At 43.1% G+C, this 51,304-nt stretch carries 41 protein-coding genes and 1 tRNA gene; 29 read left to right on the plus strand and 13 right to left on the minus strand.

The window, feature by feature from the left end; all coding sequences use genetic code 11:
* Positions 1-217 precede the first annotated feature (217 nt).
* Complete coding sequence (locus tag NA59_RS14125) at positions 218-1,417, plus strand: sensor histidine kinase (RefSeq protein ID WP_052501377.1); 1,200 nt, start codon at positions 218-220, stop codon at positions 1,415-1,417.
* A 5-nt stretch (positions 1,418-1,422) separates the two neighbouring features.
* Here the strand turns inward: NA59_RS14125 and NA59_RS01470 are convergent, their stop codons facing one another.
* The 3 genes from NA59_RS01470 to NA59_RS01480 are packed head-to-tail and all read right to left on the minus strand — an operon-like array spanning position 1,423 to position 6,027.
* A complete protein-coding gene (locus NA59_RS01470; RefSeq protein WP_044406864.1) occupies positions 1,423-3,384 on the minus strand; it encodes a 7TM diverse intracellular signaling domain-containing protein in 1,962 nt (653 codons plus the stop codon).
* On the minus strand, positions 3,381-5,270 hold the full coding sequence (locus NA59_RS01475; protein WP_083944834.1) for a 7TMR-DISM family protein: 1,890 nt from the start codon (positions 5,268-5,270) through the stop codon (positions 3,381-3,383). Before NA59_RS01475 ends, NA59_RS01470 begins: the two co-directional genes overlap by 4 nt.
* Positions 5,271-5,289: 19 nt before the next feature.
* Positions 5,290-6,027 (minus strand): response regulator transcription factor, encoded by a 738-nt coding sequence (locus NA59_RS01480; RefSeq protein WP_232504008.1) that lies wholly within the window; start codon positions 6,025-6,027, stop codon positions 5,290-5,292.
* Positions 6,028-6,775: 748 nt separating this feature from the next.
* Here NA59_RS01480 and NA59_RS01490 point away from each other — a divergent pair.
* The 11 genes from NA59_RS01490 to NA59_RS14995 all read left to right on the plus strand — a co-directional run bounded on the left by NA59_RS01490 (position 6,776) and on the right by NA59_RS14995 (position 22,546).
* Entirely contained in the window at positions 6,776-8,974 is a 2,199-nt protein-coding gene (locus tag NA59_RS01490; RefSeq protein WP_044406876.1) for a methyl-accepting chemotaxis protein, read from the plus strand.
* Positions 8,971-11,679, plus strand: a complete 2,709-nt coding sequence (locus NA59_RS14130) for a bifunctional diguanylate cyclase/phosphodiesterase (protein ID WP_052501378.1) — start codon at positions 8,971-8,973, stop codon at positions 11,677-11,679. The genes NA59_RS01490 and NA59_RS14130 overlap by 4 nt, the downstream gene beginning before the upstream one ends.
* A 634-nt stretch (positions 11,680-12,313) precedes the next feature.
* On the plus strand, positions 12,314-14,059 hold the full coding sequence (locus NA59_RS01500) for a PP2C family protein-serine/threonine phosphatase (RefSeq protein WP_044406879.1): 1,746 nt from the start codon (positions 12,314-12,316) through the stop codon (positions 14,057-14,059).
* A 9-nt stretch (positions 14,060-14,068) separates the two neighbouring features.
* A complete protein-coding gene (locus NA59_RS01505) occupies positions 14,069-14,632 on the plus strand; it encodes a SiaB family protein kinase (protein ID WP_198401027.1) in 564 nt (187 codons plus the stop codon).
* Between the two features lies 1 nt (position 14,633).
* Entirely contained in the window at positions 14,634-15,011 is a 378-nt protein-coding gene (locus NA59_RS01510; protein WP_044406882.1) for a DUF1987 domain-containing protein, read from the plus strand.
* Between the two features lie 23 nt (positions 15,012-15,034).
* The gene (locus NA59_RS01515; RefSeq protein WP_083944836.1) at positions 15,035-15,823 is read left to right on the plus strand and encodes an HD-GYP domain-containing protein; all 789 of its coding nucleotides are present in this window, start codon (positions 15,035-15,037) and stop codon (positions 15,821-15,823) included.
* Between the two features lie 58 nt (positions 15,824-15,881).
* On the plus strand, positions 15,882-17,153 hold the full coding sequence (locus tag NA59_RS01520; protein WP_044406885.1) for a hypothetical protein: 1,272 nt from the start codon (positions 15,882-15,884) through the stop codon (positions 17,151-17,153).
* A 12-nt stretch (positions 17,154-17,165) separates the two neighbouring features.
* Complete coding sequence (locus NA59_RS01525; RefSeq protein WP_044406888.1) at positions 17,166-17,585, plus strand: type 2 periplasmic-binding domain-containing protein; 420 nt, start codon at positions 17,166-17,168, stop codon at positions 17,583-17,585.
* A 172-nt stretch (positions 17,586-17,757) separates the two neighbouring features.
* Positions 17,758-20,850: an EAL domain-containing protein gene (locus NA59_RS01530; protein WP_083944838.1), complete on the plus strand. Its 3,093-nt coding sequence runs from the start codon at positions 17,758-17,760 to the stop codon at positions 20,848-20,850.
* 85 nt (positions 20,851-20,935) lie between these two features.
* Complete coding sequence (gene hemN, locus NA59_RS01535; RefSeq protein ID WP_044406891.1) at positions 20,936-22,318, plus strand: oxygen-independent coproporphyrinogen III oxidase; 1,383 nt, start codon at positions 20,936-20,938, stop codon at positions 22,316-22,318.
* 63 nt (positions 22,319-22,381) lie between these two features.
* Positions 22,382-22,546 (plus strand): hypothetical protein, encoded by a 165-nt coding sequence (locus NA59_RS14995; RefSeq protein ID WP_157792527.1) that lies wholly within the window; start codon positions 22,382-22,384, stop codon positions 22,544-22,546.
* Between the two features lie 11 nt (positions 22,547-22,557).
* Here the strand turns inward: NA59_RS14995 and NA59_RS01540 are convergent, their stop codons facing one another.
* From NA59_RS01540 to hemA, 7 genes are all read right to left on the minus strand, one after another.
* Entirely contained in the window at positions 22,558-23,235 is a 678-nt protein-coding gene (locus NA59_RS01540; RefSeq protein WP_232504009.1) for a hypothetical protein, read from the minus strand.
* Positions 23,236-23,296: 61 nt separating this feature from the next.
* Positions 23,297-23,440, minus strand: coding sequence for a hypothetical protein (locus NA59_RS15000; RefSeq protein WP_157792528.1), 144 nt, complete (start codon positions 23,438-23,440; stop codon positions 23,297-23,299).
* 145 nt (positions 23,441-23,585) lie between these two features.
* Positions 23,586-24,038 (minus strand): hypothetical protein, encoded by a 453-nt coding sequence (locus NA59_RS01545; protein ID WP_198401028.1) that lies wholly within the window; start codon positions 24,036-24,038, stop codon positions 23,586-23,588.
* Between the two features lie 32 nt (positions 24,039-24,070).
* Positions 24,071-24,862 carry a HesA/MoeB/ThiF family protein gene (locus NA59_RS01550; protein ID WP_232504010.1) on the minus strand — a complete coding sequence of 264 codons (792 nt, stop codon included), beginning with the start codon at positions 24,860-24,862 and terminating at the stop codon, positions 24,071-24,073.
* Positions 24,843-25,712: a peptide chain release factor N(5)-glutamine methyltransferase gene (prmC, locus tag NA59_RS01555; protein ID WP_044406898.1), complete on the minus strand. Its 870-nt coding sequence runs from the start codon at positions 25,710-25,712 to the stop codon at positions 24,843-24,845. Before prmC ends, NA59_RS01550 begins: the two co-directional genes overlap by 20 nt.
* A complete protein-coding gene (gene prfA / locus NA59_RS01560; RefSeq protein WP_044406900.1) occupies positions 25,705-26,793 on the minus strand; it encodes a peptide chain release factor 1 in 1,089 nt (362 codons plus the stop codon). Before prfA ends, prmC begins: the two co-directional genes overlap by 8 nt.
* A 24-nt stretch (positions 26,794-26,817) precedes the next feature.
* On the minus strand, positions 26,818-28,080 hold the full coding sequence (gene hemA, locus NA59_RS01565; RefSeq protein WP_044406902.1) for a glutamyl-tRNA reductase: 1,263 nt from the start codon (positions 28,078-28,080) through the stop codon (positions 26,818-26,820).
* A 232-nt stretch (positions 28,081-28,312) separates the two neighbouring features.
* Here hemA and ectA point away from each other — a divergent pair, with 232 nt between their 5' ends.
* The 4 genes from ectA to NA59_RS01585 all read left to right on the plus strand — a co-directional run bounded on the left by ectA (position 28,313) and on the right by NA59_RS01585 (position 30,740).
* On the plus strand, positions 28,313-28,792 hold the full coding sequence (gene ectA, locus NA59_RS01570) for a diaminobutyrate acetyltransferase (protein WP_232504011.1): 480 nt from the start codon (positions 28,313-28,315) through the stop codon (positions 28,790-28,792).
* A gap of 77 nt (positions 28,793-28,869) precedes the next feature.
* Positions 28,870-30,141, plus strand: a complete 1,272-nt coding sequence (gene ectB, locus NA59_RS01575; protein ID WP_083944840.1) for a diaminobutyrate--2-oxoglutarate transaminase — start codon at positions 28,870-28,872, stop codon at positions 30,139-30,141.
* The gene (locus NA59_RS01580) at positions 30,142-30,534 is read left to right on the plus strand and encodes an ectoine synthase (RefSeq protein WP_044406905.1); all 393 of its coding nucleotides are present in this window, start codon (positions 30,142-30,144) and stop codon (positions 30,532-30,534) included.
* 129 nt (positions 30,535-30,663) lie between these two features.
* A tRNA-Arg gene (locus tag NA59_RS01585) sits at positions 30,664-30,740 on the plus strand.
* Positions 30,741-30,969: 229 nt separating this feature from the next.
* Here NA59_RS01585 and NA59_RS01590 read toward each other — a convergent pair.
* Positions 30,970-31,446, minus strand: a complete 477-nt coding sequence (locus NA59_RS01590) for a metal-dependent hydrolase (RefSeq protein WP_083944842.1) — start codon at positions 31,444-31,446, stop codon at positions 30,970-30,972.
* A 257-nt stretch (positions 31,447-31,703) separates the two neighbouring features.
* Between NA59_RS01590 and gloA the strand changes: the two genes are divergently transcribed.
* The 3 genes from gloA to NA59_RS01605 all read left to right on the plus strand — a co-directional run bounded on the left by gloA (position 31,704) and on the right by NA59_RS01605 (position 33,636).
* Positions 31,704-32,099 carry a lactoylglutathione lyase gene (gene gloA / locus NA59_RS01595; protein ID WP_044406908.1) on the plus strand — a complete coding sequence of 132 codons (396 nt, stop codon included), beginning with the start codon at positions 31,704-31,706 and terminating at the stop codon, positions 32,097-32,099.
* Positions 32,100-32,217: 118 nt separating this feature from the next.
* Entirely contained in the window at positions 32,218-32,529 is a 312-nt protein-coding gene (gene ppnP / locus NA59_RS01600) for a pyrimidine/purine nucleoside phosphorylase (RefSeq protein WP_044406911.1), read from the plus strand.
* A 51-nt stretch (positions 32,530-32,580) separates the two neighbouring features.
* Positions 32,581-33,636: a peptidase M42 gene (locus NA59_RS01605; protein ID WP_044406913.1), complete on the plus strand. Its 1,056-nt coding sequence runs from the start codon at positions 32,581-32,583 to the stop codon at positions 33,634-33,636.
* Between the two features lie 217 nt (positions 33,637-33,853).
* On the opposite strand, the gene trpS is transcribed toward NA59_RS01605, so the two are convergent.
* Positions 33,854-34,858, minus strand: a complete 1,005-nt coding sequence (gene trpS / locus NA59_RS01610) for a tryptophan--tRNA ligase (RefSeq protein WP_044406916.1) — start codon at positions 34,856-34,858, stop codon at positions 33,854-33,856.
* A gap of 37 nt (positions 34,859-34,895) precedes the next feature.
* A complete protein-coding gene (locus NA59_RS01615) occupies positions 34,896-35,957 on the minus strand; it encodes an MraY family glycosyltransferase (protein ID WP_044406918.1) in 1,062 nt (353 codons plus the stop codon).
* A 509-nt stretch (positions 35,958-36,466) separates the two neighbouring features.
* On the opposite strand from NA59_RS01615, the gene NA59_RS01620 reads away from it, so the two are divergent.
* The 10 genes from NA59_RS01620 to NA59_RS01665 all read left to right on the plus strand — a co-directional run bounded on the left by NA59_RS01620 (position 36,467) and on the right by NA59_RS01665 (position 51,233).
* Positions 36,467-36,793, plus strand: coding sequence for a DVU3141 family protein (locus NA59_RS01620; protein WP_044406921.1), 327 nt, complete (start codon positions 36,467-36,469; stop codon positions 36,791-36,793).
* Between the two features lie 84 nt (positions 36,794-36,877).
* Positions 36,878-38,608 carry a polysaccharide biosynthesis/export family protein gene (locus NA59_RS01625; protein ID WP_096777568.1) on the plus strand — a complete coding sequence of 577 codons (1,731 nt, stop codon included), beginning with the start codon at positions 36,878-36,880 and terminating at the stop codon, positions 38,606-38,608.
* A gap of 3 nt (positions 38,609-38,611) precedes the next feature.
* Positions 38,612-39,403 carry an ABC transporter permease gene (locus tag NA59_RS01630; RefSeq protein WP_044406924.1) on the plus strand — a complete coding sequence of 264 codons (792 nt, stop codon included), beginning with the start codon at positions 38,612-38,614 and terminating at the stop codon, positions 39,401-39,403.
* Between the two features lie 13 nt (positions 39,404-39,416).
* The gene (locus NA59_RS01635) at positions 39,417-40,208 is read left to right on the plus strand and encodes an ABC transporter ATP-binding protein (RefSeq protein ID WP_044406927.1); all 792 of its coding nucleotides are present in this window, start codon (positions 39,417-39,419) and stop codon (positions 40,206-40,208) included.
* On the plus strand, positions 40,205-41,290 hold the full coding sequence (locus NA59_RS01640; RefSeq protein WP_044406930.1) for a chain-length determining protein: 1,086 nt from the start codon (positions 40,205-40,207) through the stop codon (positions 41,288-41,290). Before NA59_RS01635 ends, NA59_RS01640 begins: the two co-directional genes overlap by 4 nt.
* Positions 41,291-41,312: 22 nt before the next feature.
* Positions 41,313-41,738: a glycerol-3-phosphate cytidylyltransferase gene (gene tagD / locus NA59_RS01645; protein ID WP_044406933.1), complete on the plus strand. Its 426-nt coding sequence runs from the start codon at positions 41,313-41,315 to the stop codon at positions 41,736-41,738.
* Positions 41,729-43,012: a tetratricopeptide repeat protein gene (locus NA59_RS01650; protein ID WP_044406936.1), complete on the plus strand. Its 1,284-nt coding sequence runs from the start codon at positions 41,729-41,731 to the stop codon at positions 43,010-43,012. Before tagD ends, NA59_RS01650 begins: the two co-directional genes overlap by 10 nt.
* Positions 43,009-45,741 carry a CDP-glycerol glycerophosphotransferase family protein gene (locus NA59_RS01655; protein ID WP_044406939.1) on the plus strand — a complete coding sequence of 911 codons (2,733 nt, stop codon included), beginning with the start codon at positions 43,009-43,011 and terminating at the stop codon, positions 45,739-45,741. Before NA59_RS01650 ends, NA59_RS01655 begins: the two co-directional genes overlap by 4 nt.
* A gap of 225 nt (positions 45,742-45,966) precedes the next feature.
* Positions 45,967-50,667, plus strand: a complete 4,701-nt coding sequence (locus NA59_RS01660; protein WP_232504015.1) for a CDP-glycerol glycerophosphotransferase family protein — start codon at positions 45,967-45,969, stop codon at positions 50,665-50,667.
* Positions 50,664-51,233 carry a hypothetical protein gene (locus NA59_RS01665; RefSeq protein WP_044406945.1) on the plus strand — a complete coding sequence of 190 codons (570 nt, stop codon included), beginning with the start codon at positions 50,664-50,666 and terminating at the stop codon, positions 51,231-51,233. Before NA59_RS01660 ends, NA59_RS01665 begins: the two co-directional genes overlap by 4 nt.
* The last annotated feature ends 71 nt before the right edge of the window (positions 51,234-51,304 follow it).

The raw sequence follows: 51,304 nt of genomic DNA on the forward strand, positions 1-51,304 counted from the left end.
CCAGCCAGCCAGCCAGCCAGCCAGCCAGCCAGCCAGCCAGCCAGCCAGCCAGCCAGCCAGCCAGCCAGCCAGCCAGCCAGCCAGCCAGCCAGCCATAAGGCTATCTTTTTAATAGATAGCACGAGCCCGCATAAGTTATCTTTTGCGGGCTTTTTTTATTTACATTTCTGTTATAATTCGCACAATTTATTTTTATTGAGGTATTGGGGTAATTTACATGATTAAGCATTATCTTGAAAAAGAGTTACAAGACGAGTTGGCTCAGTCAGGATTTTTGCTTCAATTTTTAGATCAGAATGTATTAGATGGCCTATGGTATTGGGATTTGCAAGCACCTAAAAAAGAATGGATGAGTCCAAAGTTTTGGCAGGTGTTGGGTTATGATCCGGCGAAAAAGACACATAATCCAGATGAGTGGCAAGATATTATTCATCCTGATGATTTAAAAATTGCAAACGAAAATTTTGAAAAACACTTGGCTGATGAAACCCATCCTTATGATCAAGTGGTGCGCTATAAGCATTTTGATGGGCATTGGGTTTGGGTACGCTGCCGTGGTCAGGTTATTCGCGACGAAGCGGGGAAGCCTAAGCGCTTGCTAGGCGTACATACCGAGCTTACTGATTATATTCAAACTAAGCATCAGCTCGATGAAACGCTCAAAGAAATAAATCACTTGAGTAAGGCCAAGGTGCAAATGTTTTCGAATATGAGCCATGAGTTTTTTACGCCGCTAAATGCGATTTCGGGATATACCGATTTAGTGTTGGTAAGCACTAAAGAACCAGACACAATCCGGCGTTTAGAGATCGCAAAGTCGCAAATTGTGCATTTAACCCGTTTGCTACAAGAGATTTTATTATTCAGTCGTCTTGAGGCGCACCAGGTCAAGCCTTTAGAGGCCTCGTTTACCATGCAAATGCTATTTAAAGAGTTATTTAGTGTTGATTATTTTGATCGTATTCCACCAAAAATTAAGTTTTTGCCAATGCTTTTTATCCCTTTCAACCTTGCTTTCAAAGCTGATTTTGTTCGAATTGTTAAGGTTTTAGAACACCTCATTGAGAATGCGATTAAGTTTACTAAAGAAGGCTGTGTTGAGCTGAAAATCGAAGCTAGCCCTGATCACCCGTTTGATAATTGGAAGAGTGAAACGGCTTGGGTTCGATTTAGTGTGATCGATCAAGGTATTGGTATAGCAGAAGCGGATAGAGCGGCTATTTTTGAGCCATTTAACCAGGTTGATAACTCAGATGGTCGTGCATTTGGTGGGGTGGGTATTGGTTTGTCGATAGTCAAAGCGTTTCTTACCATGATGGGGGTTGAGTTGGAGATCGAAAGTGAGCTAGGCAAGGGTAGCCAGTTTAGCTTTGTATTGCCACTTCAACGTGACCCGATGAATGATGCACCGCCTTAATCCGGTTAAAACGCTGTTGACGCGTTTATGTTTAATTCAGCGGTTGCATAAGGTGTTAAGCGGAGTGTAAATCGAGCGCCAAGAGGGGTGTTTATGGCCTCTATGTGGCCGAATAGTCGCTCTTCTGTAAGCAGTTTTGCAATACTTAAGCCTATGCCAATGCCGCCTTGTTGCTTGTCGCTGACAAAATTTTCAAAGATACGTGCAATGGGTTTAATTTGAATGCCTCCAGCCTCGTCTTCTATCCAAATAATGACATGGGGCTGGAGATAATCATAGCCCATGGTGAGTGTTGAGCCTTCAATTTTGCGCTCAAGAAGAAAATCTAACGCATTGTCTAATAAAATCATTAATACGTGTGATAGAGCACCGGTATCAGTCTTAATGCTGATTTCACCTGAGGGCTTTATCCATTGAATTTTTGTGCGAGTCATGCTGATTTTTCCGCTTAACAGGTCGAGAACTTTTTGCGTTGTTTTGCTTATTTCGTTTGAATTAACGTGCGGCTTTACATTATAGAAGTTTTTGAAGTCATCAACTGTATTCTGAAGTATGTCAACCTGTTGGCGCATACTTGGTAAGATTGCATTTAAGCGAGCGTGATTTTTGTCATTGGATATTTGATTTAAAGTTTGTATTAAGCACAGTTGACTACCTAGCCTCACTAGGGGGAGCTTAGCTTGGTGGGTGATATTGCTAAATGTTTGACCAATGTTGGCGCTTCGATTTTGAGATAGTAACACGAGTTGTTGTTTTTTATGTTGAGCCTGCATGACACTAATGCGCTGTCCTATTGCTAATGCTATAAAAATGGTGTGGCTCACATAGGCCAGTGCAGGTAACAGTGCGCTGAAATGTGTGAGTGTGATAACACCAGTAAGTGTCGCAATTTGTATCGAGTTGGCAAGAACCAAAACAAATTGATCAATAAGATAAAGGTGTGCCCCGGAGAGCTTGAGTTGTATAGCAACAAATGCAACAAAAAATGGAATCAGCATTGCAATCACAGCAATGACTTGAAGCGTTTTGTTTATCACCAGTAAATTGGGATTGAGAAAAATAGCGTATAAATAAAACATGATCACAAATACTTCAATTAAAATCAAACCGACCAATACACGGTGTAAAAATGGCATGTTCTTGCGGGTTTCAAAGAAAGTAATCGCAAATAGCGCTAGAAAAACTAATGAAAGCGCATAAAAAATCCAGAGGCTAAGGTTAATCATTTCTAGCCAATTTTCAAATAGTGCGATGTTTCTGAGAAAGCCATTAATCGCAATTTGAAAAACTGCACCAAAAACAACCATGCCAATAAATACAAAAAGCGCAGGCATTTTCAAACTAGCAAATAAATTTAAATGATAAATGGTTAACATTAAAACCAGCCCAAATAGTAATCCCCATATGAAGTTGATTTGAATGTTGGTATAGGCAAATTCTGCGGTGCTATTAATGATCCAGTTAGCTTCTACTGGTCCTGTGCTTTTTAACTCGGATAGAATGCTCATTTTTTGATTTGGTTCAAGCAATATAGGAATGGCACTATAGCGATGGATGATCGGGTGATTTTCCGCTGGATATAGGTCACCTAATAACCATGTGTTAGCTGCTTGGTCATTTTTTATTAACTTTACCTGGATGTGATCCATGCCCGCTCGGGGGTTGTATAGAATGAGGTTTTGAGTTTGCTCGGAGGTGTTTTGGATGGTCAACAGCGTCCAAATAGGGCTTTTGATATAACCAAGGTTACTTTTTTCAAGTGGTTTCCAGGCATCCAATTGGATTATATCTTGCGCCGTGTAGGTGTGTGTCGAATCAATTACATACTGAATATATTCTGTCGCACTTATTTTGCTTTGCGTGCCATCTAAAAATAATGTATTGGTCCAGCCGGTTGTGCTGTATAGCAAAATAGTTAAACCGGTACATATTGGAGATCTTAAGATCCGTCGTATAGCATTGTTCATTGGTTTCGACCTGATTGAACGGATAAAGGAAGCAGTAAGTCAATTTGAAGCATTTGATTGGTAATGTAATAGCTCATATGGCCATCAAGTTTATCTTCAACAAGTACCTGAGCTGTATTTAGTGTTATCGCGTTTAAAGATGTCTGCGCTGGATCTGTCATTTCCCAAGCAATATTTTTAATGCTTAACATCATCTGTTGATTGATTAATTCAAGCTGGATTTGCACGCTCTGTGGTGTTTGTTGAATATTTGTTGCGATATCCAGAAGTAACATTAATACCTGAGAAAAGGTATTGGGGTAGCTGAGAATCTGAATAGGCTGGGGCGCATAAATGTCAAAAGTGGTCATGCTCCAAGCTTGTTTGCCTTTAATGAGGCTGAACACTTCGTCTAAGCGTTTTCTCACATCAAATGAACTGGCTTTTTTATCAGTGGTATAAAGGTTAAGAAATTTATATACGGTGTCATTGAGTCCTTGAAGACTGACTTGCATTTTATCAATAAGCCTGTTTATTGTAGCTTGGTTGTTTTTGCCAGGATGTTGAACTAATCGGGTTTCAAGCTCGGTGAGTTGTGATCCTAATTGTACTAGCGGTACTCGCCATTCATAGGAAATGCTGCCAAAAGCGTGGCTAATAGAGCTAAAGCGTGATTGTGCAATCATTAATTGACGTTGGCGTTCATGCTCTTGTTTTAGTTTAGCAATACGATGGGCAAAGGCTAGAGATAAAAAGAATAAATCAAGTAGCACCCCGATAGGAATTGCAAACGAGGTGAATTGGTTGTTAGGCAGCAGTCCTTCTAAAACCATAATTTGTATTAAATGTCCTGCCATTAAAGCGGTTTGCCCACTCAAATAGAGACCAGCACCTATTAATTTGTAACGCAGGGCTATAATGCCGACGACAACGGGAAGAGTGAATCCAATATAAGCAATTGTTAACCCCGGTATCATGTGCCCCATTAGCTGGACTAGGCCACTTAAATGGGCAAAAAATGCGATGAGGTAGATCAAAATAGCCAGCTGAAGTAGTTTGTGTAAACGAGGTAGATGATGCTTTGTGTTGAAAAAGAGAATTGAAAAATAGGTTAAGCTAGCGAGTATTAAAAATGGGGTCACCCAAGTCATTAAACTGACTAAATAAATGCTAAGCCCAGTTGGATCAAATCGGAGTATGCCCTTGGTAGCATATTGATAGTAAAGTGAGAGGAGTGCAAAAGTGATGTAGGGCCACAGAGCTTGTTGATGAATCTGACGCATAACTAAAAAGTTATAAATGACAAAAAACAAAATTAATCCGCCAAAAATACCCCAAAGTAAAGTTTTGGATTGAGATTGTTTGGAAAAGGTTTTCGGGTCAGTTATGCGCCAATCGACTTGGTAAGCGCCTAGTGTTTCTAAGCGGGTATATAAGGTTACTTGTTGGTCTGGCTCAAGAATAAGCAAGAGCGTGCTAAATTGATGAGGAATAGGTTGGTCTTTTACGGAACGATGTAGGCCGAGTTCATAGTACGCCGTCTTGTTGATAGCGCCTTGCGTTTGAAAAATAAGGAGAACATCAATTTTATCCATACCCGCATAAGGATTATAGAGAATAAAACGCTGGGGTTCTGAAGATAGGTTGACGATCGCTAATCGTGTAAAAATAGGCGTAAATTGAAAGCCAAGACGCGTGTTTTTTAACGGCTTCCATGCGGTGGATTCCTGTATTGTTTGCCAATCCGTATCCGCATGAGATGTAAACTGCCATTGCATATAATCAAGAGTAGGGTGGTCACCTTGGAGTGAATTAACAACAAGGATTGGGGTTGAATGGGCCTGTAAAGGCCAGCATAAAATTATAAATTTTAGAATCCAACCCCAGGCTACTCGATCTGTGAGCATGCGCTTATTCAGTTGGTATTTAGGGCGTTAAGTAACCGAGATCTTTGACGCTAACAATCGCATCCTTTCCCAGCTTTTTTCGTAGACGATAGACAAGGTTGCGCAATCCTGCGGCTGAATAGTCTTCATCACCAAGCTGTGACTCAACTTCATCAATGCGGATCAATTGCCCACGGCGTTTGAGTAGTATGTTTAAAAATAGTCGTTCATTTTTTGTAAGTGTAAACCGGCCTTCTTCACTAATTACCGTATTGCTTAGGATGTGATACTCCGTCCCATTTTTAAATGTTTGTAATAAACGACCAGACTTAGTAACCTGTTGTGCGCAAGCAATGAGGGTATCTTTTAAAGTTTGAAAATTTACGGGTTTGACCAAGTAATCAACAAGGTTGAGCTTAATCGCCGTCATGAGTTGAGATTCTTCTTTATAGCTAGTCATAATGAGTATAGGTACTTGTTCATCTTGCTCACGAATTTTTTGTGCAACACTCAATCCATTTAGCAATGGCATGCTAATGTCTAAAATGACCACATGCACGCTTTGTTTTTGAAATTGCTCATAAGCCTCAACACCGTTGCTAGCCAAAATTACTTGGTTAAAAAACATGCCTAAGGTTTCTCCAATTGTATCACGTAAAATCGTATCATCATCGGCAAATAATACGTTTAGCTGGTTTAATACATTGATTGCTTGTGATTGTGTTGCATTCATTTGTGTTTTCTCTAGTCTCGTTCTATCCAAAAATAAGCTTAACAAACAAAAGTCTTACAAAAATCTTACAAACAAAAAAAGTCAGGGCAAACCCATCTAAATAATATAAAAAATCACACGTCATTGCGAGGCCGAAGGCTGTGGCAATCTGTTGCAGACTGCGCACGCCCTTGAGAGATTGCCGCGTCGCTGCGCTCCTCGCAATGACGGGCATTTTCTAAGCTTAATGGCAATGACGTTCAACGTGGGAGCGCGTATTTGTTATAACTTGTTGATTTATTATTTATTTAAGATGCGTTTGCCCTGCTAAAAATGTTAATGGGAGTTATATTTTAGCTGTTTTTTTTACGTGAATATTTTTTCAAGATTTTGTTGAGATTTTTTCCTATTAGAATTTGATCCATGCAAATTTAAAGGTATTAATCGCCAATAACGTGTAGCGGGTTTTGCAAAGGTCTCGTTGTGAGACTTTTATAGCTTTGGTTTAGCGCCAATGTGTCAGAGGGTGTCAGGCGTTCACATAAGTCTTTTATATAATCATTAAGGTATAGGAGCCTGTCGGACTAAAGCCAATCGGCGGCATAAAAACTGATTCAATCGAAGAAAGTGAAGGTAAACCAGACTTTTTTTCGTTTCGACTAGTTTAGTCCGGCTGGCTCCTAGCGAGATTATTAAAGTTCAATTGGTTTTATTCGATTGTACTAAATAGTTGAATAAGTTAAGTTATTAATTTAATTGTATATTTGCGAATGTTGGTTTTTTACTAGAGTATTAAATAGGTTTAGGGTGGTGTGTGAATCAGGTTACGCAAAAAGAGTTTAAATTGTCCGATGAAATGGTGATAGTGTCTACAACTGATCTGAATGGAACAATTTTGCATTGTAATGACAGTTTTTTAAAAGCGGCTGGATTAACTCGAAACGAGGTAATTGGTAAGGCTCATAATATTTTACGCCATCCAGATGTGCCCGCTGCGGTTTTTAGAGATATGTGGCAAACCTTACAGTGTGGGAAGCCCTGGTCACAGGTTGTAAAAAATAAACGAAAAAATGGCGATCATTATTGGGTTAAAGCGTTTGCGACTCCTCTAAAACAAGGCCAGAAGATAACTGGCTATATGTCCGTACGTTTTCCCGCAAAGCGAGATGAAATTAATCAGGCTGTTGAAGCTTACAGGTTAATAGAACAAGGTCGTTTGATGCTTTTGCGTGGTAAGCCGCATAGTGTTTTAAATTCATTAAGTCGATGGTTTTCATCTAAAAATGTTTTTCAATGGAGTGGGTTGGCGGCTGTTTTAAGTGCCGGATTTGGATTGTTTAGCTCACCGGATTTAGTCTATCCGTTTGTGCTTGGTTTTCTTGTTTTATCGGTATTTAGTGGGTATCGGTGGCGGTTTGTTTATAAAAGTGAAGTGCAACAGATTCAACATAAATTAGTCGATCTGGCGAATGGTTATGTGCGCCAAGACTTTACCTTAGGCACGGGTTCTTTATTGGACACATTATCCGAATGCTTGCAGCCAGCCGTGGTAAGGCTCGGCTGGATGGCGCAGGAGGCTAAGGAGGCGAAAGCACAATCCGATGCGGTGTTACAAGCATTGGATTCGGCGACGAGTTGCATTATGTTAGCGGATGCGGCTTATCAAATTAGCTATGTTAATCGTTCATTGTTAGAGATGCTTGGCGAAAATGAAGCCTGTTTTAAAACGGTATTGCCACATTTTCAGGTTAATAGCGTCAAGGGTTCAAATATTGATATTTTTCATACCCACCCTGAAGAAATAAGAGCGCGGCTTGATCAGATTAAAACCAGAATGGTTACGGAGCTACATATAGGCGGCTTGTCTTTTCTTTTAATCATTACACCTATTAGGCTGAATAACAAACGTTGTAGCACAATGGTTGAATGGCGAGATATTACACAAGAAGTGCACATCGAAAACCAATTAAAATCGGTGATTGAGGATATATCGCATGGACAGTTCAAACCGATGGCGGTTAATTCGCAGGCAAAAGGGTTTTATCAACACCTTCAATCGGGTGTCAATCGTGTTATTGAAACGCTGCACAGCGCAATAACCGATATTACTTGTGTAGTGAGAGCACAAAGTCAGGGTGATTTAACACAAACAATTACTCGGCACTACCGGGGAGATTTGTCAGACTTAACTCAGGCAATAAATCTTTCTACCGACAAGTTGAGTCAAGTTGTATCGGAGGTAAGAGAGGTTGCCTATCAGGTTAACCTTGAGGCTGAGGAAGTGTCTAATGATGCGCAAGAGCTCAGTTCTCGGGTTCAACAACAAGCAAGTGCTTTGGAGCAAACAGCGGCAACTATGACCCAAATGAATCATGTGGTCAGGCATAACTCACAAAATGCACTTGAAACGGAAACAGTGGCTTTACAGGTTGAACAAGATATTTATCAAAGCCAATTAGTGATGCAGGATGCGATTGCTGCAATGGGAGAGATTCAGGATTTTAGTCATAAGATCGCTGACATTGTTGGCCTGATTGACAGTATAGCATTTCAGACAAATCTACTGGCGCTGAATGCGGCCGTAGAAGCGGCGCGCGCGGGTGATCATGGGCGAGGGTTTGCTGTGGTGGCTTCTGAGGTGCGAGGATTAGCTCAAAAGTCAGCCGACGCAGCTAAGGACATACGTGAGCTTATTAAGCAAAGCGTGAAAAAAATTGAGCGTGGCAGTCGAGTGGCGGGTCAAGCGGGTGAGGCATTAAGTCAAGTGACGCTATCTGTACATCAGGTTACTGAAATGGTTCAGCAAATTGCATTGGCCTCTAATCAACAAGCTGAAGGTATCGCGCAGGTTTATCAGGCTATCAACAGCATTGATCGGATTAGTCAAGAGAATGCAGGCTTAGTTGAGCGGGCTACTCGTGCATCATTGGGTTTAAGCGAGCAAGCAAGTAGTTTGAATCAAAGCATAGCGTTTTTTGAAACAAATAAGACTAAATCAAGGTTGATTAAATGAAAACCATCAGCTTACATAAAGCAACGGCAATTGGATTAGTCTTGCTTTGGTTATTTAGTTTTTGGTTTGTTAATCAACGTTATCAGATCGAAAAGCAACTGTATTTTGATCGTCAAATACAAGAGGTCTCATTAGCTTGGCGCGCCACGGTGCAAACGCATCAGCAATCGAAACAGGCTTATTTTGAAACCTATGTTCAAAATCCAATTATTTTAGACTGGGTTAAGGCGGCACATCTTGACACAATGCGCAATCAAGCAAGAGACGCACTCTATCAAGAGGTGGCGATAATCTATCAGCAGATGCGGCGTAATGGTGTGTTTCAATTTCAGTTTACATTGCCAAATAACCAAAGCTTATTGCGATTACATTCGCCTACGCACTTCGGTGACGACTTAACAGAGGTGAGGTCTTCTTTTAGAAAAGCGAATGAATTAATGAAACCTATTCATGGTTTTGAATTGGGTCGAGTTGTCCCCGGATTTCGTAGTGTTTTTCCACTTTTTATCCAAGCAGAGCATATCGGCGCAGTTGAAATAAGTACGCAGTTCGAAACGCTGCGCCGAGATATGAGTCAGCTTGATCTTGGACGTGAGTTTGGGATTATTTTCGCGCGTGATGCACAAGATACTGTGTTTGAACGTCTATCTACCTATTTCATTCCAAGCCAACTGGCCCTCAATTGGGTGATGGAGGACCCAGCGCGACAAAGCTTACATAATACGCCCTTGCCTAGTCTATATATGAATCAGATGCGCGCTGAGTTGAGTCGCATAGATGTCCTTTCTAGGTATCTCGAAAAAGGCGAGCCGTTTGTAGCGTCTCAAAAGGTAAATCGTATAACACAGTTGGCGGTTTTTATACCCATTCATGATATTGAGGGTCAATTAATCAGTTACCTTTTTGCGTTCTCTCCGGCACCGATGCTTGACAAGTTGGTGCTAGATACTACTTTGCAGGTACTTTTTTCTAGTTTGTTTTTGTTGCTTTTGGGGTTTGTTGTATTTCGGTTGTTGCGTCATCAAGACGATTTACGCGTCGCGGCGACGGCCTTTAATGTTCAAGAAGGGGTGCTGATCACTGATGCACAAGGGATGATCATTCGAGTGAATGATGCGTTTAGCCAGTTAACGGGTTATTTGTCAATAGATGTGGTTGGCAAAACGCCCGCTATTTTAAATTCAGGCAGACAGAGTAAAGCGTTTTACCAGCTCATGTGGACAGAGCTTAAACGGAATGGATATTGGTTGGGTGAAATATGGAATCGTAAAAAAAATGGCGAAGAGTATATTGAGCGTTTATCAATCCGTGCGGTTTATGATCAAAAACAAAAGGTAACGCATTATGTTGGTGCTTTTTTTGATATTACGCAGTCTAAAGCGGATGAGTCTGAAATCCGCCGATTAGCTTTTTTTGATCATTTAACACAGTTGGCAAATCGTCGTTTACTCATGGATAGGTTAGAACATGCTCTCGCATCGAGCCATCAATCTGAGCATTTTGCAGCGTTGTTATTTATTGATCTTGATCGTTTTAAAATTTTAAATGATACAAAAGGCCATGCTTATGGCGACCAGTTGCTAGTTGAGGTTGCAAGCCGTTTGAAGCAATCGGTACGAGAGGTTGATACCATTTCTAGGTTCGGTGGTGATGAGTTTATTGTGTTGGCTGAGGGGTTGAGCCAAGAAAAACATAAGGCCGCGTATGAAGCTGAGCAGTTGGCGGAAAAAATCCGTGCAGCCTTGTCTAGCGTTTATCAGTTTGATCATTTTGAGCATGTTTCGAGTCCGAGTATTGGCATTGTATTATTCAAAGATCATGAAGATGGCACGGCAGAAGATATTGTATGTAAAGCCGATAGTGCAATGTATCAAGCAAAGCAAGCGGGTAGAAATACAATTAAGTTGTTTGACCCAAAAATGCAGACCTTAATTGAAGAGCGATTAGCATTAGAGTCGGATTTGAAAAGCGCCATTGAAAACAATCAGTTTGAATTACTTTATCAACCGCAGCTCAATGCGCAAAACAGGGTGATCGGTGCCGAAGCGCTCATACGATGGCATCACCCTGAGCGTGGTTTGGTATCGCCTGCGGAGTTTATACCTCTAGCTGAACAATCGGAGTTGATTCTTCTTATTGGTGACTGGGTGTTGCATGAAGCGGTTAGAAGTTTAGCGAAATGGAAAAAAAATGCTTCTTTAGCACATCTAACCCTAGCGGTAAACATTAGTGCGCAACAAATTCATCAAGTGCATTTTGTTGAACATGTTCAAGAGTACATTAAGGAGTATGTGTTTGACCCAAAAAATCTAAAGTTAGAACTGACTGAATCGATGATGTTGATGGATATTGAAGATTCAGTGGATAAAATGCAGCGCTTGAGAAAGTTGGGTGTGCAGTTTTCAATGGACGACTTTGGAACAGGTTATGCGTCGCTACTGAGTATTAAAGATTTGCCGTTGAATCAGTTAAAAATTGATCGAAGTTTTATTCAAGATTTGCTTAGTGATACCAGTGCGCACACCTTAACGAGAACCATCATTCAGATGAGTGCAGAACTGGGTTTGGATGTGATTGCAGAAGGGGTTGAGACCCAAGAGCAAATGAATGCATTACTCAATATGGCGTGTGATGGATTTCAGGGTTATTTATTTTCGAAACCCCTTAGTTATAGCGATTTTATGACTTATTTGATTAAACCCTAAATGTCTCAAAGTCAGTTAAAAAGAGGGTGCTATGTCAGGACAAACGCATCTTGAGTAAATAATAAATTAACAACTTACAACCAGTTCGCGTTCCCACGTTGAACGTCACGGCCATTGAGTTAAGAAATGAGTGGCAACTGGACTTGTTTCCCTCATTGCCCTGTCACCCTGCGCGAAGCCGCAGGGTCTATTGCTGCCAGTGGCTGGATCCTGCGACTTTGCGCAGGATGACGGCTCTGGGTAAAAGAAATGGGTCATTGCGAGGCCGAAGGCCGTGGCAATCTGTTGCAGACTGCGCACGCCCTTGAGAGATTGCCGCGTCGCTGCGCTCCTCGCAATGACGGTTTTCTTCTTAACTTAATGGCAGTTTAATGGCAGTGACGCACAGTATGGGAACGAGGTTAATCATACCTATTCCTATGAGTTTTATATTATTTTAGATGGGTTTGCCCTGGGTGCTATGTGAAATGTTGCAAAATTTCGGGTTTGAGATTTTTTTGAGATGTTGGCTCGCTACAATTTGTTCATATCGTAAAGGGTTTTTAACTTCTCAGTGTTGTTTTATCAGGCTTCTCGGTCGCGTTAAAAGCCTTAAGTTGGCATATTTATGAATACAGGGCTAATTGGAAAATGAATGAAACTGACTAAATTGGGCTTTGTTTTTATTGGAAGTGTGTCATTTGCATTGATTACGAATGGATGGATGTTAAATAGAATTCAGCATGATTATCGAATGACCGAAGCAGCTCAAAACCAACGTTTATCAACTGTTCAGCTCACGACATCAATTGAAAAAGATGTGCAGCAGCTGAGTCAATTTGTACGAGCTTATACTAGTTCAGGTGAAACAAGATATCTTATTTATTATTATGATTTGATCAGTATTCGCAATGGTGAGAAATCCAAGCCTTTAAATTATAGCGCACAATATTGGGCCGATGTGATGGCGGGAAACATTCAGCATCAAATGCAAGGTAAGAAGGGTGTAGCGTTGAATGCGCTATTACTGTCGATGCAGTTTAGCGTGGAAGAGCAAAAAATTGCCGAACAAATCTTGGAAACCTCTAGCGAAATGGCTGAAATTGAAAGTGTAGCGTTTGCGGCAACGCAAGGGCTGTATGACCCTGTTATAGGCGACTTTGTTGATGATGGTGAGCCAAATCTTGTTTATGCCGCAAGTCTTGTGAACGGTGAAGTCTATTTGAAATTAAATAGCCAGTTAATTGGTCAGGTCGAACACTTAAGTGCATCGGCCATCCAGCGTACAGCTGATCAAGTGTCTGTGATGACACAGCGTTTAATGAATCGTATTTTTTATGCCGCATTGATGTTGTTTGTCTCTGTTGGCTTGATGGTGTTGTTAATGGTTTTAGTGCGGCGAAATGTGCTCAAGCCTATGCAGAAAATGATTGCGGTCACCAGTAAATTTGGACAGGGTGAGTATCAATCACGACTCATAGTGGTTGAAGCGGTGGACGAGTTAAAGCAGGTTGCGCATACGTTCAATGAAATGGCGGCCAATATTGAAAACGATATCCACCGTCGTAGCGAGTTGCTATCGGATTTACAACAGGCTAAAAAAACGATTGAGGAAGTGCATTTGCGAACACGCGAGTCGATTGAATATGCGTCGCTTATTCAGCATGCCTTAATTCCAGATAATACCTTATTTGAATCTACGTTTAGTGATTACTTTTGTTTTTGGGAACCTAAAGATGTTGTTGGTGGTGATATTTATTTTTTCAGCAAACTGCGTAATGACGATGAAAGTTTGTTGTTGGTGATTGATTGTACGGGGCATGGGGTTCCCGGTGCGTTTGTAACGATGCTGGTGAAAGCGGTTGAACAGCAAATTGTAACCCAAATTCAGCACAGTCATGACGAAGTGCAGCCAAACCAAATTTTAAAACTTTTTAATCAAACACTTAAAAAGCTACTCAAGCAAGAAAGCTTGGATAGTGTGAGTAATGCCGGATTTGATGGTGCCGCTATTTATTATAACCAGCAACAAAATATTATTCGTTTTTCAGGCGCACAAACGGCCTTACATTACTGGGATGGATCAAACTTAACCATGATTAAAGGGGATAGGCATTCCGTTGGTTATAAAAAAACTGCCTCGGATACCCAATTTAGCGAGCATGAAGTGTGTGTCAAACCTGGGATGCGTTTTTATGTGACGACCGATGGCTATCTTGATCAGAATGGCGGTGACAAGGGCTTTCCATTCGGTCGTAGACGATATGAGCAAGCACTGGTTTCAACTATGCATTTGTCAATCAGAGAGCAGCAAATCGTGCTGCAGAAGGAGTTAGGGCTTTATCAAAGTGATGAAATTAGAAATGATGATGTCACTATTATTGGATTTATACCGAAATAGGAGTTTAGTGTGAATATTAGTGCGATAAAAAACATTTTTGACAGTGAAGGTATTGTCTTCTTGGTATATACCGGCTTTTTGTCACAGACTGTTATCTCAGCGATGACAAGTTCATTAGAAAAAGAGGCTGAGCATGGCGGATTAGGGATAAGTGAATCAACGCACATCTACACTGTTTTTATTGAAATGGCACAAAACATTATGAATTACTCCCGCGCTCAATGGGATGATAGCCATCAGCCCAAGCCAGAAGGCTTAATTGTTGTGGGTAAATACACCAGTGGATCTGGGTATTATGTTCAGGCGCAGAATGTTGTTTTGCGAGAGGATAAGGAAAAAATTGAGCCTAAGTTGATTGAGATTCAATCTATGGATGTAGATGCCATTAAAAAGCGCTACCGAGAGGTGCGTAAGTCGGGCAGGGACGTGCATGCCAAAGGGGGCGGGATCGGGTTTTATGAAATCGCGAAGCGCTGTAGCTATTTTGAATATCAATTCAAACCTATTGATAACGATAAGTTTGAGTTTAGTCTGACTGCAAATATTGCTAAAAAGAAAGAACTGGAGAATTAAAATGCAAGATCTTGTTATTGAACAAACACAATATACCCCTGCCATTTCAATGCTTACAGAGGGCAAAATTTCCCTGATCGGCAAGTCTTATCCTGAAAACACGTTTGAATTCTACAAACCTGTTATTCAGTGGTTGAATAGTTTTTTTGAGGAAGGTTCGGTTGACTCCCTTAGCGTCACTTTTGAAATTATCTACTTTAATTCGAGTAGCTCTAAGGTGTTTTTTGATTTTTTTGATGTTTTAAATCTTAATAAAGAAGATAAAAACATTCATGTCATTTGGCAGCATGATGTGGATAACGAGAGTGCCTTGGAAGCGGGTGAGGATTTTGTGGATGATTTCCCAGACCTCAATATTACTATTAAAACGACAGACTGATTAGCAATGGAGTGAATGGCGGTATGGAAGCGAGTCCACTGATTGAAGAAATTGAAAATCTGAAAAATAGCTTTCTTCAAGTTTCAGACCGCTTGGTAAAGGATATTTCGCGGCAAGAGAAAATTATGTTGCGCAGTGATCGTCGTCAGAAAAAGGAGTACGACGAGTTACAGCGTAAGTTTGCTGAGGTAGCTGCCTTGCAACAAGAAATTGAAGAAACGCAAAAAGAAGTCATCTTTACGATGGGGGCGATAGGCGAAAGCAGGAGCAAAGAAACCGGTAATCATGTTAAGCGTGTCGCCGAATATTCTCGTATGTTGGCGCTGCACTATGGGTTGACTGAAGCGGAGTCGGAAATGATTAAGCAGGCCAGTCCTATGCATGATATTGGTAAAGTGGCTATCCCAGATCTTATTTTAAATAAACCCGGTCGGTTTAATGAGGCTGAGTTTGAGATTATGAAAACCCATGCCCAAATAGGTTATGACATGTTAAAGCATTCAAACCGCCCCCTGTTAAAAATGGCGGCAACTATTGCGTATGAGCACCATGAAAAATATAACGGTACTGGCTATCCGCAAGGAACTTATGGTGAGAATATTCATATATATGGTCGTATTACCGCGATAGCGGATGTGTTTGATGCATTGGGTAGTGAGCGTTGTTATAAAAAAGCTTGGGAAGATGAGGCCATTTTTAACCTTTTTAGAGAGCAGAGTGGAGAACACTTTGATCCAAAGTTGGTCGCTATATTTTTTAAGCATTTAGATTCTTTTCTGTTAGTACGCCGTCAGTTTGCTGATCAGTTCTAACTTATTTAACCCAGATATTTCATTTAATGTTTTATTTAATAAAGGAGCTATAAAACACATGAGAGCAATACGACGGTTGGCCTTTGCCACGGTCGCGCTATTGAGCTGGCAATCGGTTGTCGCTATGGAAGTTAATTTTTCTGGTTTTGGCACGATTGGTTATGCCATTTCAGATAAACAGTATGACTACCAGCGCTTTATTAATGACGACGGTACTTTTATGCGCGATTCATTACTTGGCCTGCAAGCCGATGTAAAATTTAATAATCACTGGGGTGCAACGGTACAGGGTGTTGTCGCTGCATCGGAAGAAAGTGATAATAGTTATGATATCAATGCACGTTGGGCATTTGTATCCTATCGCCCAACCAATGACTGGTTATTCCGAGCGGGTAAGTTACGCATTGGTTCGTTTTTAAATATGCAAAATATGGAAGTGTCTACGACTTATGATATGGCACGGCTACCTGCAGAGGTCTATTCTGTTGCTCCTGTGTATGACTTTACCGGCTTGAGTATCAACAAAACCTGGTATACGGATAACCTTGAAATTAATCTTGAAGCGGTTCAAGGACGAACTAAGTCGGCTTGGCGTCAATATGTGAGCGGTAGTCAAGAAGCTAAATTTCTGCCAATTGATATTGATGTAAAGGGTTTAATGTTGTCGGTGAATAAAGATGATGACTTGTATCGATTGGGTTGGTATCGTGTGGACGTTGAAAGTACCAAGGAGCCCCATTTCACGGGTAGCTATACGGTCATTCCGAATGACCCGACTATACCAGGTAATCCGTTAGCGGGTTTGGGTGGCGATTTGATTATTCGTAATGCAGTTGACCGAACCACAGCCGATGTATTTACCTTGGGTGCAGATGTGCATTTTGATAATGGTATACGTGTGATGGGTGAATATGCGCGTCGTTTGATTGATCAGGTGGATACGGGTCCTGATACTCATGCCTTTCACGTTAATTTGTCAAAAAATGTGGGTAGTTGGACGCCTTATTTAGGTTATGCCAAGATGTGGTCAGGGCGTGATGAACGTCGTAATTGGAAGAAAGCAAGGGATGCGATCGTTCCAAGTACGGGTGGGGCGATGCCAGCAATGGATCAAGCTATTGCTCAAGGCTACCAAGATTTAGCGAGTGCTGTTTATGTTTATGACCAAAACTCGGTGATGTTAGGTGCGGCTTATCGAATAGGCGCAACCCAGAAAATTAAGTTTGAAGTCATGAGAACGCACATTGGCGAAACTTCATCGATGGTGGACGGCGACGTCTCCAACGATGATGTTTTAGTTTTTTCACTTTCATATACTTTTGCATTTTAAGAGGAGCGTGCCATGAATATGTTTACTCGCCTCTTAACGGCATGGGTTATCGCAACCAGCTTCACCACAGCACAAGCGGCATTGGTGGTGATTGCAAACGCGACGGTTCAAGATCATGTTGAAATAGCAACCTTAAGCCGTATTTATACAGGAAGAATGATTGTGTTAAACGGCACAGGTGTAAATCCTGTCAATTTGGCCAGTGGATCACCTGCACGTCAGCAATTTTTGCAGCATGTACTTAATCAAGATGATGATAAATACATTGGTTATTGGATTGTTAGACGTTCAATTGGTAAAGGCGCTCCACCAAGAGAGTTTGCTACTACCCAAGAGATTATTGATTATGTAGCGAATACCCCTGGGGCGATTGGCTATATTGATTCAGATAGTAATCTACCGAGTTCAGTTAAGGTTCTTTTGAAAAATTAACCACTGCATTAACGCGTCTGTCGCACGCTAGTTGCAACAGACGCATTTTATTCAAAGCCTGCTATTTCTGTAACCCCCAAGCCAAATTGTTCAATTCTGCATCCTAAATGATTTGGGTATATACTATCCTCAACATATTTAAGAAATTATTGTCATTTGGAATAGGTTGATTATGGTCAGTCAGTCACGTTGGTCTAGGCGTTTTAAGCAAAAATTGGGTGCATTGACCTTATTGGTTGCTATTTGCTTTCCGGTTTACAGTGAACAAGAAGGCTTAAAATTGGGTATTTTGTCATTTCGTCCTGAAGAGCAAATGCATCAGCAATGGCAGCCTTTGGTGGATTATTTGCAGCAAAAGGCGGGGGTGCCAATTCAGCTGGAGGTCTATAATTTTGAAGCACTGGAGCAGGCTGTTGCTCAAAATCATCTTGATTTAATTATTACCAATTCCGCACACTATGTGCGTATTCGAGCACGTAATCCATTAACCGGCCCCTTAGCCACCCTTATTCGGCAAGAAAGTGAAGCGCAACTCTCGCATTTTGGCGGAGTGATGTTTGTTCGCGCGGATGCGCCCGAACCTGCTCATTTAGCTGATGTCGCTAGCCTAACAATGGCGGCGGTCAGTCAGGGCTCGTTTGGTGGTTATCAAATGCAGGTCAAAGAATTGTTTGACGCGGGTTTGGGTGTGCCATCGGATCGCCAGTTGTTTACAACAGGTATGCCGCATGATGCGGTGGTGCAAGCAGTAATTCGCGGTGAGGCCGATGTCGGTTTTGTTCGTACTGGCGTGTTGGAAGATATGTTGAGAGAAGGGCGATTACAACCAGGCCTGGTTAAGCCAATATTGCTTCAAACCCTTGATGATTTTCCTTATGCGGTGTCAACCCGTCTCTATCCTGAGTGGCCCGTTGTGATGATGCCGCATGTCTCTGAAGAGATCAGCCGTAGGATCATGATTGGCCTTTTTTCACTGCAAGCGGATAGTGAGGCGGCACGAAAAGCCGGTATCCATGGCTTTACTCGTCCTGCTGATTATCAACCCGTCGAAAACCTTCTGCGCAGCTTGCGTATCGCACCCTTTGATGCCGCGCCGGATTTTACCTTAATGGATATGTGGCAGCGTCATGCGGCTTGGATTGTTAGCTTTGCCGCTTTGTTAGTGCTGTTTTTAGTGGGGGTGATATTACACATTCGAGCTATTCGTAAAAACGAAGCCAGTTTAGAGTTGGCGGCGAGTGTGTTTAGTCATGCACGTGAAGGGATAGTGATTACGGATACACAGGGTAAAATTTTGCAGGTGAATGATGCATTTTCTCGTATTACGGGCTATAACCGAGAGGAGGTTTTAGGCCAAAATCCGCGTATTTTAAAATCCGGTAAACAATCAAAAGAATTTTATCAGGCGCTATGGCTGTCGTTGGAGGCGAAAGGGCATTGGTATGGCGAGTTGTGGAACCGGCGTAAAAATGGCGAAATGTATGTGCAAATGACAACCATGAGTGCGGTATTCAATAAATCAGGCGAGATTACCCACTATGTTGCCTTGCAATCGGATATTACCAGTTTAAAAGAGCATGAACAGAGGCTAGAGCATATTGCGCATTATGATGTGTTAACGAGTTTGCCTAATCGGGTGTTATTAGCCGACAGGTTAGGACAGGCGATGATGCTGGCTGATCGTGAAGGTGAATACCTAGCGGTATTGTTTTTGGATTTGGATGGCTTTAAGGCGATAAATGATCAGCATGGACATGAGGTCGGCGATCAATTGTTGATTGAACTCGCCAAGCGGATGAAATCTCAGCTTAGAAAGTCCGATACGCTCGCGAGGATTGGTGGGGATGAGTTTGTTATTTTGTTGAATAGTTTAAAGACGGTGAGTTCGGCGCATAGTTTATTGCATGGTTTGTTGCATGCGGCTGCACAACCAGTGGTGATTAATGCGCGCCACCTGAAGGTCTCCGCGAGCATTGGCGTAACCTTTTACCCCTCTGATCAAGTGGAAGCCGAGCAGCTAATTCGGCATGCGGATTTGGCAATGTATCAGGCTAAACAGCAAGGTAAAAATCGTTATCATTATTTTGATATTGAACTCGATCAAAAAGATAAAGCGCACATGGCTTCACAGCAACGCATTAAGCAGGCTTTGGATAATCGAGAATTTGTGTTGTATTTTCAGCCAAAGGTTTGGATGCAGTCTGGCAAGATTGTCGGAGCAGAAGCCTTGATTCGTTGGCAACATCCTGAGCGTGGATTGCTACCGCCGATTGAGTTTTTACCGATGATTGAAGGCCAGCCTTTGAGTGCGGAATTGGATTATTGGGTGCTGAGCGATGCACTGCGTCAATTGGATGAATGGTGTCATCAAGGTTTTGAATTTGTGGTGAGCGTGAATATCGGTGCACGCTTGTTACAGCAGGTTGATTTTGTTGATAAGTTGATTGCTTTAACATCTCAATTTCCGAATGTGCCTGCTCGGCTTTTGCAGTTTGAGGTTTTAGAGACCAGTGCGATTGAAGATGTTGGGCATGTGGGTAGTGTGATTCGGCGTTGCCAAGCGTTAGGCTATAGTTTTGCACTAGATGATTTTGGTACAGGTTATTCCTCGTTGACTTATTTGCGGCATTTGCCTGCTGAGCTGGTGAAGATTGATCAGAGTTTTGTGCGAGATATGTTGCAGGATACCGAGGATTTAGCGATTGTTAATGGGGTGATTGGTTTGTCCGGTGCGTTCCATCGCGATGTGTTAGCGGAAGGGGTTGAAACCATTGCGCATGGTGAAATGCTGTTGTTAATGGGATGTCAATTGGCACAGGGTTATGGCATTGCACGCCCGATGCCAGCCGTCGATTTTATACAATGGCAAAAGTTATGGAAGCCTGATCCCTTGTGGCAGAATTGGGCGGATAGAAAGCTTAAGCCTGTTGATTTAACCTTGTTATTTGCCGAAGTGGAGCATCGTGCGTGGATTGATAGCTTGGCGCATTATTTGAATGGTGAAATTCAGCGTCCCCCTCAGCTCGATGCGCATTTATGTAATTTTGGGCGCTGGTTTGAGCACCAGGGGCGGCGTGATTATGGTCATCAGGCAGGGTTTCAGTTGATTGATAAGATTCATCACGAGGTGCATCATAAGGCTCATGAGTTGTTGGCACTCGAGACTGGGGGCAAGGGTCAGCAGGCCATCGATCGGCTTAATGAGCTTTATGACCTGCGCGATCAACTCGTTAGCGCCATGCGCGCGTTGTTGAATTCAAATTGATATAACGCAAGTTTGTAGACAAATTCATAATAACCAGGCCTGGTTGGTTTAGAATGGCGCGAAATTAATGTTTAAAGGATTAACGATGGAACAGGGTATTGAGTTTGACACGGATTTAATTAAGCGCTACAACCAAAGTGGGCCGCGCTACACCTCTTATCCCACCGCCGTGCAGTTTGATGAAGGCTTTGGCATAGCGGATTATAATGCCGCTGCGGTTCGCAGTAATGCGTCAGGGCGCGGGCTGTCTTTGTATTTTCATATCCCCTTTTGTGACACGATTTGTTTTTATTGCGCCTGCAATAAAGAATGGACGCGTGATCGTAAAAAGACGACGCCTTATCTTGAGCGTTTGTTTAAAGAAATCGAACTCCAAGCTAAGTTATTTGACCCGAATCGCAAGGTTGAGCAGTTGCATTGGGGTGGGGGTACGCCCACCTTTATTAATCACGATGAAATGCGTCAATTAATGGCAAAGACCCGTGAACACTTCAATTTGTATGATGATGATACCGGCGAATATTCGATTGAAATAGATCCGAGAGAAGCGACGGCTGAAACCATTAAGCTATTGCGTGAGTTGGGCTTTAATCGAATGAGCCTTGGTGTGCAGGATTTTGATCCCAAAGTGCAAAAAGCGGTTAACCGCATTCAGTCAGAGCAAGAAACCTTTACGGTATTGAATGCCGCGCGTGCGGAAGGATTTTTATCGGTGAATGTCGATTTGATCTATGGCTTGCCGTTGCAAACTAAGGACAGCTTTTTGCAAACGTTGGACAAGCTCATTGAGGTGCAGCCAGATCGTTTTTCGGTGTTTAATTATGCTCACATGCCAACCATGTTCCCGACGCAGAAGAAAATGCGTGAAGAAGATATGCCAAGCCCTGATCAAAAGTTGGCGATTCTTCAAGCCACTACCGAGCGATTGCTGCAAGCGGGTTATGTTTACATTGGTATGGATCATTTTGCCAAGCCTGACGACGAGCTGGCCGTTGCGCAACGTAACGAAACGCTATATCGTAATTTTCAAGGCTACTCGACCCACGCTGACTGTGATTTGGTGGGCATGGGCGCGACCTCGATTGGGCTGATTGATAACACCTATTCTCAGAACCGCAAGAGTTTGGATGCCTATTATGCGGCAATCGATGCCGGGGTATTGCCGATTTTTCGGGGGGTGCACCTCACTGAGGACGATGAACTGCGTCGTAATGTGATTACACGCTTGATTAGTCATTTTCATTTAAATTTTGAGACGGTTAATCAGCAGTGGGGTATTCGGTTTGATGAGTATTTTGCTAAAGAATTGAAAATGTTGACGGTGTTTGCGCATGATGGATTGCTGACACTGGATGATAAGGATATTTTCGTAACCGCGAAAGGGCGGTTGTTGATTCGCAATATTTGTATGATTTTTGATGCTTACTTGACAGTTGGTAGTAATAGTCGGTTTTCTAAGGTTATTTAACCTTTGGCTTGTTTTCTGCTTGTTGTCACCCAAGATCGGTATTTGGGTGGCAAGGAGCAATGAATGAATCCCACGATGATTAGAGAGTTAGCGAAAAGTATCCGTCAAGCTTTTGAGCATCATCAAGCGATTAAAATGCCCGTGATGCGCAAGGCGGAGTTTTCAAGCCTCCTGCATGAGATACGTATGTCTGAAACGATGTTGTCTTATGTGGCACGTCAGCGTTAAGCTTGGCCTGCTCAAAAGCTATAGCGAAAGCCCACTGTGAGTGCAGCATCTTTTTCAGAGTAAAGCAGACTAGTGGTTAGGGCGCTGTGCTGGCTGAGTAAATAGCCCAGCTGCAAGCTGGTGCTGTAGTTTTTTTGGTCTTCTCGGATATTGTTAATCCGCTGATTAATTCCCCATTCAATATTGGGTTTTGCCCAAGCACGAAAACCAAGGTCAATACCTTGATTTTTTTGGTTTAGTTTGATGCAGTTTGTTTCTGCGCAGGCTTTTGTGTCGTTAATATACTGGCCCAGATGGGTATAAATGTCAAACCGATTGAAAAAACCGAGTGCATAGCCCAGTTTAAAGCTGTAGCTCGTTTGTTGTAGTTTTGTGTGTTGGGTCGATTGCTGTGCTTGGGTGGTGTTTGCGCTAAAAATAAGCCCCGTTGCGGGGTGTTGGTAGCTGCCGCGAAAGCCCCATAGTGGAATTACCTTGTATTCATCGCTGCCAAGTTTGTTGGTATGCTCTAGTACAATAGGCTGGTCAAATAGCGCTGCGCCTAATTGGAGGTGCAGCGCATCATAGCTAAAATAATTTGTCATCGCATAGAGTGGCTGGGAAGAAAGCCCTAAGGCGATCAACCAGACCCATTTTCGCCCGCCGGACCTAGTTGGATTTTGCGGTGTTTTTAGTGTATTATTTCGCACAGTTTAAATCTCAATATTGAGTCTGAATGTATCATGTCAAGCCTTTTGTAGCGCGTCACTATTAAGCTGCCTTGGGTTCAAACGTTTCGATTATATCCCCTTTACGCTGTAAAACCGTTACACCTTTTGATAAAGCCTCTTGTTTGAGTTCATCATAAATTGAAAAGGTGGCTAACACCAAATGGTGCTTATAATCACGATACATAGGAGCCTGTCGGACTAAACCGGTCGAAGCGAAAAAAAGTCTGGTTTGAGTCAGTTTTTGTTCAATTCCGAGGAGAATAGCTAGCTATTTGACGAGGAAGTGGGCAAAAAATGGCCAAATCCAGCTTTTTTGCAGCCGATTGGCTTTAGTCCGACAGGCTCCTAGGGAATAGCTTTTTAAAGTTGGTGTACTTTTTGGTCAGCAGTTTGGTTAAATCGTCTCTATGTGCTTTGTATTTCACTTCAATAATCGCCACATCCTTACCGTTAACCATTACAATATCAAACTCATCCGTGAGCTTGCCTGCTTGTCGGGTTAGGTTTTTGTCCATAAAGTCATAGTGGATGCCGCCCAGTGTTTGGGTGACGCCGAGAGAGTTAAAAAAGAACTCTTCAGTGATTTCGCCTAAATTACGGCCGAAAGCGCCGAGCATGTCACCAATTTTTTCAAGTTTACGATCGGTTTTGGCTAGCTGTGCATCGGTTTTGGCTAGCTGTGCATCGGTTTTGGCTAGCTGTGAATCTGTTTTGGCTTGTGAAACAGCTAGACTGGCTACCAGTGCTTTTAATTCATCGTCGGTCATCTTGTTTGTTCTCATCTTTGCTTTTAATAATCAATAGTATAGCACAATTACTTTTTCTGGCATTGGATGCAATGAGGGTCTTGCTTTAGGTTGAATTGACGAAATTGCATAGTAAGCCCGTCAATTAAAAGCAATTTTCCTACCAATGTGGGTAAGCCGATTAGCGCTTTAATTGCTTCCATCGCCTGCATTGAGCCCACCATGCCGACTAGGGGTGATACAACACCATTGCGGCTGCAACTTTGGTCATTTGATGTGCCGGGTTTGTACAGACATTCATAGCAGGGTGAATCGTCATGTCTAAAGTCATAGGTGGTCAGCTGACCTTCCCAGCGAATCGCGGCGCCCGATACTAAGGGTTTTCTTGCTTTTAAGCAGGCCTGGTTGAGCGCATAGCGGGTTTCAAAATTATCTGAACAGTCTAAAACAATATCAACTTGTTGTATAAGCGCATCGAGCGCTTCGTTTTCAAGTTGATGGCTAATGACGTGCGTTTGGCAAAAATGGTTGAGTTGTGCCAGTGTGTGTGCGGCGGATTCGGCTTTGTTTTGACCAATGCGCTGTTCGTTGTGAATGATTTGGCGCTGTAAGTTGGAATCGTCTACCTGATCAAAGTCCACCAAGGTCAACTGACCCAATCCAGCGGCAGCAAGGTAAAGCGCGGCAGGCGAACCTAGCCCGCCAAGGCCAATAACCAGCGCGTGGGATTGCGCTAGTTTAAGCTGGCCGGCATAATCAATATCAGACAAAAGAATTTGGCGTGAAAAGCGGTTAAGTTGCGCATCGTCAAGTTCAGTCGGTGTTTTTTCAGTCGGTGTTTTATTGGGCTGTGTCATCATCGATTTTTCCTACAGTGACGCGCGGATGACCGCTCAAATCCTGGTGGGTTTGTACAGCGCAAAATCCGGCTTGTTTAAATAGCGTTTGTACCGCATCGGCTTGATTATAACCATGCTCAACCAATAACCAGGCCTGGTTGTTTAAAAATTTGGGTGCTTGTTCAATAATCTGGCGCAAATCGGCTAACCCATCTTGACCTGCGCTGAGGGCGCTGGCGGGTTCAAACCTTAAATCCCCTTGAGTAAGATGCGGGTCGTGGCGTTCGATATAGGGCGGGTTAGACACGATGCAATCAAAGCGTTGCTCAGCCAGCGCACTAAACCAATCACTTTGCAGCATCTTCACCTTAAGCTGGTGGCGCTCGGCGTTTTGGCGTGCGATATCAAGCGCATCGGTAGAGTAATCCACGGCGATCACGCGTGCGTCAGGGCGTTCATAGGCGAGGGCGAGGGCAATCGCACCCGAACCCGTGCCCATGTCTAAAATATGCGGTTGTTGGATCTGCTGGATTTTTTCCAGCGCCCGTTCTACTAGCGTTTCGGTATCCGCACGGGGGATTAGGGTGGCGGGTGAAACCGCAAGTTCTAGCCCCCAAAACTCTCGCGTACCGAGAATATAGGCGATAGGCTCGCCTGTAGCACGGCGTTGAACAAGTTCAAAAAACGCGCTGGATTCGGCATTTGACAGCCGTTTTTCTGGCCAAGTCAGCAAGTAGCTGCGAGTAACGCCAAGGCAGTGACAAAGCAATAATTCGGCTTCAAGCTTATGCGGATTGGCTTGCGAGGCCGTTTGCAGTTGGCTAACTGCCTCGCTAATGGCCTCTTTTATCAACCAGGCCTGGTTAGTCATTTGCGCTGAGTGCGGCTAGCAATTCAGCTTGATGTTCGTGTGAAAGCGGGTCAATCACACTGGATAGGCCGCCATTCATGATCTCATCAAGCTTGTATAGGGTCAGGTTGATGCGATGGTCGGTGCAACGACCTTGTGGGTAATTGTAGGTGCGAATGCGCTCTGAGCGATCTCCTGAGCCGACCAGACTTTTACGCTCCTGCGCAATCGCTTGGTCATGCACTTGACGTCTTGCATCCATAATGCGTGCCGCCAACAAGGACATGGCGCGCGCGCGGTTTTTGTGCTGCGAGCGCTCATCTTGGCACTCGACAATCGTACCGGTTGGAATATGGGTAATGCGGATGGCGGAGTCGGTTTTGTTAACGTGCTGCCCCCCCGCACCCGAGGCGCGGAAGGTATCCACTTTTAAGTCTGCCGGATTGAGTTCAACCTGCTCGACATCGGGTGCTTCCGGCATAATCGCCACCGTCGCGGCAGAGGTGTGAACGCGCCCTTGGGTTTCCGTGGTCGGAACGCGCTGAACACGATGTGCACCGGATTCAAATTTGAGTTTGGAATAAGCACCATCTCCGACAATTCGCGCGATGATTTCTTTATAACCGCCATGTTCGCCATCACTGGTATTGAGCACTTCAATTTGCCAGCGCTGGGTTTCGGCGTAACGGCTATACATTTTAAATAAATCGCCAGCAAAAATAGCGGCTTCATCACCGCCGGTGCCCGCGCGAATTTCTAGGAAAATATTGGCATCATCGTTCGGGTCGCGTGGCAGGAGCATTTTTTGTAAATCAAGCTCATAGGTTTCAATCGCTTTTTCCAGTGATGGGTATTCTTCTTGCGCCATTTCTTTGAGTTCACGGTCGCCTGAGGCAATCATCTCCTTGGCTTCTTCAAGATCCGCTTCGGCGCGTTCAAAGTTTTGATAAACCTCAACAATCGGCGTGAGTTGAGAATGTTCTTTTGATAAGTTGCGGAATTGATTTTGATCATTGACCACACTCGGGTCAGACAGCATGGCGCCGACTTCTTCAAGGCGCTCAACAAGGGTTTGGAGTTTTTGGCGAATCGAGGGTTTCATCGGGTATCCCTAGTTAAAATTGGATTAATGACGTTCTTTGTCAAATAATAATTGCTCAGCCATCTCAATCAAGTCTTGTTTGCCGGCAATGCCGGCTTCGTGCAATTGATAGCTGGGTGTATGAATCAGTTTGTTGGTTAGTTGGTGCGCCATACGCTGGATGACGGCTTCAGGTTTTTGCCCCAGTGCCAGTTGGTGCATCGCTTGTTGAATCATGGCATTTTTTATTGTTTCTGCTTGATGGCGATAGGCACGAATCAGCGGGTTTACACACTGTATTGCCTGATACTGACACATAAAACGCTCAGCCTGCATTTGAATAATGTCTTCGGCCTCATTGGCGGCATCCTGGCGTGAACGTTTGTTTTCAGAAATAATATCCTGAAGATCATCCACGCTATACAGATACACATCTTCAAAATCGTTAATACTAGCTTCAATGTCGCGCGGAACCGCAATATCGACCATAAACATGGGGCGGTGGCGACGCTTTTTGAGCGCTTGTTTGATTTGGTCACGCTTGATTAGCAGGGTAGGGCTGCCGGTTGAGGCAATAATCATATCCGCTTCATGCAGGTGTTTTTCGAGTTCATCCAGCTCAATCGCATAGCCGCCTAACTGTTCAGCAAGGGCATGAGCGCGGCTAAAGGTGCGATTGGCAATCACAATACGCCCTACATGACTTTCATGTAAATGACGCGCCACCAGCTCTATCGTTTCGCCTGCGCCAATCAGTAAGGCGGTTTGTTGCGATAAATCACCAAAAAACTGTTTAGCGAGCGATACCGCGGCAAAGGCCACCGATACAGGGCTAGAGCCTATTGCGGTATCCGTACGCACCTGCTTAGCGGTACGAAATACATGTTGGAACAGGTTTTCAAGCGTATGGTGAACGCTTTCGGTTTTGTGTGCTACATTATACGCATCTTTAATTTGCCCTAAAATCTGCGGCTCACCCAAAACCAGTGAGTTTAGCCCGCTTGCCACGCGCATGATATGGATAACGGCTTGCAGATCCTGATGGAGATAAATATAGGGGCGTAAGCTTTTATCGGCTAAGCAAAAGAATTGGTGCAGCCAATGAATAACGGGTTCAGCTTGTTTGTCTTTAACCGTGAAATAAAGTTCGGTGCGATTACAAGTGGAAAGAATGATGCTCTCTGCTACCAATTGCTGGTCTTTCAGTTCTTGAAGTGCGCTAAATACCCGATCTGCCGTAAAAGACACGGTTTCGCGAATGTTGACCGGAGCGGTTTCATGATTCACACCTAGAGCAAAAAGGTTCATGCGTTATTTAATGCCATTTCGAATTCAAAATAAAGGCGATGATTTTAGCCGATTTTGCACCAATTAACAAAACATCATTTTTTTGTAAGGGAAAGTTCATTTGAAATTGGTCTTAAAAATATGTTAGGGTAAAAAAGGTATACATTTAATTATCAACAAAAAGGAGCGTTTTTGGGTGTTTCATCTTGCTTTGGTTAAATTGGCAAGATGGCGTTAAAAACACAAAATAGTTATGAATATCATTATCAGACCCCCTAGTCTTCAAGACGGTGCGGCTATTACGCGATTAGTCAAAGAGTCGCAAACGCTGGATGTGAACTCCAGTTATCTCTATTTCCTGCTTTCAGATCATTTTTCGCCAACCTGTGCGATAGCCGAGGTTGATAATAAAGCCGTTGGTTTTGTCACCGCTTATCGTTTGCCCCAAGCCCCGAGTGTGTTATTTGTTTGGCAGGTAGCGGTTGAAGCCTCGATGCGTGGACAGGGCTTGGCAATGCAGCTATTGCAAAACCTGACCGAGCGCGATTGGTTTGCACAGATCAAGCAGGTGCAATGCACGATTTCACCCTCGAATCAAGCGTCGAATGCGCTGTTTGCTAAATTGGCTCAGCGGTTAGATTCGAAGGTTGAAATCCGCGACTACTTAACGTCTGTTCACCTCGGTAATGGTCATGAAGCTGAACCCTTAGTCAGCATTAGTCTAACCAAATAATAACCCTGGCAGACTATATTTGTCTGCACGGAGCTAACCCTCTATTAACAATAATTATTAAAAAAGGATACCTGTAAATGGATATTTCACTATTTGAACAGTATGAATCTAATGTACGTGGTTATATTCGTTCATTTCCAACTGTATTTGACACGGCCACCAGCGCAACGATTGTTGATGTTGAAGGTAAACGTTTTATCGACTTTTTTGGTGGCGCGGGTTCATTAAACTATGGTCATAACCACCCGTTAGTTAATCAGGCCTTAATCAATTACATTCAACGTAATGGCATTACCAATGCCCTTGATAAAGCCACCGTGGCGAAGCATGATTTTATACAAGGTTTTCAAGACATTATTTTGAAGCCGCGCGGACTGGATTACAAAATACAGTTTGTAGGGCCAACAGGGACTAATGGGGTAGAAACGGCGTTGAAGCTGGCACGTAAAATGAAGCAGCGCTCTAATGTTGTGGCGTTTACCAATGCTTATCACGGTCACTCTCTCGGTTCACTCGCGGTAACAGGCAACGAGTTTTATCATGATGATTATTATGGTGTCCCAACCAACGTGACCAAAATGCCTTATGACGGTTATTTCGACCATGAAATGGATAGCGTGGATATGCTACGCCATTACTTGAAAGATGGCAGCTCGGGTTATGATTTACCGGCTGCGATTATTGTTGAATCGATTCAAGGTGAAGGTGGGATTAATATTTCACGTGTGGAATGGCTTCAGAAGCTGGAAAAAGTTTGTAACGAGCTCGACATTCTATTAATTATGGACGAAATACAGGTCGGTAATGGCCGTACTGGTGATTTCTTCTCGTTTGAGCGTGCGGGCATTACACCTGATATTGTCACCGTGTCGAAGTCGATTGGTACTGGCTTGCCGATGTCGATTGTACTCATGAAGCCCCATGTTGATATTTGGGAGCCCGGTGAGCATACCGGTACCTTCCGTGGTAACAGCCATGCGTTTATCGCAGGCTCAGCGGTATTAGAATTGTGGCGTAATGATGACTTTAGTGCGTCAATCCGTTCAAAAGGTGCGCAGGTTGAAAAGGTGTTTAAAGCTATCCAAGCTCAGTTCCCAAATTATATTACCGATGTACGTGGCTTGGGCATGATTTGGGGAATGGAGTCACTGGTTGAAGGCTTTTGTAATGAAGTGTCGCGCCAAGCATTTTTACGTGGTTTGATTATGGAAACCGCCGGCGCCGCGGATCAAGTGTTGAAATTCCTTGCTCCGCTAGTTATCAGCGAAACCGAGCTGAATGAAGGTTTTGAAATCTTGCACGAAGCCGTCGTCGCCGCGGTTGAAATCTTTGAAAAGGGAAAAGCATAAATGATTATTAAGCGATTAAATGAAGTCATCGGTACCGATAGAGATGTTAAAGCCGAAAACGGCAATTGGGTCAGTCGTCGATTACTGCTCGCTAAAGAGGGCATGGGCTTTTCGATGCACGACACCACTATTTTTGCCGGCACAGAAACCTTTATACACTATGCTAATCATTTAGAAGCGGTGTATTGTGTAGCCGGTGAGGGTGAAATTGAAGACCTTGAAACAGGCATCACCACGCAGATAGAAGATGGCACCCTGTATGCGCTGAATGGCCATGAACGGCACTATTTGCGCGCACGTAAGGATATGCGCATGGTCTGTGTATTCAATCCTCCCGTAACAGGACGCGAAGTGCACGATGAAAACGGTGTTTATCCGTTGATTGTCGAATAGTATTGATAATCAATAGGTTGGATTGGTTTGGTGCTTGGAGTGTTAAATAAATTGAAAAAAGTGACGTTTTTTTTAAACACACGCTTGACACGCGGCACCAAATCTCTATAATACGCCTCAACAAGTTAAGCGCCTGTAGCTCAGCTGGATAGAGTACTCGGCTACGAACCGAGCGGTCAGGAGTTCGAATCTCTTCAGGCGCACCACTTTCAAAACCCTAGTTATTGATTTAGCTGGGGTTTTTTCGTTTCTGGTTCCCGATAATGTCATCAATACTGTAAAACTGTAAATGAGTTTATGTCATGCCCACTCTTAACGGCTTAACGCCGTTGGAATCTCCGTCGTTCACGGCGGGGGGGATGTCAAAAGACGGTGCCTGCGTTGGTTTTGGATGATGTGGCGGAGGTTTGCGTTGTAAATCTGTCGATGTTGGCGTTAAAAGTTTACAAAAATAATATAGCCACATGCGATGCTTACGAACAACGTAATGACGTTTTCTGCAAAGCTTCCTGTCTTAATGGTGATAATGGAGTTAAATCTCATTTTTAGAGGGTAGGCGAGGGGAATACCGCTTTTGCATATAAAATCTGCCGCAAGGTGTGAAACATAACCTATTGCAAATGCGTTGAGGTATTGGCTGCTAAAATTAAAATGCCAGCCGGTAAATAAAATTGCGGCAACCATGAGGGCCGAGTGGGTGATGCCACGATGGCCAAACATAGATGAAATAGGAAGGCTCAGCACGCGTAATCTTCGACCTATCCACGAGCCAGGATGGTCGATGTCCGGTGATATCGAACCCAATAAGGCAACGATGAGAAGGATTGGGGTGAGTTCACTAAACCCGGTCATCACAGATTCGTATGCAAGATAACTACCGCCGCCAATTAATAAGTGGGATTTGACTAAAATACGCTATTCCTTTTTTAAAGTGATTGTATTGAATGTTTTGGTTAACGCGCTTATGGGGCAAGGGCGTGACCTTTTGGGATCGGATTATAACGTCTGGGTTCTGTTGTACCTAATCAATTATTGTCAAATATTCGGGCTTAAAAGCCAATTTGTACTGGATTTGATTTAGGTTTTTGTTCAAAATGAACAAGGAGGGGGTGAAAGTTGAGGTCCTCGGTTGTTTTGATTGGTGAATTTGCGATAAACAGGAGAAAATCATGAGAATGCTGCATACCATGCTACGCGTAGGGGATTTACAACGCGCAATTGACTTTTATACCGAAGTGCTGGGGATGACTCTTTTGCGCCAAAAAGACTATCCAAAAGGTGAGTTTACGCTGGCGTTTCTAGGTTATGGCGATGAAGCTGAACATACCGTGTTAGAGTTGACCTATAACTGGGGTGTGAGCGAGTATGAAATGGGCACCGCTTACGGCCATATTGCACTTGAGGTCGAAGACGTGTATAAAGCCACCGCGGATGCCAAAGCCAAAGGTTGTACCATCCTGCGAGAAGCGGGGCCGATGAATGCCGGTACGACAATTATTGCGTTTTTGGCGGATCCTGATGGTTATCCAATCGAGTTGATTGGTGCGGATCACGTTAGAACATAAAACGTTCCAATCTATTCTAACCCCCAGGAGCCTGTCGGACTAAACCGGGCTTTTTTGCAGCCGATGGGCTTAGTCCGACAGTCTCCTATGTATTTAAATTTTGTTAAAGGAAAAAACAATGAGTCAATTTGATGGTGTTAGCGTTGTAAAACAAGCCAATATTTATTTTGATGGCAAGGTAACCAGCCGTATTGTTAAGTTTGCAGATGGTTCGCGTAAAACTCTGGGCATTATGATGCCGGGCGACTATGAGTTCGGTACTGATGAAGACGAATTGATGGAAATATTAGCGGGTGAAGTAGAAGTGTTGTTGCCAGGTGAAACGCAATGGCAAACGATTGTCGGCGGTGAGTCATTTGAAGTGCCGGCCAATGCTAAGTTTGGCATTAAAGTGAAGGCGGTGACCGACTACTGCTGTTCTTACTCATAAATAACACCAGGATTCTGTCGGCGCGCCGACAGACTCCCAAAAGGGGCACCGATGGATCATCGATTTGCTGAGTTTATTGATTTACTAAAAAGTTTGATCCGTCAGCCTTGTGTGGTCGGTGCCGAACATTCGTTTTTTCGCGTACTACAGCGTGAGCTAGAAGAGCGCGGCGCCAAGGTCACTTGGTATGAAGGCTTGCTGGTGGCGCAGGGTGATAAGCCCAATAGCGCGATGTTCTCGGCACATATTGATCGTCATGGACTGATTTGTACAGGCCCAAATGAGTTTCAGTATGCCGCCTTTGTATCCGGGCATCGTTCCGATTTGCTTGGCAATGCCGTCAGCGAAGAGTTGATGCAAAAAATTAGCGAACGTTTTGAATCCACGCCGGTTATGGCCTATGAACCCTGGTCGGGCGCTTACCGCGGATCGGGCGTGATTAAAAATACCTCGATTTGTGAATTTCGTAATAACTTGATTTTTGAGCTAGAAGGGCTGGAACATCTCGTTGCGGGTACGCCCGTTGCGTTTCGTGATGGGCTGAAAATTGAAGGCAACCTACTCAGTGGACAGCTTGATAACGTTCTGACGGCGGCATTATTGGTGCATCTGTTTAGCTTAGGATTTGAAGGCACCGCGTTTTTTACTGCCCAAGAAGAATCCGGTTCGAGTTGGCGCTATTTGCTTGAATGGTTTCGACGCTTTGGCGGCTCGACCAACCAGCTCATTGTGGTCGATACCAGTCCCTATCCCGATCGCAAAGCGGCCGATGTGCAACAAGTAGTGTTGCGTCGCAAAGACAACCATGCACACTACAACACCCAAACCACCAATCAACTAGTGAGCCTTTGTGAGCAACTAGGCATTAGCTATAGTTTTAAAGATGCATTTGTTGAACAACAAAATAGCCAATTAGCGGCAAAAGGTTTACCCCCTAAATCGCTAGGCAGTACCGAAATGGGGCGCATTACCCTGGCGTCTAATGGTTTTGTCCATGGCACCACCTTGCAAATTCCGACGACCGGCTACCATACCATGTCAGAAACGGCCTCAATCGAATCCTGCGAAGCTTTTTTAAAGATTCTTACGGTTTTAGCAGAGGTGTAAGTGTTTTACAATTCAGGGCAAACGCATCTTAAATAAACAATAAATCAATAAGTTACAACCCATAAGCGCGCCCACGTTGAACGTCATTGCCATTAAGCTTAGAAAATGCCCGTCATTGCGAGGAGCGTAGCGACGCGGCAATCTCCCAAGGTCGCGCACAGCCTGCCAGAGATTGCCACGGCCTTCGGCCTTGCAATGACGCGCAATATTTGATGACTTAAGGCAATACAAACCCAATCGTGTTTTGAACATCGCGTAGGGTTTTTTGTGCTTGTTCGCGGGCTTGATCGGCGCCTGTTTTTAAAACATCGCGAAGAAAGGTTTCATCTTCACGAATGGCATAAAATTTTTCTTGAATGGGTGCCAGATAATCAACGATCAGTTCACCAAGTTCCACTTTTAAATGACCATACATTTTGCCTTCAAACTGCGCAACAACCTGTTCAATTGTCTGGCCGCTGATAACCGAATAAATCGTTAGTAAATTCGATACCCCCGGTTTGTTGTCTAGATCATATTCAATCACATTCCCAGAGTCGGTCATGGCTTTTTTACATTTTTTTAGAATGGTTTTAGGGTCATCAAGTAAGCCGATAAAATTGTTTTTATTTTCATCAGACTTCGACATTTTACTGGTTGGGTCTTGCAAGCTCATAATCCGTCCGCCTGAGGTGGTCGGCGCGATAAAAGGCTCGGGGATTTTAAATATTTCGCGACCAAAACGATTGTTATAGCGGTGCGCCAAGTCGCGTGTGAGTTCAAGGTGTTGTTTTTGATCAGCACCAACCGGAACCAGTTCGGTCTGATAAAGCAAAATATCCGCCGCCATCAATACAGGATAATTAAACAGTCCCGCATTAATATTATGTTCATGTTTTTGTGATTTGTCTTTGAACTGTGTCATTCGATTCAGCTCACCCATATAGGTCGAACAGTTTAGAATCCACGCTAGTTCCGCGTGCTCAGGGACGTGTGATTGAATAAACACCGTGCTTTTTTTGGGGTCGATTCCAGAAGCAAGATAGAGGGCGACAAAATCTAAACTGCGCTTTGCTAAAGCCTGCGGATCTTGTTCTACCGTGATGGCATGCATGTTGACGAGTGAAAAAAGACACTGGTAATCATCTTGGAGCTTGACCCAATTTTTAATGGAACCAATATAGTTGCCAATCATTAAATCACCCGAAGGCTGAATCCCGCTAAACAAAATTGGTTTGCTCATACTGTTCTCGTGGTTTGTAGGTTTAAATCGGATTATTCTAGCTGAAGTTGGTATTATTTTTAAGTCTAACAGCGCGATTAACAATCACCATTTGGGTTATAAAAAGTAATATAAACAAGAAAAACAACCAATGTTCAGCAATCCCGAGCTGTAAGTGAAACAAGCCTAATAAGCCAGATAAAATAGCGAGGGTTACAATAATAATGAGTGCTTTTTTGTCCGTTAAGCCAAATAAAATCAACAGATGGTGAATATGGTTCTGGTCAGCCTTAAACGGCGACATACCGTTATACAGACGCACAAACATAACACTAAATACATCGAGAATAGGGATTAACAATAAAAATACTACACCGATCGGGGTTAAAAAATCGGATTGCTCATTGTGGGTTGCGATTAATAACCAAGCGCAAAAATAACCGAGCAACGTACTCCCAGCATCCCCTAAAAAAACCTTGCGTTTAGAGCCCGCAAGCCCAAGATTAAATACCAAAAAAACACCAAGAGCAATCAAAAGAGAGCTAGCAACAAGAAAGAATATATTTTCAAATGAAGGATTTAACGCAATAACAAAACACAATACCACAGCCGCCAAACCGGCAGACAAGCCATCAATGCCGTCAATCATATTAAAGGCATTGATAGCCGTCACGACTGCCGCAATGGTAAAAAGCGTTGCCCAGTCGCCTAAAAAAAGCGCTGTGCCCGGAAGGATGAAGCCCAAGCTAAGTACCGCGTTATCGGCACCTACTACTAATAAGCTTGCGGCCACGATTTGGGCGAACAGACGAGCCGTTGGTTTAATATGGTTTCGATCATCCACGAAGCCCGTAGCAAATAACACTAAGGCCCCCGCGATAACATACATATAATCAGCCGTTAAAAAACCACTCACCATGATTTCAAGCGTAACCACTAAAAAGAAAATCAGAAACAGCCCGACACCACCGACCAACGGCGTGCCCTCTTTATGAAGGTGGCGCTCTAAATGAGGGGTATGGATAAGTTTAAAATACGGTGCCCAATGGTAAGCTTTATAAAAAACAATAAATGAGATAACTAAAATTAAACAATAAAAAAATACAATTTCAAAGTGCATAGAATTCACAAGTAATGATTGTTGAGCTCACATTTTAGTGTAGATTTGTACTTAAGTGAATTGAATGCACTTAAAATAAGGCAAAAAATTACAGTATTCGGAACAGATCCCATCCGCAACACGGAGCCAGCCAACTTGCATTGCGAGGCTAAAAAAACACACGTCATTGCGAGGCTAAAAAAACACACGTCATTGCGAGGCTAAAAAAACACACGTCATTGCGAGGCTAAAAAACCACACGTCATTGCGAGGCTAAAAAAACACACGTCATTGCGAGGCCAAAGGCCGCGGCAATCTCTCGCAGACTGCGCACGCCCTTGAAAGATTGCCGCGTCGCTGCGCTCCTCGCAATGACCGACACCCATGGAAGCCAGCTATAGGCGCGCGTGAATACCTTAGACGTGTGGGGTCGCGGAATAAAGAAATTTGCCAGAGTTCTGGGGCCTTGGTGTATAATCTCGTGAATTAAACCTGTTTTTAAGCAATCAAAAATACTAGGCTCAAGAAATATGCGCGCACCTACGAATAACGTAAAAATTATTTTATTCACGGCAACCTTGCTTACAGCGGGTTGCCAAACACATCCGGTAGCCACCAGCTCACAACCTGCCGAGCAGAGCGCAAATAGCGCGGCGCTCGCTATCCCAGCCGACCAGAACGCTTTTATATTGCCTTATTCGCCTTGGGGTGAACAGGTTCAGGTGGTTAATATCGATCGCTATACCGCGGCAAGTGGGAGACACTGCGCGCGCTTAGAGCTAGCGCCGCCTCAAAACCAAACAGCCCTAGTTTGTCAAAATCCAGCAGGCGAGTGGCATCCTGCCCGTCAATTCTAAATACGCTAAATACGCAAAATACACAAAAACAACGGTCAGCCAATAACAGACAAATAACAAGCAGCGCATAATAAGAAGTTAAACATGAAGCTAAAAACACAACACCTAAACGCAATCAAACGCACCCAGCTTGGCTTAAAAAGCCTACTAGCAGGCCTGGTTCTGCTTATCGCGCCCCAGGTTTATGCCCTGGGTGATGCGGCGGGTAATTTACCTAGTGGTCAACAAGCCTCGGCCATGACCGCCGATCAAGCGGCACAAAACCAACAACAAACCTGGCAAACCGCCAGTTTTCAAGCCCAAAGCGCCAAGCCTCAGGCGGCTGAAAGCCTATTCGGTGAACAGCTTTTTGCCGGTGGATTTAGTGGTGTGCGAGCAGACGGCATGAACCAAAATTACCGCGTACTGCCTGGCGATCAAGTGATTATTCGTATCTGGGGTAATATCGAAGCCGAGCGTGTCGTCCCCGTCGATACCCAAGGCAATATCTTTATCCCCAGCATTGGCCCGGTTCAAGTGCTCGGTCTATCCCCCAGCCAGCTGGATGCCAAGGTGCGCGGCTCGGTTAAAAGCATCTACAAAAGCAATGTAGAAGTCTATACCCAATTACAAGGCGTTCAGCCTGTTGGCGTTTATGTGTCGGGTTATGTGCCCAACCCAGGGCGCTATGCCGGCACACCGCATGACTCCGTGCTGTTTTTCCTTCACCAGGCAGGTGGCATCGACCCAAAAACCGGCAGCTTCCGCCAAATCCAAATTTTACGCGAACAAAAAGTCATCGCGGATATTGACCTCTACGACTTTATCGTATCGGGAGAGGTCCCCACCCATCAATTTCAAGAAGGCGATGTTATTTTGGTAAAACAGCAGGGCGCTAAAGTCACCTTGCAAAAAACCAGCGTGCTGCCATTCCAACAACTCCACTTTGAACTCAACCAACAACACATGATGGGCAGCGATTTATTGCGCTATACCCAATTCCCCTCCAATATCTCGCATGTATTGTTAAGTGGAACACGCCAAACGCTGCCCTATAACCAATACCTAACCCTAGAAGACTTTAAAAACAGCGAACTCAATAGCGGCGACATCATCAACCCGCAAGCCGATATGCGCAACAATAACATCATCATCAAACTCGAAGGCAGCTTTCTAGGCCAATCCCACTTTGTCTTGCCAAAAAACGCACGCCTAGCCGAACTCCTCGACAATATCCCGGTGGATGCCGATCTTACCGATATCGCCAGTATTTCCATTCGTCGAGAAGCCGTAGCAGAAAAGCAAAAGCAATCGCTTGATGCCAGTTTGCGTCGCTTAGAAACCACCTACCTGACCGCCTCATCCTCAACGCCGCAAGAAGCCGCGATACGGGTGCAAGAAGCCCAATTGATTACCGAATTTGTGCAACGTGCGCAGCAGATAGAACCAAATGGTCGAATGGTCGTCGCCACGGCGGAGGGCATTATGAATGTACGCCTGCAGGATGGCGACATTATCACCATCCCCACTCAATCCGAAGCCGTCATGACATCTGGTCAGGTCCTCGTGCCGACCGCATTAGTCTATAGAAAAGGCATGACTGTCCAAGACTACATAGACCTATCTGGCGGCTTTACACGCCAAGCCGACAAAAAAAGCATCGTGTTGATACGCCAAAGTGGCGAAGTCATCGCGGATCGCACCGCGCCGGTTTACCCCGGTGATGAAATCCTAGTGTTACCCAAAGTACCAACCAAAAATATCCAGCTCGCCACCAGTATCACCCAAATACTCTACCAAATTGCGATTGCCGCCAAAGTCGCGCTGGATTTATAAGTTATGCTAACCCAGCGCACCCCATGGCAAATCACCCGCAGCGTATGGTATGCGCTTTATATGCGAGAATTATTAGCGCGAGTCATAAATAATCGATTTGCATGGTTCTGGATGGTGTTTGAACCTCTAGCATTTATTGCCATTATGGTAGCGGTAAGGGTGGTGGTATTTGGAAGGGAAAAAGTGTTAATTAATGCTGATTTTATTCCTTGGCTAATTGTTGGTTTATTAAGCTTTTTCTTGTTTAGAGAGCAAATGATCAGGCTAATGGGTGCAGTAACTGCAAACAAAGCACTTTACGCATATCGTCAAGTAAAACCTGTTGATACGGTGTTTGTCAGGAGTGGGTTAGAAGGGCTGTTGAAAACATTCGTGTTTTCACTGTTTATTGTCTTTGGGCTTTTGTTAGCGATTCCTATGTGGCCGCAAGATTGGTGGGTAGTGTTATATGCATGGCTTTCACTCTGGGCATTAGGGTTTGGTATAGGCTTAACCCTATCGGTGTTAGCCACAATGGTAGAAGAAGTGGGCATAATATTTAGAATGCTCACCTTGCCACTGTTACTGATCTCAGGTGTTATTATCCCCTTAACCTATCTGCCTCATCATTTAGTTGAATATTTGCTATATAACCCAATCGTGCACGGTATAGAAACAATAAGACTCGGTTTTTACCCAGACTACCACACAGTCCAAGGAATAACGATGCAGTATTTATGGTACTGGGCGCTATCCACCACAGCTTTAGGATTAATATTACACCTGCGCTTTGAAGCTAAGTTAAAAACCAAGTAATTTCAATATAGACATGATAGAAATAAAAAACCTATACAAACGCTACCATAACCACCATGCGAACAGCTGGGTTTTGGAAAATGTAAACTTAACCATACCGCCAAATGTCAGCGTTGGCCTAGTAGGCCCAAATGGCGCTGGCAAATCCACACTTCTGCGACTTATTGGTGGAATGGATACCCCCGATAAAGGTGAAGTAATTCGGCACAGCTCTCTATCTTGGCCTGTTGGCCTGTCGGGTGGTTTACAAACATCGTTAACAGGGCGAGAAAATGCTAAATTTGTAGCGCGACTATATGTGCCGGAAAAAGACGTGCCAAATATCGTTAAAAAAGTAGAAGACTTTGCCGAAATAGGCGCAGCATTTAATGATCCGGTAAAAACCTATTCATCCGGTATGAAGTCCAGACTAAGTTTTGGCCTATCACTGGCATTTGATTTTGATGTTTACATATCAGACGAAGCCACCGCGGTAGGTGATAAAGCCTTCAAAGAAAAAGCCAGTAAAGCCTTCAAAGAAAAAGTAGGTCAAGCTAGCTTAATTATTGTCTCTCATTCTACAGGAATACTAAAAGAACTATGCCAAGCGGGTATATGGTTGGATCAAGGCAAAGCAATATGGTATGACGACATAAATGAAGCTATCGAAGCCTACTACCAAAGTGCGGGCTTTAGCGACAAGAAAAAACTCAACTACCGTCGGATAGCAAGAAAATATAAAAAAATGGCAAATGCCCAAAAACAAAAAATTAGCGCGTTGCAAAATCAGATTACAGAACTACAAGAGGCCAATCCCAACCCATGACAAACACATTCAAACCTTACTGGTATCTATCCCTCGTGCTGATATTCGCCGTCGGGGTATACTGGCATTTTTTTGCAACAGATCGTTATGTTTCGCAAAGTCATGTTGTGCTAGAAAGCCCTAAAGTTGCCATGCCACAGATGACCATGCAAAGCATGCTAACAGGCACAAGCTCCGGAAATAAAGCCGACATGCTTTTACTCCGTGATCACCTGCTTTCCGTTGATATGCTAAAAAAATTAGACGCCCAACTTAACATTCGTCAACACTATACGACCCCAGAAGCAGATTACTTTACTCGGCTTAGCGCGCAAGACCTGCCGATTGAAAAATTGCACGACTACATGCAGCGAAGAATCAAAATAGAACTAGATGAATACGCCCAGTTACTCCGCGTTAGAGTCGAAGCATTTACGCCCGAAAAAGCACAAAAAATTAATGAGTTTTTGCTCAAAGAAGGCGAAGCCCATATGAATGAGATGGGAAAACGCCTCGCCCAAGAGCAAATCAACTTTTTAGAGCAACAACTAAAACAACTTGAAAACAACTTTGATCAAGCTCTACAAGACCTACTTGACTTTCAGAATAAGATCGGACTTGTCTCACCCCAAGGAAATATTGAAAGCATTAGCGGTATCATCACCAGTTTGCAAGCAGAGCTGGCTAAATCACAAGCTAAAAAAGCCGCACTATCACAGTTTCAAAGTGCACAGTCCTCTGAAATAATAAGGGTCGAATCAGAGATTCAGGCACTAACAAATCAAATAAATATCGAAAGGCAAAAGCTTGCCCAGCAATCCGGTGAAGCACTTAATGCCGTAACCTCTCAGTTTCAAATACTAGATTTCAGGTTGCAGTTTGCCCGAGAAAGCTACTCCGCCGCACTCGCCGCGCTAGAAGGCACGCGTATAGAAGCCGCGCGCACCCTCAAGCAAGTATCCGTTTTACAAAGCGCAAGCCTCCCCGAATACGCAATAGAGCCAAGAAGGCTGTATAATTCCACGGTATTTGCAATTGTAATGCTATTTTTGACATTAATAGCACACATGGTGGTGCTCATTATCAAAGACCATAAAGCCTAAAATAAGTAACGGACCAATCACTATGAAAACAATACTCACCTACGGAACCTTTGACTTGTTTCATATCGGTCATTTAAACTTGCTCGAACGGGCACGAAGTCTTGGCGACAAACTGATTGTTGCCATCTCAACGGATGAGTTTAACCTAAACATGAAAGGGAAAGTCACCGCCTACCCCTACCAAGACAGAAAGCGTATTCTAGAATCCCTTTGTTGTGTGGATTTTGTTATCCCTGAGCACAACTGGGAGCAAAAAATTGAAGATGTCAAAACGCACAAAGTTGACACTTTTGTTATGGGGCATGACTGGGAAGGGGAATTTGACTTTTTAAAAGCCCACTGCGAGGTAATCTACTTGCCAAGAACAAACAACATATCCTCAAGCCAAATTAAAGAGCATATACGTAAGGGTCAGGTCACACAAATAGCGGGCGAAGCATGTTTCTAACCTTTGCTAACAAGCTGCTAAGATTTGCTTTAGGTTTAAAGCGCGTGGTGTACGATACCCAATCTATGCCATTAAAAAACAAGCTTTACGCTGCGCGTATGGTTTATCTCCTCGAAACAGCACAACATGACAAATTAGCCCAGCAGTATCAAAAAACCAAGTCTAGCTTCCCCGGTCTGGCTAACTACTATCTGGCACACAGCTTAAGCCTAAAGGCACAGTATGAAGCAGCAATCGACCATCTTCAAGTTCACCTTGACCTCGCGACAACCAATACCGAAGCCGCTTACCTAGCCTGTGAGCTGTATTACAATACCCAACAACGGCCAAAAGCATGGGCTTTGCTGGAGAAAATCGTTCAAGAGACTTGCCGATTAAAAACCTGGTTAATCATGGCGCAGCTTGTTCAAGACAAATCTGATTTCGAACGCTGGTTATCCAATCTGCAACAAGCCCAAGCGCAAGGAAAAGCGCCCCAACAACACGCCAACCTACGCCAATATTATATTCAAGCGGCATCGCGTGCCGGAGAGTATGAGCAAGCGATCAATAGGGCGATTGAAAACATAACAGACCCCCTGCCTTCACCCATAAAAAAACTTAAGTACCTCAAAAAAGCCAGATTCACACCCAAACAAGCCGCTATCGTGCTGCAGGACTTAAAAACCGCGTTAGATCAAGCATCAATTGAATTCTTTCTAGTGAGTGGAACATTGCTAGGTGCCGTGCGAGAGGGCCAGCTTCTTGCACACGACAAGGATCTTGATATAGGTATTTGGCAAACCACCACCAGCGTGCAACTTATTCAAGCATTAGGCAAAACAGGAAAATTCAAATTAAACAAATCTCGGTCACCGTTTACCATCAAAATTCAACATATAAACGGCATACCCGTAGACATCTTTTACCACATAAAAACCCCAGACACTTATTACCACGAAGTGCTAAAGTGCACATGGCATAATGCGCCTTTTACCCTGGCAGAATTGGAATTTCTAGGCGATACCTATCTTGTTCCTGATCCCCCAGAACGTTATCTGGCTGAAAACTATGGCGAAGATTGGCGACAGCCCAAAAAAGAATTCGACAGCGGTTTCGAAACACCCAATATCCGAGTTAATAACAAGGGTGAAATGATCGTGCACCTAATTAATCAATTGTATAGAAACCCTAATCCCAAAACACAAAGCCATTATCTTGAGCAGCTTCAACAGCTAGGCTTAGATCAAGTGCGCCTTGAAAAAATAAAAAACAAACTGGAGAAAAAACAATGAAACAACCGCTTTGGAACCCATTTTTTTTAGCCGGCGCTTATTTCTACCGAAAGCATAACTACGCATCTTGTATAAAATCACTAAACACAGCGCTCAAGTTAACGAATAACAACCAAAGCATACTGTTCAAGCTAGGCATGGCACACACAAAGCTAGGAAATTGGCTAGATGCCTCCAAGATCTTTGAGCAAGCGTTGGCGCTCCCCAATCCGCACCCAAAAACAAAGAAACAATTAGAGGCGAGCAAGAAAAACATAAAAAGTGCGCTCAAACCCAATGGTATGACCTCAAGCATAGAACGATTTGGGGAAGGAGCATATCACCAATCAAAGGGGGACTGGAAACAAGCGCAACAAGCCTATGCCGAACAGCTCAACAAAACCCCCTGGGATGCAGAGCTGTGTTACCGACTCGGCATGGCGCACGACCGCTGTTACGAATGGTCACAAGCCCAAGAATATTATGAGTTGGCGCTTGCGCTTGATATCACCCAAACCTATTGGCATTACCGTTTAGGCTTTGTGCTTGAGCGTCAAAATAAATTCGAACAAGCCGCTATCGCTTACGAATATGCCGCCAAAAATCGAGATAAACACACGCCCTACTGGTTTTACCGCTGGGGTTACGTGCTTGAGCAAGCCGGAAAACATGACCAGGCCTGCCTAGCCTATTTACAAACACGAAACCAACCCGAACTCGACAAACCTGAGCCGATTCTGGATGTTGAGTATAACCAAGAGCCTAGCGAAGCGCACAATGCATTAAATGCAACACAGGCTGACCAAGCTGAGCTAGCGCTGGCAGAGGCAAAAATATCACAACCTGAAACTATCGACCCGCTCGAAGAATACAAACAACACTTAACAAACCAATCCGTGATTGCACAGCATTTGGAGCGAATCCTACAGCAAGACACCACCAACCCACAAACCTGGTACAAACTCGGCAACACCTATGAGCGGATGCAAAACTGGCCGAAAGCGGCGGAAGCCTACCAGTACGCGCTAGACCGCCAAAATGACCATACACCGGAATGGTATTATCGTTTGGGTTATGTATTAACTCAGCTAAAGAGTTATCAACTTGCATGTATTTCTTTAAGACAATTGGAGGTGCTGCAGGAGTATTATGGTGTAGTAAATAAATCATTTAAGACAGAAGGTGTATTATTAGACACACACTATATTAATTCACTTAACAGCACGCCCATTGAAAATATAGCATTATTTGAAAGTTTTGGAGGTGTAGGTTTGTCGTGCAACCCTTATGCAATTTTTAAAAAAATGATTAAAGACAAATTCTTTAAAGACTGGCTTTTTGTTGTGATTGTAGAATCAACGTTAAATTTACCTAAAAATTTATTAAGTAATCGAAAAATCATTCCCGTAAAAAAGAACACATATCTCTATCGCTTATATTTAGCAAAATCTAAGGTTTTGATTAATAATGGGACCTTTCCTGTCTATTTTACAAAAAGGCAGGAGCAACTTTTAATTAGTACATGGCATGGCACGCCATGGAAAACACTGGGTAATGATAACCCAATGCAAAATGGCAATACGGCACGTAATTTTATTCATTCAGACTACTTGATATCGCCAAATGCACACACATCCAAAACACTTATCGAGCGTTATGGTATCAAAAGTTTATTTAGTGGTGAATTACTTGAAATAGGTTACCCAAGAATTGATTTGATGATCAATGCAACAGAAGGGCTGAAAGAAAGAATAAGGAAAAGGCTAAGATTAAACCCAACAAAACCAGTAGTGCTATATGCACCAACATACCGCGGTTTTTGGGAAAGTCCGCAAATCGAAACGGATAACTTGATTCATTCCATCAAAAAAATTCAGTCAAATAATTACCAACTTGTTTTCAGAGGGCATTACTTTACTGAAGAACAAATAAAAAAATTAGATATGGAAATAACTATAGCAGATCACTCAATAGATACTTGCGAACTGCTTTCTATCGTCGATATTCTTGTAACTGACTACTCAAGCATTTTGTTTGATTTTCTTGTCAAACAAAAACCTATATTCCTATTGACACAGGATATTGATGTGTATAAAGAGCAGAGAGGTTTGTATTTAGCCTTAGAAGAAGTACCTGGTTTTAATGTAAAAGACACAGACGCATTAAAGCCGCACCTAGAAAAAGCAATTAAATACCCAGAGCAATATACAGGTAACCTTGAAAGTTTTATCAGAATTTTTTCGAGTAATGAAGATGGACAGGCAACCCAGAGGCTGCTTTTAAAAATCAAGTATTGGATTGAAAACGGTGTTCAATCTGAAAAGGAATTAAAGACAAAAGATCAAATTTTGATATACCCCGGTACAATTGAAACATTAGAGGATGTGAATAGATTGCAACAGGTAATTGAGAAAAAGCTGAGTCCTGATGCCCAGGCAACACTGATATTTGATAATACGCAACTTGTAAAAAATCAAGAGATAAGAAAAAATGTTGAGTCTATAAGAGGTGTTCTATCGTTTATAGAATACTCTGGAAAAATGGTTAATACGCCGGATGAAAAATGGTTGGTTTATAAGCATCTAAATGAAAATTTTAATCCAAGTGCTCAAGCAGAAAAGATGCTAAGTGAAATATATAAAAAAGAGTATCAAAGGATATTTGGTAGCCATACCTTTAAGGATTATATTGCCATTCAAGAAGAGGGCATGTTCTGGAGTAATATGTTTAAAAACAAACAAGATAAATAGATCTTCTATCGTTTAGATGAATAGTTTTAATTTTTAAAAAACGGATAAATGCTTATGATCAACTTTGTGCTTATGGATTCAAAAAACTATAGACTTGTTCAGAAAAATATACTTGATGCAATAAAGTTGCACCTGCCTGAGGGCAGTTATACGGAAAGCATAAAAGAATATATTGAGGGTAGTACAAATTTTACATTATTTATCGAAAATGAAGCCGATATACTCATGTCTCATGGTGCGGCGGACAAAAACTACCATTTTAGAAAAGCGAGCGAAAATGGGGTCAAAGTAAACAAAAGAATTAACCATGAAAGAAAAAGAAAGCATCTCTTCGTTCCAGGAAACTGGCTAAAAAACAGAATAGTTAACTCTAAGGTGCTTAAATTTGACGAAACGACCGTACACGCTGTCGGTTGGCCACGCCTAGACTACCTAAAAGAAATAGCGAAAGCCCGGCCGCCCAAAAAGCAAAGCAATCCAAGAAAAACAATTCTATGGGCACCCACGCACGACTATGCCCGGCGCGGACCAGATGAAGTCTCATTATCTTCATACCCCGAATTCGAGCCTTTTTTAGAACAGCTAAAAAAAGACTATGACGTAGAGGTATCTCTACATCCTCGCAACCGAAAAGACAAAGCCCCAACCGACGAAAAACTGCTGCGTGCCGATATCGTCATAACCGATTTTGGCACCATGGTCTATGAAGCAATAGCCCTCGGAAAACAAGTAATATTCCCAGACTGGCTCATTGGCGATCGAATACGTAAACACCTAAAACACTCCGCAGAATACCAAATCTACAAAAACAAATTCGGCCTACATGCCGAATCGTTTGAACACCTAAAACAACTCATCGAACAAAACACACCCATAAACCAAGAATCACAAGCGTTTTTCAATGACTACTTAAAAACAACCGAAGATACACAAAAAGAATTTAATAGTGCAAAATATATTGCCAACCTATTGTTAGAGCTAGATAGCAAAAACGAAGCGCAAAAGGGCCCACTGCCAACCTTAGAGATGGCACCACGGCTCCTAGAAGAAGCGCGAGATCCCGAGACTACAAGAACCCTGCAAATCCTAAAGAATAGCAACGCCCCTGGTTACAAAACGATCAATATAGTAACAACCCAAGACCCAAACTACCTGATTTTACAAGATCAGCTAATACAGCAGTTCGCCACTTACCTGCCAGAAGAAATAAAGTTAACCCAATCTATTGATTACCAAGAAGACGCACTCAACATCACCTTTTTTATCCAAAATCAAGCGGATATATTTATTGTCCCATTCTTAGCCGATCGCAACTACTGCTGGACAAAAAACAAACAAAAGCAACTTTACATCAACCAGTTCAAAACCGTACTTGTCCCGGGAGACTGGCTCAAAAACCGCTTCTTAAAAAGTCCAAGCATCACCCTAAAAAAAGAACAAATAATCATAGTTGGCTCTATTCGTCTGGATGGTCTGCACTCAGTAGTCCAGTATAATCAAGAAAATAATAAAAAAATAAATAACCTAGCATGGTTGCCTGTGTATACCCAATGGAAAGATAAATCTAAAACAAAAATGAGCAGCTATCCCGAGCTACAAACTGTACTAAAAAAACTGCCAGATGAAATAAAAGTACAGCAAGTCCCCCATCCAAGTGATAGAAAAGACAAAACTCCTGTCCATGACCAACTCATGCAAGCCGATGCCATCATCACCGACTACAGCTCCACCCTCTACGAAGCATGGGCACTCAATAAACCCGTCATCTTCCCAAGATGGCTACTGCAAGATAAAGTACTAGAAAAAGCACCAGGCAGTGCAGAAGGGCATATCTACCGTGAAAAGCTAGGTAGACATCCAGAATCAGAAGCCGAGTTTATAGAGCTCTTTAACCAAGACCTCATGCTATCCCCGAACGAGTTAGAATTTGCTCAGCACTGTATAAAAAATATTGACAACCAATTTTCAACCCCCAAGGCCATTCAAGATTTTATAATAAAAATATGCGACAAAGGAAGAGCGGAGCGAATCACAACTCTCAAGCAAACCTTGTCTGAGAGCATACAACAAAAGCGTTGGGCACAGGCCGAAGCCGCAGTTAGCGAACTCATTCAATTAAATACTGACGAACCAGAGCTCTACAGCAAACTCGCACACATGCTACGCAAACAAGGCAAATGGTGGCAAGAGGTTGAAGCGCTAAAAAAAGCCATCGAACTCAGCCCCCAATACCCAACCTGGCATTATCGCTTAGGCGAAGCGCTTGAAGCCATGAACCGCCACCAACAAGCGGCACAAGCTTATGGTCAAGCCATAGAGCTCAAACAAGGCAAAGCCGAAGCGCAATGGTATTATCGACAGGGTTACTGCTATCAAACCCAAGGCCATGATGGCGCCCCCAACCTCAGCGCAGTTAAAAAAGCCTACGACCAGGCCATAGCCAAAGATAACAAGCTGAATGCCAAACGCTTTGGCATTGGCGTTTTTCATCAAGTCAGAGGCCTATGGCCACAAGCGCAACAAGCCTATGCTAAACAGCTCAACAAAACCCCCTGGGATGCAGAGCTGTGTTACCGACTCGGCATGGCGCACGACCGCTGTTACGAATGGTCACAAGCCCAAGAATATTATGAGTTGGCGCTTGCGCTTGATATCACCCAAACCTATTGGCATTACCGTTTAGGCTTTGTGCTTGAGCGTCAAAATAAATTTGAACAAGCCGCTATCGCTTACGAATATGCCGCCAAAAATCGAGATAAACACACGCCCTACTGGTTTTACCGCTGGGGTTACGTGCTTGAGCAAGCTGGAAAACATGACCAGGCCTGCCTAGCCTATTTACAAACACGAAACCAACCCGAACTCGACAAGCCTGAGCCGATTCTGGATGTTGAGTATAACCAAGAGCCTAGCGAAGCGCACAATGCATTAAATGCAACACAGGCTGACCAAGCTGAGCTAGCGCTGGCAGAGGCAAAAATATCACAACCTGAAACTATCGACCCGCTCGAAGAATACAAACAACACTTAACAAACCAATCCGTGATTGCACAGCATTTGGAGCGAATCCTACAGCAAGACACCACCAACCCACAAACCTGGTACAAACTCGGCAACGCCTATGAGCGGATGCAAAACTGGCTGAAAGCGGCGGAAGCCTACCAGCACGCGCTAGACCGCCAAAATGACCATACACCGGATTGGTACTATCGTTTGGGGTATGTGCTCACGCAGGCGGAAAGTTATCAGGCGGCCTGTGAATCTTTTTCAAAAATAGACTACCTGCAAGGCTTTAACAAACGTATCACACGCGAATGTCCGGTTGAAATCATCAATCTAGAATTTAACGATAACATTTACACGCTGACAGCAAGCTTCCAGAACAAAAGCAAACTTAATGAAGATGTGGCGGTTCAGTATTTTTATCTTAAACACCGTGAACGTATTGGTAATGAAGTCGATGAGCATCCATTAACAACGCGATGTGTACACAATGACAATATCGCTACCTACGAGTTCGAAATAAATGCAGCAGACCTCAATCTAGCCATGCACTATTGGGATCTATATATTCAACTAGAGGCGGTGGATAAAGTTTATGGTGATGTTTTAGTGCCTATCCAGCTAAATCGCTTCGCACCAGACATGCTAGAAAAAATAGATACGAATCCGTGGGTGCTGGCGACTAGGGATGAAGACACTATCTTCCACCCTTATCGCACAGTCGGTGGCAGAAAAATGGCCTTTTTAAAACGCCCAAGAACCGAATATGATGACCCTATCTATACCCAGCGCGAACAGCAAGCATTAGCAGAGTATCAACAAGATAAACAAGCGTTAGATAATCGCCAGGCCTGGATGATCTACGAAAAGTTCTCCAAAACTGCACAAGACAACGGCTTTTACTTCTTTAAATATGCAGTTAAGCAACGCCCGCATGTTTACTATGTTATCGAAAAAGATTCGCCTGATCGACAATACCTAAAAGACTATGAAGATAATGTAGTTGAGTTTATGTCGGTTGAGCATATGAAATTACTGCTGTCTTGTGAAAAAATTATTTCCTCAGAAGGGCGGGGACATGGTTATGCTTGGCGTAGGATATCAGGCGACTATAAAACTGCATTATTAAATAAACAATACATTTTCTTGCAACATGGTGTGATTGGCCTTAAGCGTTTAGGAAACGACTTCTCAAAAACAAACAAAAACTTTGCTGCCAACAAGTTTGTTTGTTCAACACAAACAGAGAAAGAAATTATCATGACCGAGTTTGGTTATAACGAAGAGGATATGATTTTATCAGGTTTGCCACGATGGGATGGCTTAACAGATACCTCAGACAAGCATAATGAACTGTTTTTAATGCCGACCTGGCGCAACTGGCTTGAGGATATGTCTGATGAAGATTTCTTGCAATCGGATTATTTCAAACACTACGCAGGTCTGTTATCTTCACCAAAACTGAGTGAACTTCTGACGCAACACAACTTAGTTTTAAACTTTTACCTGCATCCGAAAGTTATAGTGCACCTAGATAAATTTAAAATAGATCACGAACATATCAAAATAGTTGATTTTGGTGAATATACAATTAGAGAGTTATTACAGCGTGCCAAAGTATTAATCACGGATTACTCAAGTGTCGCTTGGGATTTTGTCTATATGGGTAAGCATGTTGTTTTTTACCATTTCGATTTAGAAAAATACGAAAAATACCAGGGTGCGTATATAGATTTGAGAAATAATATGCCAGGAAAAGTTGCTGTTGATCAAGCTTTTCTTGTAAATATCATAGAACAACAATTGAATAATATTGAAGATAGGTATATTCATGGCGATCGCATATCTATTAATGACAACACAATCTTATTTGGCGAAGGGCTATCTGAACACATATACAATGAAATAAGCGAGAAAATATGAGAAAGATTAATTTTGTTTACCTTAAAGCATCAGACAATTTAAGGGAGTTAGAAAAAGAGTTTTCAAATGGAATTTTCAAGGCATTAAGTCAAGAAAATGAAAGATGGGAGTTTAACGAAACAATTGGGAAGAAATTAAAAAATCACATAAATGTTACCTTTTTTATACATAGAAGAGCAGATTTTTTTATGTCACATGGTGTGGCAGATAAAAATTATTTCTTCAAAAAAAAAGATGGTGTATATGCAGTAAATAAGTTTAAAAAACTGCTTGTCCCAGGTGAGTTTCTTAAAAGACGTATTTTGAATAATGAAAATTTACATTTTCGAGAAGAAGATATATCTGTTGTAGGTTGGCCAAGGCTTGATAAATTAATTCAGTTAAAAACTGATACTATGCCATTAGTACAGCACAAATCAAAAAAAAAGGTGCTGTGGGCACCTACACATAGTGGTAGGCAAGATTGTTCATCATACTATGGTCTTCAGCCGCATATTAAAAATTTAAGTAACGAGTTTGATTTTAGGGTAAGTCATCATCCTAATGATAGATCGGGGGAACATTAAAAGGACAGCCACTTTTAAATTGCAAAATCCATCCCATTTTCCTATAATTACACTCAAGTTAACCTTTTAAC

The sequence above is a fragment of the Thiomicrospira microaerophila genome (assembly GCF_000934765.1).
GTDB classification, from domain to species: Bacteria; Pseudomonadota; Gammaproteobacteria; order Thiomicrospirales; family Thiomicrospiraceae; genus Thiomicrospira; species Thiomicrospira microaerophila.

Excerpts from the sequence above, each read along its gene's own strand:
- NA59_RS14125 (WP_052501377.1), top strand. The coding sequence starts at position 218 with ATGATTAAGCATTATCTTGAAAAAGAGTTACAAGACGAGTTGGCTCAG.
- NA59_RS01470 (WP_044406864.1), bottom strand. The coding sequence starts at position 3,384 with ATGAACAATGCTATACGACGGATCTTAAGATCTCCAATATGTACCGGT.
- NA59_RS01475 (WP_083944834.1), bottom strand. The coding sequence starts at position 5,270 with ATGCTCACAGATCGAGTAGCCTGGGGTTGGATTCTAAAATTTATAATT.
- NA59_RS14130 (WP_052501378.1), top strand. The coding sequence starts at position 8,971 with ATGAAAACCATCAGCTTACATAAAGCAACGGCAATTGGATTAGTCTTG.
- NA59_RS01500 (WP_044406879.1), top strand. The coding sequence starts at position 12,314 with ATGAAACTGACTAAATTGGGCTTTGTTTTTATTGGAAGTGTGTCATTT.
- NA59_RS01510 (WP_044406882.1), top strand. The coding sequence starts at position 14,634 with ATGCAAGATCTTGTTATTGAACAAACACAATATACCCCTGCCATTTCA.
- NA59_RS01515 (WP_083944836.1), top strand. The coding sequence starts at position 15,035 with ATGGAAGCGAGTCCACTGATTGAAGAAATTGAAAATCTGAAAAATAGC.
- NA59_RS01520 (WP_044406885.1), top strand. The coding sequence starts at position 15,882 with ATGAGAGCAATACGACGGTTGGCCTTTGCCACGGTCGCGCTATTGAGC.
- NA59_RS01525 (WP_044406888.1), top strand. The coding sequence starts at position 17,166 with ATGAATATGTTTACTCGCCTCTTAACGGCATGGGTTATCGCAACCAGC.
- NA59_RS01530 (WP_083944838.1), top strand. The coding sequence starts at position 17,758 with ATGGTCAGTCAGTCACGTTGGTCTAGGCGTTTTAAGCAAAAATTGGGT.
- hemN (WP_044406891.1), top strand. The coding sequence starts at position 20,936 with ATGGAACAGGGTATTGAGTTTGACACGGATTTAATTAAGCGCTACAAC.
- NA59_RS14995 (WP_157792527.1), top strand. The coding sequence starts at position 22,382 with ATGAATCCCACGATGATTAGAGAGTTAGCGAAAAGTATCCGTCAAGCT.
- NA59_RS15000 (WP_157792528.1), bottom strand. The coding sequence starts at position 23,440 with ATGTATCGTGATTATAAGCACCATTTGGTGTTAGCCACCTTTTCAATT.
- NA59_RS01545 (WP_198401028.1), bottom strand. The coding sequence starts at position 24,038 with ATGAGAACAAACAAGATGACCGACGATGAATTAAAAGCACTGGTAGCC.
- NA59_RS01550 (WP_232504010.1), bottom strand. The coding sequence starts at position 24,862 with ATGATGACACAGCCCAATAAAACACCGACTGAAAAAACACCGACTGAA.
- prmC (WP_044406898.1), bottom strand. The coding sequence starts at position 25,712 with ATGACTAACCAGGCCTGGTTGATAAAAGAGGCCATTAGCGAGGCAGTT.
- prfA (WP_044406900.1), bottom strand. The coding sequence starts at position 26,793 with ATGAAACCCTCGATTCGCCAAAAACTCCAAACCCTTGTTGAGCGCCTT.
- hemA (WP_044406902.1), bottom strand. The coding sequence starts at position 28,080 with ATGAACCTTTTTGCTCTAGGTGTGAATCATGAAACCGCTCCGGTCAAC.
- ectA (WP_232504011.1), top strand. The coding sequence starts at position 28,313 with ATGAATATCATTATCAGACCCCCTAGTCTTCAAGACGGTGCGGCTATT.
- ectB (WP_083944840.1), top strand. The coding sequence starts at position 28,870 with ATGGATATTTCACTATTTGAACAGTATGAATCTAATGTACGTGGTTAT.
- NA59_RS01580 (WP_044406905.1), top strand. The coding sequence starts at position 30,142 with ATGATTATTAAGCGATTAAATGAAGTCATCGGTACCGATAGAGATGTT.
- gloA (WP_044406908.1), top strand. The coding sequence starts at position 31,704 with ATGAGAATGCTGCATACCATGCTACGCGTAGGGGATTTACAACGCGCA.
- ppnP (WP_044406911.1), top strand. The coding sequence starts at position 32,218 with ATGAGTCAATTTGATGGTGTTAGCGTTGTAAAACAAGCCAATATTTAT.
- NA59_RS01605 (WP_044406913.1), top strand. The coding sequence starts at position 32,581 with ATGGATCATCGATTTGCTGAGTTTATTGATTTACTAAAAAGTTTGATC.
- trpS (WP_044406916.1), bottom strand. The coding sequence starts at position 34,858 with ATGAGCAAACCAATTTTGTTTAGCGGGATTCAGCCTTCGGGTGATTTA.
- NA59_RS01615 (WP_044406918.1), bottom strand. The coding sequence starts at position 35,957 with ATGCACTTTGAAATTGTATTTTTTTATTGTTTAATTTTAGTTATCTCA.
- NA59_RS01620 (WP_044406921.1), top strand. The coding sequence starts at position 36,467 with ATGCGCGCACCTACGAATAACGTAAAAATTATTTTATTCACGGCAACC.
- NA59_RS01625 (WP_096777568.1), top strand. The coding sequence starts at position 36,878 with ATGAAGCTAAAAACACAACACCTAAACGCAATCAAACGCACCCAGCTT.
- NA59_RS01630 (WP_044406924.1), top strand. The coding sequence starts at position 38,612 with ATGCTAACCCAGCGCACCCCATGGCAAATCACCCGCAGCGTATGGTAT.
- NA59_RS01635 (WP_044406927.1), top strand. The coding sequence starts at position 39,417 with ATGATAGAAATAAAAAACCTATACAAACGCTACCATAACCACCATGCG.
- NA59_RS01640 (WP_044406930.1), top strand. The coding sequence starts at position 40,205 with ATGACAAACACATTCAAACCTTACTGGTATCTATCCCTCGTGCTGATA.
- tagD (WP_044406933.1), top strand. The coding sequence starts at position 41,313 with ATGAAAACAATACTCACCTACGGAACCTTTGACTTGTTTCATATCGGT.
- NA59_RS01650 (WP_044406936.1), top strand. The coding sequence starts at position 41,729 with ATGTTTCTAACCTTTGCTAACAAGCTGCTAAGATTTGCTTTAGGTTTA.
- NA59_RS01655 (WP_044406939.1), top strand. The coding sequence starts at position 43,009 with ATGAAACAACCGCTTTGGAACCCATTTTTTTTAGCCGGCGCTTATTTC.
- NA59_RS01660 (WP_232504015.1), top strand. The coding sequence starts at position 45,967 with ATGTCTCATGGTGCGGCGGACAAAAACTACCATTTTAGAAAAGCGAGC.
- NA59_RS01665 (WP_044406945.1), top strand. The coding sequence starts at position 50,664 with ATGAGAAAGATTAATTTTGTTTACCTTAAAGCATCAGACAATTTAAGG.